This window comes from Cohnella lubricantis (genome assembly GCF_014212015.1).
GTDB classification, from domain to species: Bacteria; Bacillota; Bacilli; order Paenibacillales; family Paenibacillaceae; genus Cohnella; species Cohnella lubricantis.
Window position 1 is genome coordinate 1 of the sequence record NZ_JACJVN010000083.1, and the last position, 57,671, is coordinate 57,671.

The window sequence follows — 57,671 nt, forward strand, 5'->3', positions numbered from 1 at the left end:
GATTCCGGCGTCGACGCCGGCCGGCCCGTTCGTCAACACGGCGACAGCGCAGGCGGATCAAGTCGGCCCGAGCAGTTCCTCCGCCACGGTGCTTGTTAGCGAAGCGCCGGCGCTGCTGTTCACGAAGTCTGTCGCTCCCCAGCAGGCACGGCCGGGCGACACGGTCACGTACACGATTACCGCCGTGAACACGGGGAATGCCGAACTGCTGAATCTGCGGTTGACGGATCCGACGATCGGGCTCGATCAGACGATCGGCAACCTGGGCGTCGGCTCATCGGTGACGATCAACTGGCCGTTCACCGTACAGATGAGCGCGCCGCCCGGCTTCTTCGGCAATCTGACGGAGATTAGCGGGAGCAACTTGAGCACGCAGCGCGTCGGCATCTCGCTTGACGTGTTGGCGTCGCCGCAGCTAAGCGCGACGAAGACAGTAACTCCGAACGTGATCGGTCCCGGAGGCACGGTCCTCTATACGGTGGACGTCACGAACACCGGCAACGTGCCGCTGACGAATGTGCGCGTCACCGACGAGCAGACGCTGCTGGACACGACAATACCCGAACTGCCGGCCGGCGCGACGGAGAGCGTGTCGATCACGAACTTCGTGCCGGTTAACACGCCGCCCTTGGTCAATACGAACATCGCATCGATCGTCTCGGACCAGACGCCGGACCCGATTACCGCGAGCGCCGTGCTGGAGATTCTCGCCGTCGCGGCCGTCGGTGTTCGCAAGGTCGCTGATCGTCAGACAGCCGCTCCCGGCGAGACCGTCACCTTCGAGATCTCGGCCTCCAACCTGGGCAACGTGATCGTTGGCCCGGTGCAGGTGACGGATACGTTAACCGGCTTCACCCAGACGATCCCGGAGCTGGCCGTGAACGAGACGCAGACGGTTCTCGTTCCGTTCACCATCCCGGTTGGCACGCTGATCGGCTCTCAGATCCTTAATGTCGCCACCATTACGGCTCCCGGCGCTCAGCCGGCCACCTCCGGGGTGTCCGTGACGGTCGTCTCCGCCGACCTCGCGATCTCCAAGGAAGGCAGCCAAGCGGTGGCGCTGCCGGGAGATACGGTGATCTACACGTTCACCGTCTCGAATCTGACTCCCGATCCGCAGACGAATGTGGCGCTGTCGGATCCGCTGACGGGCTTCGCCGAGACGATCCCGCTGCTGGCGCCGGGGGATACGATCGTCCGCACCGCCGCCTTCACCATACCGGCCAGTGCGGTGAACGGAGCGGTGATCGAGAATACGCTGACGGTCTCGTCCGATCAGACGCCGGCGCAGAATGTCGCCTTCGAGACGGTTGTCCAGACGGATCCTGCGCAAGCGACGACGCTCGCGATCCAGCTCTTCCCGGACCAGACATTCGCGCAGCAGGGAGAGACTGTCGTCTTCGTCGCGGAAGTGACAAATACAGGTGGAAGCCCTGCGACGAATATCGTCGTCTCCGACAGCCTCACCGGAACATCGCGGACGATCCCGGCCTTGGCCCCGGGAAGATCGGCGTCGGTCTCGTTCCCGTTCGCGATCCCGCCGGGGACGATCCAGGGAACCTTGCTCGTCGACACCGCTTCGGCTGTGGCTCCGGAGGTTCCGGCACAGTTCCAGCCCGTCACCGCTTCGGCTTCGGTCTTCGTCTCGCTGCCGAACTTCTTCTTGACTGTGGAGCTTAGCGCAAGCCCCAATCCGGTTCCGAGCGGGGGCCAGACGATCTTCACCATCGTGGTAACGAATGTCTCCGATCCCGTGCTGACCAACGTTCGGGTGTTCGGGCTGCTAACGGGATTCTCGGAAGTGATCCCCGCGCTGCAGCCGGGCGAGAGCCAGACGTTCCAGGTGCCGTTCACGGTGCCGGCGGGCACGATCGGAGGGACCGAGTTCCAAGGCGTCGCGTCGGCGTTCTCGGACCAATCGGCGATTGTGCAGGCGTTCGCGACCGTCGTGGCGGAGTCCTCCTCGAACGCCATTCTGACCCATACGGTCGATCCGCAGGAGGCAGCCCCGGGGGACACGGTGGTGTTCACGATCCACGTAGTCAATACGGGCAATGTGCCGTTCTTCAACGGAAGACTCGTAGGGCCGCTTCTTAACCTGAGCCTGACGACGGAAGTGTTCCAGATCGGCGCAGACGAGACGTTCCGGATTCCGTTCGTCGTTCCCGAGAACGCGCAGGAGGGTGACTTGGTCAGTGTGGTCACCGCGTCGTCGAACAACGGCCCGACGCTCAGCGCCACGGCCGTCGTGCATATCGTCATCGAAGAAGAATAAGGCTTAGATGCAACGAACCCGCCCAGAGCCGTGTAGGCCGGGCGGGTTCTATTTGTTGGTCAGATGATGTTGCTTCCGTCGTAAGAAGCGATCACCTTGTACAGCTCAGGGCGCCGATCTCGGAAAATGCCCCATTCGATCCGCTGAACCTCCAGCTGATCCAGGTCAAATTCGGCGACGAGCGTCGTCTCTTCCGTCCGTCCCGCCTCCGCGATCATATTGCCCTGCGGGCCTGCGATGAACGAGGAGCCGTAGAACGTGATCGACGAGTCTTCGTCCTCCTCGACGCCGACGCGGTTCGAGGCGATGACGGGCATCAGGTTGGACGCGGCATGGCCGCGCATGCACATCTGCCAGTGGTCCTTCGAATCGATCGAGCCGTCCTGCGGCTCCGAGCCGATCGCCGTCGGGTAGAACAGCAGCTCCGCGCCCATGAGTGCCATGCAGCGCGCCGCTTCCGGGTACCACTGATCCCAGCAGACGCCGACGCCGATCTTCGCGTAGCGGGTGTTCCATACCTTGAACCCGGTGTCGCCGGGGTTGAAGTAGAACTTCTCCTCGTAGCCGGGACCGTCCGGAATGTGGCTCTTGCGGTAGACGCCGAGCACTGACCCGTCCGCGTCGATGACCGCGAGCGAGTTGTAGCGGGCATAGTTCTTTTTCTCATAGAAACTGATCGGCAGCACAACCTGAAGCTCCTTGGCAACCTTGCGGAAATGGTTCACCGCCTTGTTCGCTTCAACTTCGGTCGCGTAAACGTAGTAATCCGACTTCTCCTTCTGGCAGAAGTACGGCGTCTCGAAGAGCTCCTGGATCAGGATAATCTGCGCGCCCTTCGCTGCGGCTTCGCGGACAAGCTTGTCGGCCTTCGCAATGTTCTCTTCGATATTGCAGGAGCAGCTCATTTGCGTAGCCGCTACAGTCACCTTTCTCATCTCGCGTCTTAACCTCCCGCTCGCGGCATCTGCTGCGTCGTGCAGTGAACGTTGCCGCCTTCTTTAATAATCGCCATGCCGTCCACCGTCCGGATGCGACGGCCGGGGAACGTCTCTATCAGGATGCGCTCGGCTTCGCGATCCGTCTCGGCAGCCGCGCCTCCGAACACCGGCAGCACGATGCCGCCGTTCACGAAGTAGAAGTTCAGGTAGCTCAGCGTCAGCCGGCTGTCCTCGAAGTGCGTCTTCGGCGGCTGCGGGATCTTCACGACCTCGAGCTTGCGGCCCTTCGCGTCGGTCACTTCGCTTAGGATGCGCAGATTCTCCTGCGTAATCTCGTAATTCTCGTCCGCCGGGTCGTCGCACACTTGGATGACGATCTTCCCCGGAGCGGCGAAGCAAGCGACATTGTCAACGTGGCCGTCGGTCTCGTCGCCGTCGAGGCCGCGCTTCAGCCAGATGATGCGCTCCACGTTCAAGTATTGCTTCAGCTGCTCTTCGATCTGCTCGCGGCTCATGTCCGGGTTGCGGTTGTCGTTCAGCAGGCACTCTTCCGTCGTCAGCAGCGTGCCTTCGCCGTCGACGTGGAACGAGCCGCCTTCCATCACGATCGGCGCGTCGAAGCGGCGGATGCCGTAGTGCTCGAGGATACGCGGCGCGACTTCGTCGTCGAGATCCCAAGGCGCGTACTTGCCGCCCCAGGCGTTGAAGCGCCAGTTCACGCCGGCGCGTTCGCCCCTCTCGCCGAGCAGGAATGTCGGCCCATTATCGCGAAGCCAAGCGTCGCTGTGCGGGATGACGAGCAGGTCGATGTTCGGCGCGTTCAACTGGCTGCGCGCGAAGTCGGCGTCGGCCTCGTTCACGAGCACGGTCACCGGCTCGAACTCGGCGATCGCCTTGACGACGCCGGCATAGCCCGAGCATACCGTCTCGTGGTCGTCCGGGTACACCATCGAATCCCGCACCGGCCAGGACATGAACGTGCGCTCGTGTTCGGCCCATTCGGGAGGCATGGTGAATTTCAACTGTTGAGGATACAAGTTCGTTCAGCTCGCTTTATCGTGTAGTGGCGGATCTTCGGGTGCGTCATTGCACATTGCCACCATCATATACGAAATGGGGCTTGATCTCAATCACTGCGCCGGCGCGGCTTCGTAAGCCCTCCGCGGGGTCTTGCGGACATCCGCACAGATTCCGTCCCCCTCCCCGCACTCCGCACGCACTCCGCATCTGATCGATCTTGCTTCTGGAGGTTCGGAGTAACTGACACGCAGTCGCTCCCCCCCCCCGCATTCCCCCGGCATCTGCTCTAATCTTGCCCCTTCGGGTTTGGAGTAACAATCTGTTGTGGCATAACGGAACGTCGTTCCGTTATCAACTAGGTGGATAGCCATTCGTGAACGATAACGGAACGCCGTTCCGTTATTAGTGGGTTTCTAAGTGAGGTACTCGTGAGAGTGCGGCGAATAGCGGAACGGTGTTCCTCTATCGTGTCGGCGAGCGGTATAGCGTCATGTCATAACGGAACACGGTTCCGTTGTAGGTTCGTGCTGACGTGCGCCAGACGCTTCCTCCATCTGGTATAATATCCCTTTACCGAATTGTGCTATTGGAGGAGACGAAGAAGCCATGGAACAACCGAATCTTGAACCCATTCGAATGCAAGTGATGGATGCGGCGGCGCGATTCGCCCGTTCGGAGCTTGAGCATGACCTGACCGGCCACGACTGGTGGCACATCCATCGTGTCGTTCGGATGGCGGAACGGCTGGCGCGGGAAGAGGGAGCCGACGTCTACATCTGTACCGTCGCGGCGCTGCTGCATGACGTGGCGGACGAGAAGCTGAACGACTCGAAGGAGAGCGGCATGCGGAAGGTGAGCGATTGGATGGAAGCTCATCCGATGGAGCCGGACGATCGGGCGCACGTTCTCGACATTATCGCGAACATGTCCTATAACGCCGGAGCCAATCCGCCCATGCGGACGCTCGAGGGACAAGTCGTGCAGGACGCCGACCGGCTGGATGCCATCGGAGCGATCGCCATTGCCCGAACGTTCCTATACGCCGGCCGGGTCGGCCACCAGATTCACGATCCGGCGCTGCCGCCGCGCGATTCGATGACTCCCGCCGAGTATCGTCAGGTGAAGAGCACGGCGATCAATCATTTCCACGAGAAGCTGCTGAAGCTGAAGGACCGCATCAACACACCCTCCGCCAGACGAATCGCCGAAGAGCGGCACCGTTACATGGAGGCGTATCTGGAACGCTTCATGCAGGAGTGGGCAGGCGTCCAGTAACGGCGGAATCCAGCAATAAAGGGGGGCCCTCGACAGGCCCCCCTTTCACCTATTATTTTCCATGCGGCAAATCGACATTGATCTCTAGCTCGGGGATGTACTTCTTGGCCGTTCTGCCGAAGGTGACGAATACGAGCTTCGTGTCCGGCGCGACCGGTTCGAATACGGCGTCGGTACCGTTGTTCCAAGCCAGACTATGGATTGGATTCCCTTCACCGTCAAGTAATTGAAGCGACCATATATAGTCGACGGGCTGCATGTGGATGATGGTCCGATCCGGCAAGTAGTCGATGCTTGTCACGTCCACCGTATCCGTATCGCGGAGGGGAAGCTTCAGCGGCCTGCTCTCCGTAGGCGGTTCCTTCATTTCCGTCCGGAACGACACTGGCTTAGCTTCAAATTGCGCCAGATTGAACACGAACGGCCGAATCCGCAAGCTCTTGGCGTCTTTGGGTAGCGGAGGGAGGTTGATTTTCTCGTTGTCGAAATCCAACGGATTGCGGGTACTTAACACTTCTTCGTTTATCTGCCCGGTATCGTCCGTGATCTCGACGCCTAAGTTGTCGGATTCTCCAAAGCCGCTCAAGGTGTGTCCGTACCATAACTGCGTGGATACAGGGGATGCCATTACTTTGTTGAGATGGAACGTACCGTTAGCATTCGTACGGGAGACGGAACCGGCAACGGTTCGCCACTTCCCGGATTGGACCGGCATATCAAAAGACCAATCTCCCGCGACATCTCCGATTTTGTTGATATTCAGCTGTACGCTGTGCGGTATGACCTTCATTAGAATGGGGGAAAGCTCCTGCGGTGCCAAGGCGGTCTGAGACGGAGTGATGACGACGCCTTCGTACGTGCCATCCTCCATACGTTGAGATCGATCGTACAAGGGACCTGTTATTTTCCCCTCTGGAATTGATCCGATATATCCGGCCCATTGTTCGTTCAATTGCAATTCGGCGTCCACTTTGGAGAGGTCGATCTGCCGATCCGAGGACACTGTATATCGCAGCCCTACGTAAGAATCGTCATACACAACCTCGCGAACCATGACGGTGATGCCTTGATCCGTCACGGAAGGACCCGTCATGCTGTCTGCCTCCGGCATGATCTCGCCAACCACACCTATGACGGCCGAATGGGATGGGGATTGGGGCAGCATCCCACTCCAGTCTCGCTGTCCGGCGAAGACTGCGACAACGGCAATCGCTAGACCTGCGGCCGCGAAGCCCATGAGAGGCCGCCACCTGGGGGCGCGTTCTGGCTTTGTCCGTTCCGGCAACCCCTCTAACACCTCGTCAATCCGGTCCGCGACGACAGCGGGAACAGCGGGAACCGCCCCCGTATGACGAACGGCCGCACCCCGCAGCAGAGCTTCTACTTCCGCCTCACGGTAGTTCATAACCGATCTCGCTCCTCTCGTCTCCGATTCCAGTCAGCCGCTTCGCCAAGCTGCGCCTGGCGCGGTGCAGCCTGGACTTCAGCGTGCCTTCCGACACGCCGGTCATAGCGGCGATGTCCGCCAGCGGCAGATCCGCGAAATAATGCAACTTGACCGCCGTCCTTAGCGGCTCGCGCAGCCGCTCGACGGCGTCACGTACGTCCAGATCCCGATCCTCCTGCATTTGAAGAGCGTCCGCTGCGAGTGCCGGGAGCTTGTCCGACAACGAGACCTTCTTGTCCTTGCGGCGGATCTGCCCGCATTCATGAATGAGAATCCGGAACAGCCAGGTGCGGAAGAAGGCTGGCTCTCTTAAATTGCCGAGCCCCCGGTAAGCCTTCAGGATCGTCTCTTGCAGCGCGTCCGCGCAGTCTTCGTCCCGATTCAGCAGCGTGCGGGCCATGTGGTACAAGTCCGGCTGCACGGCCCGAATCAAGCGCGCGAACGCCTCTTTGTCGCCCGAGCAAGCCAACTGCACGTCCGTCCTCCACGCCAACTCCGACTTCGACTCCGGCATGCGGCTTCCCCCTTTCCATTCCGTTTATTGACCAACATTCATTAGATGCGGGAGCGTGTGATCAGGTTCGCTGTTTAGCTTCACGAATCCAATCATTTACCAAATTAGTTATCAATGCAATAAAAAACCGCTTCCGAAGAAGCGGCGTGCTGCGTGCTGCGCGCTGCCATATTAATCGAGCAACGTCGCCTTCCCCGGCTCGCGCAGGAATACGAACATCATTCGAATCTGCGCTTCCGTATTCCGTTCCGAAGAGAGCGGCGGGAGAGCGTCCACGAGGGTCTCTCCTCTCCGAGAGCAAACTACATTCACCGAACTCCATGCTGCTTATCCATTCACTTGAGCAGGGACGCGAGACTCCTCCGCAGCCGCAGAACGATCGTGCACGAACCGGCCGAGGAAGCTTCGCAGCGCTCCCGCGTACAGCTCCCGATCCGTGAAGTAGGCCACAGCGTGTCCGGCGTTCGGGATGACCAGCTTCTCCTTGATGGAGACGCAGCTGTCGTACAGCCGGTGCACCATCTCGAACGGCACGAACGTGTCGGCCTCTCCGTGAATGAACAGGATGGGCTTGGTCGAGCGGGCGACCTGCTTCTCCGCCGAGGCTTCGCCGAACAAGTACCCCGCGCGCAGACGGCACACGAGGCTCGTCAGCGGAACGAACGGAACGGCCGGCAGTTTGAAGAGGCGCTTGAGCTGATAGGACAGAATGTCCTTGGCTGACGTGTAGGCGCAGTCGCTGACGATGCCTCGTACCTGATCGGGCAGCTTCTCCCCGCTCGCCATCAGCACCGTTGCTCCGCCCATCGAGATACCGTGCAGCACGATCTGGCTGCCGGCGCCGACGCGGCCGATGACGTAGTCGATCCACTTGCCGTAGTCCTTCCGCTCGTGCCAGCCGAAGCCGATGTACTCGCCGTCGCTGCGGCCGTGTCCGCGCGCGTCGGGCATCAGCACGTTGTAGCCGAGCGACTCGTGATACAGCTTCGCGAGCGCCGACATATTGCCGATGGCGTCGCCGGTATAGCCGTGCGCCAGAATGACCGTCCGGTCCGATGGCCGGCTGGCCGGCAGGTAATACCCGCGCAGCGTCAGTCCGTCATGCGAGACGATCGAGACGTCTTCGAGCGGCTGCTCGCGAACCCACGCCATCACCTCCGGCGGGGTGAAGGGGTTGTCGTCTTGCTCCAAGTCGGGGCTCGAGGACATGGCCTTCTTGTTGCCTTTGCGCGAGACGGCGACTTGATAGAAGTGCAGGCTCGCCGCGATCAAGGTAATCACGAGAGCCCCCAAGATCACAAGGATTGTTGTGGCGGCAGTAGGCATGTCGATCTCTCCGTTGAAGAAGTTGCTGGAAGGGAATTCCTTACCTGCATATATTCTAGCATACCCGCGCAGCGGGGATACAGACGGTGCAGTACGTTAAGTGGTCACTTTCGCCCGTACAGCTTCTGCGTCGGCCGGCGACTCGAGCTGCACACGCTGAATCGGGTATGCCAGCCGCAAGCCTTCGTCCGCCAGAATCTCCAGAATCATCAGGTTGATCTCCTGCCGGATTCTCGTATATTCGTCCCAGACGGTCGTGTTCGTGAAGAAGTAGATCATCAGCCCCAAGCTTTGTTCATTGATATCATGGAACCGCACCATGATGAGCTCGGGATGGACATGCTTGTTCGAGCGAAGCTCCGTCTCTATTCGGGAAGCTGCGCGCTCCACGCTCTCCGGATCGCTGTCGAGCGCTACGTTCAGCGTGTACGAGATGCGGCGTTTGCCCATCTTGCTGAAGTTGGTGATCGGCTGGCTCGCCAGCGTAGCGTTCGGTACCGTGACGACGGAATCCGCGAACGTGCGGATCTTGGAGCTGCGGAACGTAATGTCCTCGACGACGCCTTCCGTGTCTGGCGTCTGAATCCAATCGCCCTTGGAGAAGGGCCGCTCGGTGATGATGACGACGCCTCCGAACATATTGCTGAGCGTATCTTTGGCGGCCAGCGCGACGGCGAGGCTGCCCAGTCCCATGCCCGCGACGACGCCGTTCACGTTGAACCCCCAATCCGATGCGATGGCGGCGAGCGCCAGCACAATGATCAGGAAGCGCAGCAGCTTGGAGAGGAACGGAATGAGCATGCTCGACTCATCCATGCCCAGCTTTCGATAGATCCCGGCGAACAGGGTGGAGGATACCGCCGAGATGTTGTACAATCCCCAGCTGGCGAAGATAATGCCTAGACTTCGGACGATCCGTTGGAGAAGCGCTTCATAATGCCAGGAAGCGGGTATGTAGATCTCGATTGCCGTATAGAAGCCTATAAGCATAATGATGGCGCCGATCGGCTTGCGAATCGATTCGAGCCAATTGGAGAGGTTGTCGCCCTTCACCCATTTGCGAATAAGCAAGGGGAGGAGCCAGCGGGTAACGATCTTGCCGAAGAGGTAGAAGATCAGGACGGTCCCGATAGAGATGAGCAATCGGATCCAGCGGATTCGTTCAGGCAGATCGGCAATCCAATCCTCGGACAACGGCTGTTCACTCCTATCTATGTATTTGGTTAGAGATTGTACCATACCTCCGGATGCAGGTCGATGGAACCGATTGACTGGCCATTGGGAGGGTTGGTAAAATGTAGTATTCTTCACAAGCGGCATTCATCATTCGAACGAACGGAACGGAGGGATTGGCGTGAACCGAATCGTATATCCCGCACCTTTGCGTCTTGGCGACAAGATTGCCGTGACGGCGCCATCGAGCGGTACCGGGCCGGAGCAGCACGACATGCTGCGGCAAGCCAAGCGGAGCTTGGAGAGCATGGGGTTCCAGGTCGCAGAAGGCCGGACGATCTGGACGAACGAGAAGTGTGTGAGCGCGCCCAGAGAGACGAGAGCGCGCGAGCTGGAGGCCTTCCTGGCGGATGATGAGGTGAAGGCGATCATTCCGCCATGGGGCGGCGAGTTCCTCATGGAGCTGCTCCCGCTGATCGATTGGGAGAGGTGGAAGGCGCAGGCGCCCAAGTGGCTTCTGGGCTACTCGGATATTAGCACGTTGTTGTTCGTATACACCTTGTTAACCGGTCATGCGACCGCCCATGGGCCTAATTATTTCGATGTCGGCTCCGAATCGCCGGACGAGCTGACCGCACGCTGTCTGGATGTGCTTCGTATGGGTCGGGGCGCAGCGGCGCGTCAGACTTCCTCATCCCGCTACCGTTCCTCCTGGCACAATCCGCCGGATTCGGACACGCGTTGGGAGATCCTCGGCGGAGGAGAGCGCGCTCGGTTCAGCGGCCGATTGATCGGCGGATGCCTAGACACGCTGTCCAGCTTGCCAGGCACTCGCTACGCGCCGGTGGAGTCGTTCGTGCGAAGCTATTGCGAGGACAGCGGCGTCATCTGGTACTTGGAGAGCTGCGAGATGAATGCGGCGGATATCTACCGGAGCCTCTGGCAGATGGAGCAGAGCGGCTGGTTCCGCCGGATGAACGGCGTCCTCATCGGCCGCCCGGCCGGCTATTCCCATGCGGATGGCTTTGAGCTGACGGATGCGCTGTCCGCCGTGTTCGGCCCCATGGGCATCCCCGTCGTGTATAACGCCGACATTGGGCACGTCCCGCCGCAGCTGACGCTCGTGAACGGCGCGCTCGCCGAGGTGTCCTGCTCCGGCGGACGCGGGGAGCTGACGATGACGTTGAGCTGACCTTCGGGGCGCGGTTCTCTGCTGCATGGACTTCAAGCAAGAATTAGGCGCCGCAGTAACGCTTCGGCTGCCGAGCAAGGCAATGGCCGGCAACCCCCATTCCGGGTGGTGCCGGCCATTGTCATCACAGTGCCCCCGCCTCTTGGGCGATCTGCCAGGCTCTGTCGTAATCCTCCGCCTCCACGATCGCGCATAGCATAATGTCCCGCCCGGTCACGCGATTGTCCGGTCCGCCGGAGCTCATCCCGCTGGCGCTGACGCTCGCGGCGAGGAGGGGGGCCGTATCGGGGTTGTCGGTATCCGCGCCCATCGTCAGGTAGCCGAGCCCCCGGAAGTTGCCGGTGATCGTCTGGCCGAGCTGGTCGAGATTCTGCATGCCGGTGCCGCTATACCCGTCGAACCGGTCGATGGCATAATCGATGAGCCTTAGCGATTTGATCTGCTCCACGGCTCGTTTGGCCTGATCAGGCGTGTTGAAGTAGGCGAAAAGCGTTCTCTCCGGCATGATATTCCTCCCATTCCGGTAATGGCCGTCCATGATCTTCCCTAGTATGGTCAGCGCGCCGGACCCTATACCCGCCGTCGCAATCGCAGAAGCGATCTTGAACATACCCGCCTGATACGGTATGATCGAAGCAACAAGTCGTGCGTGACTGGCGGAGCATGGGATTAACCATGAGGGAGCGCGCGGGATACGAGCCGTACGCCTGGGCAGAGGTAAGAGGATGGGCATCCTCTTGCCTCTTTCTATTTTTATTCGCCCCAATTAGAGGAAGGGAGTTGCGTCAACATGTCGCAGCAGAAGCTCATTCTGGACGGCGCGCGCGTCGCCCAAGAGATCAAGGACCAATTGGCGGAGCGGGTGAAGGCACTGACCGCGAAGGGAATCGTCCCGTGCCTCGCCACGATTCTGGCGGGGGACGATCCGGCATCCGCCACTTACGTCCGCATGAAGGGGAACGCCTGCCGGAAGCTTGGCATGGAGTCGCGCCGCATCGAACTGCCTAAGGAGACGACGACGGAGCAGTTGATTGCCGCCATCCGCGAGCTGAACGAGGACCCGGCCGTTCACGGCATCCTGCTGCAGCACCCGGTTCCCTCGCAGATTAACGAGCGCGCGGCGTTCGAAGCGATCGATATCCGCAAAGACGTGGACGGCGTGACGACACTTGGCTTCGCGCAGAATGCGTTCGGGTTCGCAGCCTATCCGTCCTGCACGCCGGCGGCGATCATCGCCATTCTTGATTACTATCGGATTCCGATCGAGGGCAAGCACGCCGTCGTCGTCGGCCGCAGCCCGATCCTCGGCAAGCCAGTGTCGCTAATGCTGCTGAACCGCAACGCCACCGTCACGGTCTGCCACTCCCGAACGCGCGGGCTGGAGCAGGCGGTCGGCTTGGGCGACATCGTCGTCGCTGCCGTCGGCAAGCCTAGCTTCATCCAGGGCGCTTGGCTGAAGGAAGGGGCTGTCGTGCTGGACGCCGGCTACAACGAAGGCAACGTCGGCGACGTCGACTATGAGTCGTGCCTGGCGAAGGCAAGCGCCATCACGCCGGTGCCCGGCGGCGTCGGGCCGGTGACGATCGCGATGTTGCTGAAGCATACGGTGGAAGCGGCGGAGAGAGCGGCACAATAGAATGCACAGAGGGGCTCTCCCTGCAAGGGAGAGCCCCTATCCTGTCATCGCACATATTGGCAATTCACGTTAACCGGCCCATCGGCTGCCGCCGGGCGCCGGGCATGTTCGATCCAAGAACTTGGCCCTCACTTGAACGACGCAGCCGCAATGAGCGCAAGTAGTGCCGTACTGCAGGGAGGGACATGCCGAGCAAGCCGACAACCGATTCTCGTAGACGTCATCCGTCACACATGCGTCGGGGAACCGAGCCAGTTTGCGAACCATATTCTCGATCTGCTCCTGAGTGACATGCACATCTGCAGAACAGCCTTTGCACGAAGATGGGGTTGACATACGAGCGCCCTCCTTTGCCTTTCTCCACATGATAGCACGATTCCAAGCGAGAAGATGACGGTTTATCGGGCGGCGTGGCTTCCCCATACGGCGGTTCCCGTATCGGACAAGGCGCTGAAGGTCATCATATCGGACAGCGTCCCCGGATCCCACTGGCGGACGAATACGCCTCGGTAGGCGACGCCGTCCACCTTCGAGGTTCCACCAGTACTAGTTGTCTCGATGCTTCGAGTTGAACCGGATGAGCATGCCTGGCGGGCACGTATGCCGCTGCATATTGCTAGGTTCGGTGGGTTAACTTCCGCTCCCCGCAGGAACGGTCTTCTCGTAATAGAGACGGAAAACCATGTCTTGCTTGTAATTGCCAAACCCATTGCCGAACAGCGTTATGCCTCCGATATTGCGGGAGTTGTTCTCCACTGCGATCCGCAGCGTCCATTGTTTGTCCCATATATTGATTTGATCGAGCGTCACGTCGGACAGGGGATTGCCATCCATGCGGGTGCCATGGTTGGTAACCGTCAGATGCTTGAGCAGTCCGTACTGGTTGATATTATCAGGCCACCAGGTCGGGTTGTATTTGCCGCGTTTATCGCCGTAGTCTCCCGGACTCGTCCAAGTGCCAAGATTCACGTTGTTCATATAGAACGTAATGTCGGACGGCCAATTATTGTTCGTAAGAGGAGCTTCCGACGCAATCTCCATCGAGATGACCAACTCGGTGGGGTTCTCGGTAGAGAGGAGGAAGTTAGGGATTTTATATTCGATAAAGCCTTCGCTGAACCAGAGAATCTTCGCTTGGAATCGATCTGCATCTAGGAAAGAGCGAGGGTCGTCGACGATGCCGAGGAACTTCTCGGTTGTAGCCAGCCCGCACGTTGGCTCCACTTGGAAGTCTGTGAAGTGCCCGACAGCAATGTCTCGCTGGTGATATTCCCGGATGTGGTCAACCTTGTTGGGGAAAATGATCTCAGCCTGCTCAACCTGCAAGGAGCAGATCTTCTGCACGCCGCCGCGGCTTGGCTGCATCTCACTGCGGATAATGCCTGCTTTCTCTAATTTCTTGATATGCATGGTCATAATAGCGCTGCTTAGTCCGACAGCTTCGGATAATTCCCGAATATTCATCGGCCGCTTCGCCAAGAGATGGATAACCTTGAGGCGGACGCTGCTTGCCAGCGCTTCGTACACGGGCAAGGACTTCTCGGAAATGTCTAAATCCATAATGATCCTCCAGTTCAGATAGATGCGGTAAGAAGGCTAGCATGAATACTATATATTTTTATTAACTATTTCGCAATGCTTGTGTCAATCGGTTGAATAATGACTACGAACCAAAGATATTGATCAACGTTCCTCGAAGCGCACGAGTATTGACACTTATTACCGGCACAAGTATTGTTAATATATAGACTGATATATTGCGATTATCATTAATCAATTCCAAGCAGAACATCATGAGGTTATCGATTTCTTCTGAGAGCAAGCCAGTTCATCTGTTCTGTATTCTACACCTGATGGAGGAGAAGACATTGTCGAACCAGAAAGTTGTCGTTCACGCCGATTGGACTCTTGGAACCATTAACAAGAATATCTACGGGCATTTCTCCGAGCATCTGGGACGCTGCATCTATGAGGGGCTGTGGGTGGGCGAGGATTCGCCGATTCCGAACACGAAGGGCATTCGCAACGATGTGCTGGAAGCGCTTCAGAAGCTGCGCGTGCCGGTTCTTCGCTGGCCGGGCGGCTGCTTCGCCGACGAATATCATTGGAAGGACGGCGTCGGTCCGCGCGAGAAGCGCAAGCGGATGATCAACACGCATTGGGGCGGCGTTGTGGAGAATAACCATTTCGGCACGCACGAGTTCTTCCAGCTGTGCGAGCTTCTGGGCGCCGAGCCGTACATCTGCGGCAACGTAGGCAGCGGCACCGTTCAGGAGATGTCCGAGTGGGTTGAGTATATGACCTTTGACGGCGAGTCGCCGATGGCGAATTGGCGCCGGGAGAACGGCCGGGAGCAGCCTTGGAAGCTGAAGTACTTCGGCGTCGGCAATGAGAACTGGGGCTGCGGCGGCAGCATGAAGGCGGAGCACTACGCCAATCTGTACCGCAATTATCAGACCTACGTCCGCCAATACGGAGACAACAAGCTGTACAAGATCGCAGGCGGCCCTAACGTCGACGATTACCACTGGACCGATGTGCTGATGCGCGAGGCTCACTGGATGATGGATGGGCTGAGCTTGCATTATTATACGGTTCCGGGCACCTGGGGACATAAGGGGTCCGCGCTCGACTTCGATGAGCAGGAATGGTTCGTGACGGTGCAGAAGGCGCTGCATATGGATGAGCTCATTACACGGCACAGCACGATCATGGACCGCTACGATCCGAAGAAGCGCGTCGGCCTGATCGTCGACGAATGGGGCAACTGGTTCGATGTGGAGCCCGGCACGAATCCGGGCTTCCTGTACCAGCAGAACACGATGCGCGACGCCATCGTGGCGGCGGTTCATCTGCACGTATTCCAGAAGCATTGCGGCCGCGTGCAGATGGCGAACCTGGCGCAGATGGTCAACGTCCTCCAAGCCGTCATTCTGACGGAAGGGGATAAGATGCTGCTGACGCCGACGTACCATGTGCTGGAGATGTTCAAGGAGCATCAGGATGCCGAAGCGCTGGCTATTCACGGCACGTTCGGGGAGTACGAGCTGAATGGCGCGAGCTTGCCGCAAGTGAGCGTGTCGGCTTCGAAGAAGGACGGCAAGGTGCTCGTCAGCTTGTGCAACCTGAGCCACAAGGATGCAGCCGGGCTTGAGATTGAGCTGCGCGGGACGGAGGATTCGTACGTCTGCAACGGCTTGATTCTGGCAGGCGACAGCATCGGCGCTCACAACACGTTCGAGCAGCCCGACCGCGTAGCGCCGAAGGCATTCGACGGCGCGGCGCTCTCCGGAGGCAAGCTGCGCGTGGATCTGCCTGCCGCTTCCGTCGTGACGCTGACGTTGGAAGTGAAGTAAGGCGACGGACGTGGCAAGACTCCGGCTGGAGATTCTGGCCGCAGGGTAGGGTTCGACCGCAACTTGGCGGTGAGCCTGCACCACGGCAGCTATAGCAGGGGTGTCCCAGGTCATGCCAATGGCCTAAGGGGCGCCCCTGTTTCTTCGGATTAGGAATTCAAGAGTCAATTCCTGCCGGCAATGCTCTCAAGAGGCGCGTGAAGGGTCGGATTTGATTTGAGCTCGCCTCCTTTTTACAATGTACGCGGCTTCCTTAATGCCCTAAATAATGAACCCGATTAGCTCTTCATTCGTATCTCTACTATAGATCCTAAATCGGACAAGCTCGCAGGCATCAAAAAAAGCCCTCGACCCGAAGATCGAGAGCTTGTCGCTCCAAAATACAATTTGCATTTCTGCGAGATATTTGGTAGAATGGCCTATGGTCCCACAGACAAAATCTTTTGAACAATCATATCTATGATATCACAAGGCCTCATGTTTGTCAATAGCGCTTGCCGCTCGCAGGCGTTGAAGGAGGGGTTGGAGAATGGCAGAAGATCAAACGCCGGAAATCTTTGACCTCGACGATTGGGCATTGCCGCCCGGCGTCAAGATGGATGATCCGGTAAGGATGTATCTCAAAGAGATCGGGCGTGTCCCGCTGCTGTCCGCCAACGAGGAGATCGAGCTGGCCCAGCGGATCGAGCAAGGCGACGAAGAGGCCAAGCGTCGATTGGCGGAAGCGAACCTGCGCCTTGTTGTCAGCATCGCAAGAAGGTATGTCGGGCGCGGCATGCTGTTCCTCGACCTCATCCAAGAAGGCAATATGGGCCTTATTAAGGCTGTCGATAAATTCGATTATCGCAAGGGCTTCAAATTCAGCACATACGCGACCTGGTGGATTCGCCAGGCGATTACCCGCAGCATCGCGGATCAGAGCCGCACGATTCGGATCCCCGTCCACATGGTGGAGACGATCAACAAGCTCGTGCGCGTCTCTCGCCAGCTGCTGCAGGATCTCGGCCGCGATCCGACCCCTGAGGAGATCGGGCAGGTCATGGAGCTGGATGCCGAACGGGTGCGCGAGATCATGAAGATCTCGCAGGAGCCGGTCTCGCTGGAGACGCCGGTCGGCGACGAGAACGATTCGAAGCTGGGCGAATTCATCGAGGATCACGATGCGACCGCTCCTGCCGATGCCGCGGCGTTCGAGCTGCTGAAGGAACAGCTGTCCGAAGTGCTCGACACGCTGACCGAGCGGGAAGAGAATGTGCTTCGCCTGCGCTTCGGTCTCGATGACGGGCGCAGCCGCACGCTGGAGGAAGTCGGCCTCGAATTCGGCGTCACCCGCGAGCGGATTCGCCAGATCGAAGCGAAGGCGCTCCGCAAGCTGCGGCATCCGAGCCGGAGCAAGCGATTGAAGGATTTTCTGGACTGAGCAAGCGATAAGGACCTCGGTTCTCTACGGCAACGTGGAGATTGAGGTCCTATTTTTTTCTCAGGAGAATATCGGTTCTAGCGGGGGTGCATGCCGTCGTATCGGTCCAGTGCCGCATGCCTAAGTGCATTCATGCAACTAATCCAGGTTGATCCTCTCCATCCGGCGACTCTAAGTGCAAATGTACAACTAATTCTCCTGATCAGGAGACATTCGCGCTGGGACTCGCTATTTAGTTGCACATATGCAACTAAAAGACCGGTTGGGCCGCTGAAGCCGGAATCTAATTGCACTTTTGCAACTGCTGCTTCAACTAGCGCCTCAACTAGCGCCTCAATTAGCCTCTGCGTAACCGTTCATGTGCGCACCTACACCTACACCTAATCCGGCCTCAACGATCCGCGATCGTCAGCGTCACCGGACAGTGATCGCTGCCGAGCACATCCGCGTCGATGCCGGCGTCAACAAGCCGAGGAGCGAACCGCTCCGACACGAGAAAATAATCGATCCGCCAGCCGACATTGCGCGCCCGGATGTTCGGCATGTTCGACCACCACGTATAAGCGCCCTCGCGATCGGGGTAGAAGTAGCGGTACGTGTCGATGAAGCCGGACCCTAACAACTGCGTCATTTTCGACCGTTCCTCGTCCGTGAACCCGGAATTGCCGCGATTGCTCCGCCAATTCTTGATATCGATCTCCTGATGGGCTACGTTCAAGTCGCCGCAGACGACGACCGGCTTCTTCGCATCCAGCTCCAGGAGGTAAGCGCGGAACCGGTCCTCCCACTCCATGCGGTAGTCCAGCCGGGACAGGTCGCGCTTCGCGTTCGGCGTGTAGACGGTCACGAGGTAGAAGTCGTCGAATTCCAGCGTCAGAATCCGCCCTTCGGGCTCGCTGTCCTCTTCCATGCCATAGCGAACGGACAAGGGTTTGAGCTTGGTGAACACAGCCGTTCCGGAATAGCCCTTCTTCTCCGCGTAATTCCAATAGAGCGAGTACTCCTCGCCGTAATCGAGGCAGATTTGGCCCTCCTGCAGCTTCGTCTCCTGTACGCAGACGATGTCGGCGTCCGAGTCCCGCACGTAATCGTTGAACCCTTTGTTAACGCAGGCTCGCAGCCCGTTCACGTTCCATGAAGCCAGCTTCATTCGCTCGCACTCTCCCTGTATGGAATCCGATTGTTGATTGACAACATTATAGCTTGTCCCTGATTCTAAGCCAACGGCGGGCTATGCGGATGGAACGGATGCTGCAGCTTGGCGAGGGCCGAGGCAGGAGAACGGGGGTTGACGCCGGAAATAGTATAGAAGCGAATTGCGGCAGACGGCTGCAACGGACAGGCACAGGGGGAATAGACATGGGAACGGAAGCGAAAGGACGTTACTCTCGGCAGGAACTGTTCGGCGGGATCGGAGCGGCAGGGCAGCGGAAGCTGGCGAAGAAGCATGTGCTGATCGTGGGCGCGGGCGCGCTCGGGACGGCGGGGGCGGAGACGCTCGTGCGGGCGGGGGTCGGGACGGTAACGATCGCAGATCGCGACTATGTTGACTGGAGCAACCTGCAGCGGCAGCAGCTGTTCCGCGAGGAGGACGCGCGCCAGCGGCTTCCGAAGGCGATCGCGGCGAAGCGGCGGCTGGCAGAGGTGAATTCGGAGGTCGACGTTCGCGCGGTCGTCGGCGACGTGACGGCGGAGACGATCGAATCGCTGGTTGAAAAGGTGGATTTGATCTTAGACGCGACGGATAACTTCGAGGCGCGGTTCCTGATCAACGACATTGCACAGAAGCGGCGCATTCCGTGGGTTTACGGCGCCTGCGTCGGCAGCTACGGCGTCAGCTGCGCGTTCGTGCCGGGTGAGACGCCTTGCCTTGGCTGCATGCTGAGCGCCTTCCCGCCGGCGGGCGCGACCTGCGACACGGTCGGGATTATCGCGCCGGCCGTACAGATGGTCTCCGCCTATCAGACGTCGGAGGCGCTGAAGCTGCTCGTCGGCGATCATGGCGCGCTGCGCCGCAAGCTGGTCTCGTTCGACCTGTGGGCGAACGAGCATACGGCGTTCGGCATCGACCCGATGCGCAAGGCCGACTGCCCCTCCTGCGGGGCGAATCCGACCTATCCGTATTTGCAGGCTTCGGGCGGCTCGAGAACAGCGGTGCTGTGCGGCAGGGATACGGTGCAGATCCGCCCGCCGGCGCCTGCGAAGCTGAACTTGGCGGAAGCGGCCGGGCGCCTGTCGAGGCTGCCGGAGGCGCAGGTGGAGGGGAGCAACCCGTATTTGATTTCTTGCCGGGTCGGCGAGCATCGGCTGGTTATCTTCGAAGACGGCCGGGTGCTGGTGCACGGCACGAAGGATACAGCAGAGGCGCGGAGTCTCTATCACAAGTACATTGGCTGAGGCGTTGCTGCATGCGAAGGAGCCGTCCCGTTTGGGGGAGCGGCTCCTTCTTGTTCTTCGACAACCGCGCGTATGAACGCTCCCACGCCCTCGAGGGCTTACGGAGGCGGCGTCACCCGCCGGACACCGCCTGCAGCACGGTCAGCCGGTCGCCAGGCCGCAGCGGCAAGTCGGGCTCCTTTGTTCGTGCCGACAATCAAGTGAACTCGCGCGCTCACAGCCAGCCTCCGTTCTAATGGAATGATCAGATTTACCGCTGCTACATTCGATGGGAACGCCGGCAGGTTGACCCCGGGCTACCCGCCATAGATAATGGAGGGACGAGATTTGAAGAGCAATCATTCATCAAGGAAAGTGAAGTGCATCTATGTTCGCAAATTTGAATGGAACCCGGCTCTACTTCGACGTAGAGGGCTCTGGTTATGTGCCTGCAGGGGAACGGATGAAGCATCGTCCGGTCCTCATCGCAGTCCACGGCGGTCCAGGCAGCGATCACTCAGACTTTAAGCCATGGCTGACGCCGCTGGCGGATCACATGCAGATTATCTACTTGGACCAGCGCTGCAACGGCCAGTCGGAGCGCGTCGATCCGGCGACATGCTCGATGGAGCAGCTCGCCGACGACATTGAGGCGCTGCGCCTCTACCTCGGGCTCGGCCGTATCCACTTGCTCGGCCATTCGTTCGGAGGCATGGTCGCGCAAGTGTTCGCCACGCGTTATCCGGACTCGCTGGACAAGCTGCTGCTCGTCAATACTGCGCCAAGCAAGGAGTTCTACCCGGATGCGCTTGAATTCGCGAAGCGCATCGCCGCGCCGGAGCAGCTGGCGGCCATTCCGGAGCTGTTCGAAGGCCGCATCACGGATGAAGAGAGCCTCATTCGCTGGTGGGATATCAATTACTCGCTCTACTTCTACCGTCATGACGAGAAGCTGATGCTTGAGACGGGCAACCGGCCGATCGGCTGTCTGGAGATCGCGAACTATACGTTCAAGCACTTCATGCCCCATTACGACGTTCGGCCGCTGCTGCCTTCTGTCCGCACGGCGACGCTGATCGTTGCGGCCAGACACGATTGGATCACGCCGGTCTCGCAAGCGGAAGAGATGCATCGCCTGCTGCCGAATGCGCAGCTGGCACTGTTCGAGGAGAGCGGGCATATGCCGTTCATAGAGGAGCAGGAAGCCTTCATCGAGCGGGTTCTCGCCTTTGTATCGGCGGATGAGGAGCGGGAGACAAGGTGAACGCCATGACCAGCCTGGAAGCTTGGCGGGCGGATCGGCATCGCTCGGTTACAGGCGCCCAAGGCGACCTCGCCCTCATCGGCCTGCATGAGATCGGCCAACGCACGGGCCAGCACACAACAATACCGGGCCTCCCCGGCGTATGGTCTGCTGCCGAGCCGGACATGCCCGGCCTGATGCTCGAAGCGGCGGCAGAGGACGGTATCGAGGTGGACGGGCGACCCGTGCATGGAAGCGTGAAGCTGGAGACCGATCATTCCCTCGTCCGGTTCTCCGATACGCTCACCGCTCAAGCCGCGGAGCAGCCGGGTTCGCCGCACCTGCTCGCGGTATGGGATGCGTCCGCGGAAGCGGTGAGCCGCTTCTTGGGCATCGAATCCTATCCGTTCGATCCCGATTGGGTCATTGAAGCAGAGTTTGTCTTGGACGACGCGGCGCGCAAGATTGCCTTCGAGCACAAGTCCGATCGTTCCGGCTTGCTGCGATATCATGAGTCGCCCGGTGACCTCCGATTCGTCAAGGACGGCGCGGCCTACACGCTGCGCCCGTTCATGTCCGGCAGCTCGCTCATCGTCGTCTTCGGCGATCGGACGAATGGCAAGACCACGTACGGCATGGGCCGGATGCTGCTCGTCACGCCGAATCCCGACGGATCGGCCGCGCTGGACTTCAATCGAGCGTTCCTGCCGCCTTGCGCGTTCTCGCCCTTCTTCAATTGTCCGCTCCCGCCAGCCGCCAACCGGCTGCCGTTCGAGATTGCGGCCGGCGAGATGAGCGTGCTGCAGCGGGAGGGCTGAGTATATTCGCGCGGAATTCGTTCGGAACGATCATGCCCGAACGAATCATGCCCGAACGAATCACGCTCGAATGAATCATATCTGACCGAATCGATAAGGCCGGTACCCATTCGTCGGATGATCCGCATGCAGCGGCAATCCGGCCTCGGGTTACGGCTTTATTTGAGTGACATAATTCACAAATAATCTTCAAAGATATCAAGAAATATATTATGATATTAAAGTTTGATGTTTCGAGGCGGAGTGTGCGCCGCTTAACGCTTAAACCCTTGTAATTGTTGGGTTTTTAAGCTCGCAGAGGGAGATAAAACCATTTATTTTTGATTGACTTTTCATATGAAAATTTTAATATTAATTTAAAGCATACTAAATTAATGGGAATTAGCTGAAGGAGCGTAATTCATGACAGCCAAGACTGCTTTTAGAGCTGGTTTATCCATGCTGCTGGCTGCGTCGCTGACGATTCTGGCGGCATGCAGCGGCAACAATGCCAATAATGCAGCCAATCCCGGCTCGAGCCAACCGGCCGTGGATGGCAAGAAGACAATCAACGTCGGCGTTACATACGCGCCGAGCGGCATTAATCCGCTGAACCCGGTCGGCCTTGTCTCGACCTACGTAGCCGGCCTGATGTTCCCGCCGCTCGTCGAGCTCGACTCCGACCTGCAGTACAAGCCGATGCTGGCGGACTCCATTGAGACGGCTGACAACAAGACGTTCACGGTGAAGCTGAACCCGAGCGCCAAGTGGACCGACGGCACCCCGGTGACGGCGGACGACGTGATTTTCACCCTGAACCTGATGGCGAACGCCAAAGTCGCGTCCAGCTACGCTTACATGTTCGGCATTATCGAGGGGCTTGACGATTCGGGCTACCTGCCGGAAGGCAAGACGTCCATCGACGGCGTGAAGAAGGTCGACGACCACACGCTGACGATGACGACGAAGTCGCCGACGACACTCGCGATTTTCGAAGATACGATCGGCCGTTACACGATGACGCTGCCTCAAGCGGCGCTCAAGGACATCGCTCCGGAAGATATGAACAAGAGCGACTTCATGCAGAAGCCGTCCGTGACGAGCGGCCCGTTCAAGATCGTGAACATCGACGCCGACCATTACGTGGAGATGGAAGCGAACAAGGATTACTTCCGCGGCGCTCCGAAGATCGATCAACTGAACTTTAAGGTGCTGCAAGGCACGGCGATCTCCGCCCAGCTGCAGAGCGGCGAGATCGACATGAACATTCCTTCCGCCGGCGTCATCCCGATCGCGGATTACGAGAAGATCAAAGGCCTCAAGAACGTGACGACGGTCGAAGGCCCGCCGATCGCGACGCAGTTCATGTACATCAACGAGCAAGTCGTTCCGGACGCGAAGCAGCGCCAAGCGATCTCCTATGCGATGAACCGCGAGCAGATCGTCAACAAGCTGCTGAAGGGCGCGGGCGAAGCCGTGGACGGGTACTTCACCAGCTATAGCCCTTATGTGGATACGAGCCTGAAGCCGGCCGCTTACGATCCGGAGAAGGCGAAGAGCCTGCTGAAGGAATCCGGCTGGGATTCGGGCAAGACGCTGACGCTGTCCGTTCTGTCCGGCGACAGCACGCTGGAGCAAGCCTCGAACATTATCGCGGAGAACTTGAAGGCAGCCGGTGTGAACGTCAAGATCCAGATGACCGATCTGGCGACGCTGCTGGACAAGCTGGTTCAGATGGATTACGACTTGGGCATCCTGACCGTCTCCCTGACACCGATCAACCCGCTGCCGGACATTACGTACTTCCTGCAAGAGGGCAATCCGAGCGGCTACAAGAACGATGAGGTTGATAAGCTTCTATCCGCGCTCGCAGCCGAGCTCGACGAGGCGAAGATCAAGGACGAATACGCGCAGCTTCAGCAGATTATCGCGCAGGACGTGCCAATGCCGTCCATCTACGCGACGAAGGCGCTGGGCGCGGTCAACAACCGCGTAACCGGAGCGACGCCGAAGGACTTCGGCATGTTCATTAATGTCAATGAATGGGACGTTCAATAAACCATTCATCCGATGAAGATTACGCTGAATTAAATATACGCCAATCAGCGGCGCGGCTCGTTACGACGGGCCGCGCCGGATTGCGCGATGGAGGGGGTTGCGGAGATGACGAGCTTGCTGGACGTCAGCCATCTGCGTATGGCGTTCGATACAGATCGCGGGAAGGTCGTCAGTGTGGAAGACGTCAGCTTCTCTCTGCGGCCCGGCGAGACGCTTGCGATCGTGGGAGAGTCCGGCTGCGGGAAGAGCGTGACGGCGCTGTCGATCATGCGCCTGCTTGGGAAGAACAGCCGCTGCGAGGGCGGAGAGATCCAGTTCGAAGGAACGGATCTCATGAGCCTAAGCGACGCGGACATGCGCGAGATCCGCGGCAACCGGATCTCGATGATCTTCCAGGAGCCGATGACGTCGCTTAATCCTGTCTTCACGATCGGCTATCAACTGACGGAGACGATCCGGCTCCACCTGAATCAGAACAAGAAGCAGGCGCGCGCGAGCGCGATTGAGATGCTGCGCAAGGTCGGCTTGCCGCGGCCGGAGGCGATCATGGGTGAATATCCGTTCGCGCTCTCGGGCGGCATGCGGCAGCGGGTCATGATCGCCATGGCGCTCGCTTGCCAGCCGAAGGTGCTGATCGCCGACGAGCCGACGACGGCGCTGGATGTGACCGTTCAAGCCCAGATCATGAGCTTGATGAAGGGGCTGTGCGAGGAGTCCGGCACTGCGATCATCCTCATCACGCACGATCTGGGCGTCGTGGCGGAGATGGCGGACCGGGTGATCGTCATGTATGCAGGGCAAGTCGTGGAGGAAGCGGACGTATTCCAGCTGTTCGAGAATCCGCAGCATCCGTATACGCAGGGCCTGCTGCAGTCGATTCCCCACTTGGACGGCTTCGAGGAGGAGGAGCGGCTCGTCTCGATTCCGGGCTCGGTGCCGGCGCGTTATTCACAGGCGGAAGGCTGCCGCTTCGCCAACCGCTGTTCGCTGGCATCGGAGCGGTGCCGGACGCAGCCGCCTTATGCTTATGTCGAAGAAGGGCATGCAGCCCGGTGCTGGGAAGCCGAAGCGGCTTCAGAGGAGGAGGAGGCCTATGCGTAATTCGGAGCTTAAGGATGCGGTTGGTTCTGCAAGCGTGAGAAGCGCAGGGGAAGCAGCGCCGCTGCTGGAACTGGACGCGCTGCAGAAGCACTACCCTGTCCGCCGAGGCCTCCTGAACCGGCCGCAGAGCAGTGTACGCGCCGTGGACGGCGTATCGTTAGCCGTCCGCCAGGGCGAAGCGCTCGGATTGGTCGGCGAATCGGGCTGCGGGAAGTCGACCATCGGCCGCGCGATCGTCGGGCTGGAGAAGCCGACGGGCGGCCGGATTCTTTTCGAAGGGGAAGATATGGCCGGCTATTCGGAAGCGAAGCTGCGGAACGCTCGAACGAAGCTGCAGATGGTGTTCCAGGACCCGTATTCGTCGCTGAACCCGCGCATGACTGTGGGCAGTCTGCTGGCAGAGCCGCTGCGTGTTCACGGCATCGTGCCGAAGCCGGATGCTGCGCGCGAAGTCGATCGGCTGCTGGACATCGTCGGGCTTCCTCGCAATAGCCAGGACCGCTATCCGCACGAGTTCTCCGGCGGCCAGCGCCAGCGGATCGGCATCGCCCGGGCTCTTGCTCTCAAGCCGAAGCTGATCGTCTGCGATGAGCCGGTGTCCGCGCTGGACGTGTCGATTCAAGCTCAAGTGCTGAACCTGCTGAAGGATCTGCAGCAGGAATTCGATCTGACGTATCTGTTCATCGCCCACGGCCTCGGCGCCGTGCGGTATATCAGCGATCGGATCGCGGTTATGTATCTGGGCAAGCTCGTGGAGGTCGGACCGGCGAAGGAGCTGTTCCTGCGGCCGAAGCACCCTTACACGAAGGCGCTGCTGGACGCATATCCCGTGCCGAACCCGCAGCTTCGCAACCGGGAGAGGATTATGCTGCAGGGCGATGCGCCGAGTCCGGCCGATCCGCCGCGCGGCTGCCGATTCCATACGCGCTGTCCGCTGGCAACGCCGCAATGCCGGGAGAGCGAGCCGGAGCTCAAGGGAGACGGCGGACATGCGGCCGCATGCTTCTTCCCTTTATGATTCGAGGTGCTGGGATTGTTTAACTACGTGATTCGCCGCTTGCTCATCGCGCTTCCGGTGCTGCTCGGCGTTACCGTCATCAACTTCATCATTATGCGAATGGCGCCGGGCAATCCGGTCGACATGCTCGTGAACCCGAAGCTGCCGGCAGCGGCCATCGAGGCGAAGCGGCTGGAGCTGGGGCTGAACGATCCGGCATACATGCAATATCTGAATTGGCTGCGCAACTTGGTGCTGCACGGCGATCTGGGCTATTCAATGATCTCCTACGCGCCGGTCACCGAGCTCATCGGAAGCCGCATGGGGCCGACGCTGCTCTTGATGGGAGCGGCGCTTGTACTGGGGCTGGCCATTGCGATTCCGCTTGGCGTACTAAGCGCTTCCCGGCAGTATTCCAAGCTGGACTACACGGCGGTGACGGGGTCGTTCCTCGGCATCTCGATTCCGAACTTCTTCCTTGGCCTCGCCTTGATCTATCTGTTCTCGCTTCAGTTGAACTGGCTGCCTTCGAGCGGCATGAGGGAGCTGGGCGGCGGCGGCGGCTTCTTGGACGTGCTGCTGCATCTGATTCTGCCGGTCATCGTACTGACGGCGAACGTGGCGGGGCGCAACATCCGCTATGTCCGTTCGAGCATGCTGGAGATTCTAGACCAGGATTATTTGCGAACGGCGCGCGCCAAGGGACTGCGGGAGTTCCTCGTCGTGAACCGCCATGCGATGCGCAACGCGCTCATTCCGATCGTGACCGTCCTCGGCATGGAGATTCCGATTCTGTTCGGCGGCGCCGTCGTGATCGAGCAGATCTTCTCTTGGCCGGGCATCGGGCAGCTGACGCTCTCTTCGATCATGAACCGGGATTATTCCACGATCATGGGGCTGAACCTGGCGGCGGCGGTCATCGTCATTGCGGCGAATCTGCTGACGGATATCGCCTACGCGCTCGTCGATCCGAGGATCAAGAATAGCTACCGGGGAGCGGCACAATCATGAACTTATTCAAGCGATATCTCGGACGCAAGGCCGCGCTGCCGGCGCCGTTCGGAGCGGAGTGGACGGCGGCGGAGGAGGGGTCAGGCAACACCGGTTCCCGCAAAATGTTCCTTCGCCGCTTCCGCAAGCATAAGCTGGCGGTGGCCGGCGTCGCCGTGCTCGGCGCGCTGATCGTCTGCGCGATACTCGCTCCGATCATAGCGCCTTATTCGCCCACGGCGATGACGGACGAATTCGGGGCGGCGCCTTCCTGGAAGCATCTGCTCGGCACCGACCCGGTAGGACGGGATCAGCTCAGCCGGCTGATCTATGGCGCTCGCGTGTCCTTGTCGGTCGGCATCGGCTCGATGCTGATCGCCTCTGTCATCGGAACGGTGCTCGGGCTGGTCTCCGGTTACTTCGGCCGCTGGGTCGACAATGTCATCATGCGCGTGACCGACATGTTCATGTCGTTCCCGTACATCATGCTCATTCTCGTCGTCGCCAGCATCGTGGGGCCGGGTCTGACGAACATCATTCTGATCCTGGGCTTCCTGGGCTGGCCCGCCGTGGCGAGGCTTGTCCGGGGCAGCGTGCTGGCCGTCAAGCAGACGGATTACGTGAAGGCCAGCGTCGCGCTCGGCTACCGAACGCCGCGCATTCTGTTCCGGCATGTCCTGCCGAACACGGTGGCGCCGATTCTCATCTTCGCGACGTCCGGCGTCGCGGGGGCCATATTGGACGAGGCGGCGCTCAGCTTCCTCGGCCTCGGCGTGCAGCCGCCGGACGCCAGCTGGGGCAACATGCTGGCGAGCGCGCAGACGCTGACGGTGCTGACGTCCCAGCCGTGGCTCTGGGTGCCGCCGGGCGTGCTCATGATTGCGGGCGTGCTGTCCATCAACTTCATCGGGGACGCGCTCCGCGACGCGCTGGACCCGCGCAACAACAAGTAGAACGGCGAATAGGCCGGCCCGAGGGAGGTTTGTCCCAAGGGCCGGCCTATTGTGACGAGAGCCGCAGCCCGGCGGGCTGCGAGGTCATAGCGGTGCCCAGCTTTATTTCGTCGCCAGCACCCAAGTCGCGATGTCGTTCACGATCGCCTCCGATACATGGTTCGGCTGCGCGTATTCCGCACCCGTCGAGACGCCGTCATACTCGCTGAGCAGATGCGTCACTTTCGGATAAGATTTGTATTGCACATCCGTGCGGTTGGCAAGGCCGTTCTTCCAGCCGTCCAGCTGAATAGCCGGCACTTGGCAGTCATTCTCCCCTTGCAGCACAAGCATAGGTCCAGACTGAGTCTTGGCCAGCTCGACTGGATTGTAGTCCCGCTGTTGGAACCACCAGTAAGCGGGAGCAAGCGGGAAGTTAGCCGGAAGATTATCGGTCGAATATTGCGGGTCATTGACCATGGCTGCAATAGCTTGCATCTGACTCATGACAGCCTCGTTGGCCGTCGTATCTTGGCCGAGGCTCTTCAGACGCTTGATCTGTTCTTCCTGCTGCTCGACGAGGATGTCAACGAATGGTTCGCTCGGGCCGGACAGAATAATGGTCCCTTTGATCGAATGATCCTGATCTGCCTGCACGATGAGCGGCATTGCGAAGCCGCCTTGGCTATGCCCCGCGGCGAAGATATGGGAGGCGTCGATATCGCTTCGGCCCCTCAAGTACTCGACAGCCGAGATCGCGTCGTTGACCGTCTCCTTCGTCAAGGTGAATTCGGGATCGGCTGCGCTCTTGAGCATGTGCTCATAAGTGACTTTGTCGTAGCGAAGCACGGCAATGCCTTGGCTGGCCAGCCCGACGGCCAAGTCCCGGAACGGCTTGCCGCCGCCGATGGTCTCATCGCGATCGTTCGTGCCCGAACCGTGTACGAGAACGAGGGCCGGGAAAGGTCCGTCGCCGTTCGAGGGAATCGTCAAGGTTCCCGGCAATGCGAGCGATCCCGAGCCCAAGGTAATCTCCTCTTCGGTATAGGCGTCCGGGTTGTCGTAGGATGGAGCCTGATAGACCGAGGGGTTGGCTTGTTCGATATACAGATCGTCTACCTCGCCGCTGCGGTTCACCCGAATCGTGTAGGACAAGCGGGTAAGGTTCGTCTGATACGTGTAGGTGTAATTGTCGTGAACGGCATTGCGGTTGGTCGTCTTCGAGACCAGCGCTTCAGGCGCGCCATAAGCTTGGGCGTAAGCCGTCCACAGCGTCGCCCATTGGGCGTCCGGAACCGATTGCTTCAGAGCCGGGCTTAAATATTGAACCGCCTGTTCCGCATTGCCCGCGCTAACGGCGGTGAGGAATGAATCCGCAGTATTCGTTACTTCCGAGAGCAGAGCCGGATTGGCCAGCCACTTGGCGAGCAGCTCCGGCGAGACGAGCGTTTGATTATGCTCGATCCGAAGCGGTTCGCCGAGCTGGACGGGGCTGCCGTTCAATACGGCGGAGGATTGGCCGACGGTCAACAGGAGCTTGATGCCGTCCTTGGTCACGGTAACCGTATGCGTTGCTTGATCCCAGCGCACTTGCGCGCCCAGCTTGCCGGCGATCTCGCGGATCGGCGCTTGCCCGTCAGCGCTGCCGCTGTCAGCCGCTCCTGCGATGCCTGGCAACGCTAGAGCAGCGGCAAGAATCGCCGCAATTGCTGTGTTCTGCAAAGCTTTGTTCCTTCGAATAAACATTTCGGATAAGGACTCCTCTCTAAATATACTATTATTTAGTATAACAAGAGATCGTGTCCATATGGGGGGAATCCCTAAATTTGAGCGAAATGATAGAATCCGCCATACGCCAGCCAGCATAGGAAAGAAGCGACGGCGTCCGTCGCTTCCAGCGGCCGTTCGGCCGTATAGTTAGATTGAGGGTTCGATGTCGTCCCTGATATCCAAGAACAGCACGAATTCTCCGAGGCAGATAGAGACCGTGCGCACCCATGCATGCGTCTCCAGATCCGCGTATTTAGGCGATACTCTCGTATCCTCCTGTTTGGATTGGAGCAGATGGGGGATGAAGTACGGTCTCCAGCTCCAATCGGAGCCGCGGAACTGCTCATCCCGCCGCCAGCTGCCATCGGGCTTCCGTGCGAGAGTCGAAGATAATTGCACGCCGTTGTTCCGGCACATGAAGACGTACAAGCAGCATTCGTCCAGCAGAGGCAGCCATTGCTCCAGAATCCGATCGGCTTCCTCCGCCGTAGGACAGCTGCCAGCGGCTGAAGCCGCCAGCCGATCGAAGCCGAACGATCGCGCGGATTCGGCCAGCTGCAGGCTGCGTTCCAGCCAGCTGCGTTCGCTGATCTGCACCTGGCGGCGGTGCGCATTCAGCTCCTCTTCGATCAATGGGACGAATTCATCCGGAGCCCGGAAGTTCGGTTCGGCAGGAGCGAACAAGTAGCCCTGCAAGTACCGGGCGCCGATCTGAATGGCCCGCTGCAATTCATCGCGCGTCTCGACGCCTTCGACCAGAAGGGACGCGCCCATCTGCTCCGCCAGCGAGGAGAAGGAGCGCAGAATGCCAAGGTAACCGCTGTGGCTCGCGCTTCGCTTCATCAGATGAATATCCACCTTGAGCAGATGCGGGCGAATCTGGGCGATCCGGTCGTAGTTGCTGAAGCCCGAGCCAACGTCGTCGATCGCAATGCGGCACCCTGCGGCGCGGTACAGATCGATGACCTGAACGAGATCCGACATCGGCCCGCCGAACTCTTCCTCGGTGATCTCGATGCACACCCGGCCCGGCTCAATGCCGTACTTGCGCAGCAGCTGCAGAGTATACAGCTCGCCGGATTCGTGGTAGTGCTTGCTGATCCATGTAGGCTTTATATTGACAAATATCGTCGGCGAGTCCGGCGACGCTTCCAGCTTGGCGAACGCTTGCTCCCGAAGCAGCCGGTCGATGCGAATCTGCTCCAGCTCCGGCACTTGGGGATGGGTGAAGAACGGTCCCAGACTGCGGACTTCATCGCCGACCCGCTGCCGGCCCAGCAGTTCATAGCCGATGATCCGGCGGGAATCCAATGCGAGAATCGGTTGATAGAAAGCCGTGAGCTGATCCGCCGGCGGGGCGGAAGGGATGGCGCTTGTATGCGAGAGATGGCTCATCGTGCTCCCCTTTGCGTAACCGATGTGTTATATTATGTCACATTTTATTAGATTGTAGCGGAAGAACGGCGGCTTGGAAAGACTATTTTTCGGAAGAAACTAGTAGTCTGCACACCGTTCTGACAGCCGGGCGTACGGACTAAAGCTCAACGCCGATGCCCTCCCGCAGCGCCGTCCTCCAATAATAAGCCGCCACGGCGATATCGAAGACGGCAAGGCCCATCGGGTTGAAGAAGACGGTCTCGCCCGCCGGCCAGCGATTCAAGCCGTCTTCCAGGAGCGCTTCCTTCAACGTGACGGTCCGTGCTTCGTTCCAGCCGTACAACTGTTGAAGCTGCTCGATATCGGTGTTCTCGCGGCACACTTCCCGCCAGTCGTCGACGACGACCGCCTTCAGATCCTTGACACAGTGCGGCTTATAGTCGCGCAGGGACACGTTGAGCAGCAGCATGCCGGGCCGAGGCGGGCGATCGATGTATCGCTGTGCGGCGGTGGTACAGGTGATGAAGACGTCTGCTTCAGCGTACGCTACGCGCCAGTCGCTCGCGATTCGCGCGCGGGAGCGGATGCCGTCGTCAATATCCGCCGCGCTTGCGCCGCGAGGGTCGAATACGGATGCTTCCTCCAGCCGGCTGCCGAACAGGCCGGCCAGCATCGCCAGATGGGTCCGTCCGATCGGACCGAAGCCGGCGATGCCAGCCGAGAAGCGAGACGGGAGCTCGGCTTCTTCGCGCCTCTTCAGGTAAGCCTCAAGCATCGTGCCGCTCACGGCGGCTGTTCGCAAGGCGTTCAGCAGTCCTCCGCTATAGATGGCGACGGGCTCTCCTGTGGAGGGGTCGTTCAGCGCAATGACACTGTGCGCGCGCGGCAATCCTCTCGCCAGATTGCCGGGGTAGCTCGCGACCCACTTGACGCCGCACGCATCCACGCCGCTTCCGACGTAAGCGGGCATCGCGATCAAGCGGTTCGCCGGATCGCGGAACCGCAGATAAGGCTTCAGCGGCTGCACCGCTTCCTCCGTTCCGTATAGCGCCGCCGCTTCGCGGATAACGGCTGTCAGTCTGCGCCAGTCCGTGCCCATCTGCCGGATATGGCCATCGTTCAAATACCTCATCGCAACTCCTCCTGCGTCTCGGCCAATAGCTCTCGGCCTCCGGGCAAGCCAGCCACCCACTCGTCGTCATAGACGGTATCTCCATAACGCTCTCCCCGGTCGACGAGGATGGCAGCGCAGACGGCGCCCGGCTCAATGTCCACCTGCATCAGCCGAATGGCGGAGAGCACGGCGCCGGAGGAGGCGCCGGCCATGATCGCTTCCGCGTTCAGCAGCTCCCGGCAGCCGCGGACGCAGTCGACATCGCCGACGCGGGCGACGCGGTCCGCCAGCTCGGGCCGGCTGAGCGGCGGCACGATCGCCGCCCCGAGTCCGGGCAGGCGGCGAACCGCTCCCGGCACCGCCCCGAAGATGACGCTCGCGGCGGCGTCCACGGCGACAACCTTCGTGGGCAAGCCCTCGGCTCGGATGCGTTCGGCGCAGCCGCGAAGCGTGCCGAACGTGCTAATGCCGCAGAACAGATAGTCGATGCGGCCCAGCTCCTGAAGCAGCTCCGGCATCGTTGTCTCATAATGCGCCAAGTAGTTGTCCGGATTGGCGTACTGATTCGGCCAGTAGCTGCCGGGAATATCCGCCAGCAGCTCCCGGACGCGGCGCAGGCGGGCGGGCAAATATTCGCCCGTGTCGCGGTCCGGCTCGCGGATCCACTCGATTCGAGCGCCGTAGCTGCGCAGAAGGCGCAGATGAACCGGAGTGGTTCGCGCGTCCAGCACGCAGATGAACGGCAGACCCAAGCAGCGGCAGATCAGCGCGAGACTGATGGCGAGATTGCCGGAGCTGGATTCGACGATAGTTGTTCCCGGCCCGATCTCCCCGCGCTCGATTGCCTTGTCGATCATGCGCAGCGCCGGCCGGTCCTTCGCGCTGCCGCCGGGGTTCATCATCTCCAGCTTCGCGAACACCCGGTAATGCGCGCCCGCGAACATCCGGTCCAGCGGCACGAGCGGCGTCCGCCCGATCAATTGCAGCACGCCTTTGCGAAGTTCCATCACAAGCCGTTGCCTCCCTTAGGGGGTGTAGATTCTCTTGCGTTTGACCGCGCCTTCGCCGATGGCGTTCGCCTGGCCGTCCCACAGCACATTGATCTCCCCGAGCAGCCGGCCGCGAATCATCTGGCCGATCTCCGGAATGACGTCCGCCAGCTCGCGCTCGATCGCGGCGAGCGCGGCGGAATCGGGCTTCTCGCCGCCGATGAGCACGCGAAGCTTGTTGTCTGCCACTTGCACACGCACGACTGCGTTCCGGAGATGCCGATAGACGACGTCCTCGATGTCGTAGACGCTGAGCTTCTCGCCGTGCTTCAGCTCCGGCCCGAGGCGCCGCACGAGCGCCTGATAGCTCATGCGGAGCTCGCCGTTCACTAGAATGGGGCGCAGATCCCTCACGACATCGTAGGTGACGAAGCGAAGCGCGGGGAACAGCTCCCGGACCGCAGACGTCAGCACGAGCACCGATTCATCTGCCGCCAGCTCCTCCGATCCGGGAATCCGCTCGTCGTCCCTTACGCCTTCGGCTTCGATCCCGTCTGCGAACAAGTATCTCCCGTGTTCGTGCGAGAAGCTGGCGATCGTGCCGATCTCGATCGATCCGTACGTGTCCAGAATGTCCTCCTTGGCGATGCCGAGCTGCTCCGCCTTCTGCGCGATCCAGGCGGAAGGCGCCGGCTCGCCGACGAGAATAACCTTGCGGATGCGGTATTGGGCAGGATCAGTCGAGGCATGCAGCAGGCTGTCGAGTATGGACGGCATCGTGTAGAGCACGTGAGGGCGCGCCGCTCGCAGCCGCTGGAGATGATATTCGATCGGCATCCGATACGATACCGACTCCGGCTGCAAGCCGATTCGGCGGAAGACGTCCGATGCCGTATCCGCGGCGTGGCCGGTCCCCATGTCTGACAACGCAGTGCGAGCTCCGGAGTCTTGAAGGAACCGCGCGAAGATTCGGCTCTTGATCGCTGCATATCTCTCTTCGTCTTGTTCGGAATAGTAGATCGTCTTGCGAATGCCGGAGCTTGTGCCGGATGTGCGGTAGACGCGAAGGCGGTCCTGCGTCCCCGGAGGGCGGTCGTGCCCGTAGTAATGCTTCTCCAGCAGGCTGCCGGTCAGCAGCGGCAGCTCCGCCCATTCGCTTGCTCGGAGCGCGCCAGCCGAGCCTCCCGGGTGGATCGAGGCGTACCAAGGGAAGCGGGCGAGCGTCTGCTCCACTTTGAGTTGCAACGAGAATGAATTCCTCATGACAGCTGCCCTCCATCTATTTAGCGGCCCGAATATCGATCATCTAAATAGTTTATGAGCTTCATCGCAGGAGGATTGGACATCTGCGTAGGCGGCCACCTCTTCCGCGTCCGCGCGTTCGCCATATTGTATCGTAAGCCCTATCGGAGGAGAGGGAGGGAAGCCGATGAGCAGCATACGGATCGTGAGCAAGTGGCGGAAAACAAAAATATTGGAGCGCTCCATGCCGTTAGCGGCCCACTTGCCGGAGACGAGGCAGATGGACGCGCACACGATGAAGCGAATGCTGGATCGGTACGGACTGGTATACGCCAAGCCGGATCGCGGCTCGCTAGGGATCGGAGTGATTCGGATCGAGAAGAAGGGGGCGATCTATCGGATTCATGAAGCCAGCCGACAGGTGGATCGGCACAATTACTCCCAAGCCTACCAATGGATTGCGTCGCATAAGCGGCAAGGCTCTTATCTGGCGCAGCGGGGCATTCGGGTGATTCGGCATGCGGGACGCCCGGTCGACTTCCGGGTCATGGCGCAGCGCAATTCCGAAGGTGCCTGGGAGGTGAGCGGCGTGCTGGCCCGGGCTGCGCATCCGCGCAAAGCCGTGACGAACGGAAGCCAAGGCGGCAGTATTCATGAAGCGCGGGACATTCTGGCTGCGGCGCTGGGAGAACGGCAAGCGGGCCTGCTGCTGAAGCAATTCCGCAAGCTGGCGATGCTCGCGGCGGCTCGATTCGACCGGTCGAGTCCCGGCATGAACGAGCTGGGGCTCGATATTGCGGTCGATCGGCAAGGCAGAAGCTGGATTCTGGAGGTGAACACCCGCCCGGACCCGCGGCCGTTCAAGCTGCTGCGCGATCCGCGCGTATTGCGGAGAATCGTCCGCCTCGGCAAGGGTTACGGACGCGTCTACAACTTGCATATTACGAAGGCGAGGAGGGGCTGAGGAGACAGCATTTTCAATTGACAATAGAAGTGAGAACGATTATCATTTACACTATATTAAATGAGAATCGTAATCACGAAGCAGCGAAGGAGTGATTCCATGTCACGGTTAAGCACGAACCGATTGTCTCTGGCATACGGCAATCGCCGAATCGTTGAGGAGCTGAATATAGCGGTGCCGGACGGCAAGATTACGGCGCTTGTCGGATCCAATGGATCGGGCAAATCGACGATTCTGAAGGCGATGGCGCGCATTCTGGCGCCGGCTGGCGGCTGCGTCCATCTGGACGGCAAGGAGATTCACCGCCAATCGACGAAGGAAGTGGCGAAGCAGCTGGCCATTCTGCCGCAGAATCCATCGTCGCCGGAAGGCTTAACCGTACGGGAATTGGTCTCCTTCGGACGTTATCCGCACCAGCGCGGCTTCGGCAGCTTGAATGCCGAGGATCGCCGGATGATCGATTGGGCGCTCCAAGCGACCGGCATGCAGGGCTTCAGCGACCGCTCCGTCGACCAGCTCTCCGGCGGCCAGCGCCAGCGGGCGTGGATCGCGATGGCACTGGCGCAGGGCACGGAGCTGCTGCTGCTTGACGAGCCGACGACTTACCTGGACATGGCGCATCAGATTGAAGTCATGATGCTGCTGGAGCAGTTGAACCGCAGCCAGAAGACGACGATTGTCATGGTCGTTCATGACCTGAATCATGCGGCGCGCTATGCGCAGCATCTTGTCGCCCTGAAGCAAGGAACGGTGCTGTATGAAGGCGAACCGACCGAAGTCATGACTTCGGAGATGCTGCGGGACGTATTCGGCATCGACGCGGACGTTATTCCGGATCCTCGAACGGGAACACCGATGTGCCTGCCGTACGGGCTGTCGGATTCGGCTCCAGGCCATACGGATGCGATTGAGGCGGAACCCGTATTCGCTGCCGTATGAAGCTGCTGATTGTTAATCCATATATGGCTAATGAACGCTCCTATCCCCGCTTGCTGCGGGGAGGAGCGTTTTTTTTGGTTTGCCGCCTCGCCCCCATACCTGTAAAATGAAGGTATCTTAGCGCGGGAGGATGTCCTTATGAACTCGTCATCTGATATTCGAGAACAAGTCGACGCCATTACCGGCCAGATCGCGGCAGCGGTTGTCGGCAAGACGGAGGTCGTCGAACAGCTTCTGATCGCGCTGCTGGCCTCCGGGCATATCATTCTGGAGGACGTGCCGGGCACCGGCAAGACGCTGCTGGCCAAGTCGCTGTCGAAGACGCTGCGCTGCAGCTTCAAGCGTGTCCAATTCACCGCCGATCTGCTCCCCTCCGATATAACCGGCATTCACTTCTTCAATCAACAGGAAGGCCGCTTCGAACTGCGGCAAGGCCCCGTCTTCACGAACATTCTGCTCGCGGACGAATTGAACCGAGCGACGCCGCGCACCCAATCGAGCTTGCTGGAGTGCATGGAGGAGCGGCAAGTGACGATTGACGGCGACACGTATAAGCTGGAGTCGCCGTTCCTGGTCATCGCCACCCAGAACCCGATCGAGAACCATGGCACGTTCCCGCTGCCGGAAGCGCAGCTCGATCGCTTCATGATGCGCGTCTCGATGGGGTATCCGACATTGGAGGAAGAGACCGAGATTCTGAGGCGCTTCTCCGTTCGCGATCCGCTTCCGACGCTGCAGCCGGTGCTCGACAGGGAACAGCTCGCGCACCTGCGAAGCCTCGTGCCGCAAGTGACGATCGAGGAGGACCTGCTGCGCTATCTGCTGTCTATCGTGGCGGCGACCCGCACGCACCCCGAGATTGGAAGCGGTGTCAGTCCGCGCGGCAGTCTGCAGCTCGTGAAGGCTGCGCAAGCGAGAGCGCTTCTGCGCGGCAGGGACTTCATTCTGCCGGACGACATCAAGGCGCTTGCCGTTCCCGTGCTCGCCCATCGCATTCAGCTCAAGGACATGTTCGCCGCCGAACGCGGACGCTCGGAACGACTCATCGAGAGCATCGTTCGCGAGACCCCGGTGCCGACCGAGCCGGCTCTGGAACGGAGATAAGGCGAGATGGCCGTCGTATGGCTGTTGACGGTGTTCGCTGCGATTTATATGGCGCAGCGATGGCTATTTCGAATGTGGGGGCGGCGGGGCATCCGCTATGAGCGGTTCTTCAGCGAGCCTTACGTCTTCGCCGGCCAGCGCGTCGTTCTGGGCGAGCGGCTCGTGAACAACAAGCTGCTCCCGATGCCGTGGTTCCGGGTCGAGACGATCATGCCGGCCATGCTGCGATTCGACAATCAGAGCGCGGAGATGGCGGTCAGCTCCGGACAGCTTCTGCAGAATCACGCGAGTCTATTCAGCTTGTCTCCCTATACGAAAGTGCTGCGGAAGCACGAAGTCACCTGCGCGCGGCGCGGGGTCTATCGGCTGTCCAGTCTGACTTGTACGTACGGCGACATGCTGGGGACGACGTCCGGCACGCTCAGCTTCACGGCCGACTGCGAGATCACCGTTCTGCCGCGGCTGAAGGAACCGGGCGATCTCCCGGTATCCGCCCGCCGGTTCGTGCAGAGCGTGATAAGCACCTATGATGCCTTCTTCGAGAACCACGAGCATGTGGCAGGCGTCCGCGACTATCGGAGCGGCGATTCGCTGAAGCAGGTGAATTGGAGCGCGACGGCGAAGACGGGGCGGCTGCTCGTGAACAAGCGGGAGACGATGACCGACAACGATCTGATCGTCGTGCTGAACGCCGAGCTGCTTGACGGCGCGGAGAATCGGCGCGTCTCGCCGGAAGACTTCGAGGAAGCGGTCAGCTACGCAGCCTCTATCATCTATTCGCTCATCAACAGCGGCGGCAAAGCCGGGCTTATCTTCAACGGCAGTGTGGCCGGCCATGAGGAGGTTCCGCTGCGGATCGAGCCAAGGGCAGGGCGGGAGCATCTGTTCAAGCTGCTGCATCTGATGGCGGTATTCGAAGCGGAGGTTCGCCGCGAGCTCTCCTATGTGCTGGAAGAGATGGCCGCATCCGGGCTTCGGGACGCGAATCTGCTGCTCGTGTCGGCGTTCCTGACGCCGAAGCAGCAGCAGCTTGTCGAGCGTCTTCGGCAAGCGGGCAATCGCGTCGAGACGCTGCTGCTGTATCGGGAGGCGATCGCATGAAGAGGAAGGGAAGGAAGCTGAATGTAGGGACGGCGTTCCTTCGCGCGATCGTCCAGTCGCTCGCTTGGCTGCCGATCACGCTGTGGCTGGCGCCGGCGGCGCCGGCTGCCTCGTTAGGGCAATGGCTGGCACTGGCGGCAGCGGCTTCGCTATTCGGAGCGGCGCTGACCATCGGCAGCTATCTCTGGCCGTGGGCCGTCTATGCGGCGTTGATCGCCGCAGTTGCCGGATCAGTCGCGCGGCTGGGCATAGACTGGCTGCTGCCGATGCTCTATGCCGGCGTCGCCGCTTGGCTGGCAGGCCGAAGCCTGCCGCGGGAAGCCGTCTGCATGGCAGGCGTCGGGACCAACGGCCTTGCGCTGATCGCCGCGGTATGGGTGTCCGAGCTGGCCGCCTATAGGCCGCTCTTCATCGTATCAGGCCTTATCTGGTTCACGCTATCGGCTTACGCCATCCACGCGAAGCTGCTGAACTCCGCAGGACTTCACGATGGCATCGTCACGCGCCTCGTCTCCCGGTCGAGCCGCCGCTGCCTGATGCTGCTGCTCGCGGTCGTCATCATCGCATACCTGGCGACGAGCGACTTCCATCTGTGGCGGGCGATCGTCGAATTCATCAACGCTCATACGCCGAGGCCGAGCCCGCCGGAGTCCGAGCCGATGCAGCAAGCGCCTTCCGGCGGCTTGCCGGAAGGGCTGCTCGGGGAGCAATCGGAGAGCAGGTGGCCGAGATGGACGGATTACCTCTTCTATGGAATCGCGGGAGCGATCGGCGCTGCGGTGCTGATTCTGCTGGTCAAGCGATATGTGCTTAACCTATCGTGGTTCCGCGCACTGGTCTCATGGGTTCGAGCGTTGCTGCCTCGTCTCTTCGAGAGGAAGCCGCCGCCTGTTCAGGCTCCATACACCGAAGAGAAGGAGAGCTTGCTCGACATCGGCAGGGCGCTGCGCGAAGCGCGCAGCAGATGGCTCCATCGCGCTTCGCGCAAGCCGCTCGGCCGCCGGGAGTGGGAGCAGCTCGCCGCTCGCGAGAAGGTGCGGCGTCTCTATCAAGAATCGCTGCTCACGGCCGCCGAGGCCGGCTTCAGCCGCCGCTCGTCGGATACGCCGAGCGAAGCGCTGGACGCCGCCGCACGTTGGTACGAAGGCCATGAGGAGGAAGGAGCGGCCGCGCGCAAGTCAGCTGTCTCTCCCCGCAGCGGCTGGCTGCGGCAGAAGCGCGCGCTGCTGGCCGACTTGTACGGCCGCGCCAGATATGGCTCGCGGGAGGCGACTCCCGCGGAGCTGGAGAAGCTTGCCGGCGAATATCCATGGGATTCGCGCAAGTAACAGGGGGCGGCAGTCCCTGCGGCACAACACCTTGTCCACCCCATCGCCCCATGACACAACAAAGAAGCCGTCGTCCGGATGCTCCGGGCAACGGCTTCTTTGCCGAATGAGGCCGAGAGATTACTTCGCCTCTTCAACAGCTACTTCTTTGTAAGTATCGGAATCCAGAATCCGACGCGCGCCAACGTAACGCTTCGCGTAGTACGTCTCATCGAGGTCCGAGATTCGAACCCCTTTGGAAGCCGCATGCGCGAATTTGTTGTCGCCGACATAAATTCCGACATGGGAGACGCCGCTGCCGCTTGTGTTGAAGAACACAAGGTCGCCGGCTCTCAGATTGTCCTTCGCTACTTTGGTACCGAGGCCGTACTGGGATTTCGACGAATGGGGCAGCGTGACGCCGAGCTTCTTGAATACATAGGCTGTGAAGCCTGAGCAATCGAAGCCGTCTGTCGTTGTGCCGCCGTAATCATAATCGATTCCGATCAGTGGCTCTACGGTCGTATCCAGTTTGGAATCGGCGAATGCACTGCCAACCTGGAACACCAACAATAACGCGAAGGCAAACAAGACTGCAGACAACTTACGCAAAGCTGGTGACTCCTTCCAAAGCCTGCGAGGTTAGCTGAAGGGTTCGGTTGAAGGTTCCCTATGACCCCTGCCGCTAGGCGAGATCAATTCACCCGGTGAAAAATGGTTCCCCCGCTTCCCAGTGCCCGGGAATTCGGCAATTTTTGCACTTCGCTTTACGTATTCGGTTTTTTGGTGCGTTTTTCCTCCCATGTTAAGATTAGAATTCCTTAATGTTCCGTTAAACCGACAGAATTCATGGCGACGATAAGTCTTAAATTACGCCGCCTGTTCCGGTCTCCAAAGCTCAAATTGCGAGGCCGCGGTCCATAACGTAAATAGCGAACGAACCAGCTGATACGCCTGCTGCAGCGCGATTGCGGCGAATCCGGTCCACAGCATGGAGGCTGTCGCCTGCGCAAGCGACGCTCCGATTCCGATGCCAGCAATCGACAAGGTGACGGCGATGAGCGGAAGCGCCCGACGGCAAGCGCGTCCGAGCCCGCTCAGGATGCTGTCTCCGGCTGCCGCGCTGAACTGCATGAACTGGAAGGCCAGATGCACGGCGAAGCTCCAAACGATCCAGGCCAGAATGAGCGGGAGCAGGCTGTGTGCCCATTCTTGAAGCGATGGGACGGAGAAGAGCTGGGACTTCGCGTGCGGCACCAGCCACACAAGGGGCAGCAGGACCAAACCATTCTCGAACCAATACAGAGCCGCCACGGGCTTCCACGCCTTGCGAATGCCGGCAATCACGCGGGTGCCGTCGGCCTCTGCCGAATGACTGAAGGAGTAGAAGAGTCCGGCGTTCAGAAGGGGCGTGAGCACCATTCGAAGCAAGAACATGCCGGCCAGCATCCACAGAATGTCATCCAGAATATCCGTCTTCATCAGGCGGAATTGCGCTTCGATCCAGAACAGCCCCGCGGCGCTGGAGTTCGGATGACCGTCGGGATAACGGGCCAGTACCGGCGTCACGACGTGATCGACGAACCGGTACAGGAAGAATCCCCACAGCAGCCGGTAGAGGAAAAGCACGACCAACACATACTTATGTCGCCTGGTCATGTCCCATCCCTTGCCTAAGAGTTTTCTCATAATTGCCACCTCACCATGCCAAAGTGCCGAGCAGCCCGTCGATCAGCTTCGAGAGGCCGATATTGAAGCGGGTACGCGTCTTCTCCTGAACCTCCGTCTTGAGGTAATTGTTGTAGCGCAGATTGTCCAGTACCACCGAATTGGACGGGTCGATGGCTGCGAACAGAAGCGGCTGGGCGTGGGTCAGCTTCATCTGCACTTGACTCTGCTGCCCGTTCCAGGTCTTGCGAACGGCCGAACCATCGGCGAACTGGAAGAGCACGGTGACGGGCTGCGGGCTGCCGCCGTTGCGGCGAAGCACGACCATCGACTCATAGCCGCCTCCCGGGGCGGGCGACGATTGGATCGATTGGACCGCGAAGTCGGCCATCTGGCCATTGTAGACATAGGCTTGGAAGAAGTCGCTCCACTTGCCCTTCGTGACGGCTTCGACCGCCTTCTGGAAGTCCGTGGAGGAAGGGTGCTTGAACCGGTATCGTTGAAAATAGTAGCGCATGATCTTGCTCATCGTCTTCTCGCCGACCTGCTTCTCGATCGCTTGGAGCACAAGCTTGCCCCGCAGGTAGACGTTCTCAGCATAGCTGTCCGAGCTGTCATAGCCCCAGGAATCGAGCTTTAGCGGCTGCGGGTTGGTCATGTAGCTCGCTTCGATTGTCGAATTGGAGCCGATGCCATAGATAGCCGACATCAGCTTATCTTCGGTGTACGAGGTGAAGCCTTCGTCCAGCCACGCCTCTTCGAATTCGTTCGAGGCGACGATGCCGTACCAGTACTGGTGGGCGATCTCGTGCACGAGCGTGCGCTCCAGCTCGTAGCCGGGAGAGTCGTTCTTCGCGGCTGCCGCCGTGACGAGCGTCGGGTATTCCATGCCGCCTGCGCCGTTCGCGTCTGCCGGCGGAACGACGATGGACAGCGTGGAATAGGGATAGTCTCCGTACCACTGGCCCAGCTTGGCCAGCGCGGACTTGGCGGCGTGCATGTACCGGTCCGCGAGATCCTTGTGCAGCGGGTCCAGGTATAGCTTAATGCGAAGCCCCGGCACGCCGGCGGAGGAGAAGGAGTTCTCCACATAGGTGTAGGAGGGGGAGGTTGACCATCCGAAGTCGTGCACGTCGTCCGCATAGAATTGGTAGATCTTGCGGCCGTCCTTGTTGACGACCTGCTGGGTCATGGCGCCGGTTGCCGCCACGATGTTCTGCTCCGGCACGTTGATCTTGACGCTATAGATGCCGAAGTCCGAGTAGAATTCCGAATTGCCGTGGTACTGGTGCGTGTCCCATCCTTCGGCATCGCGTCCGCGAGTGCCGGCTGTCTCGTAAGCCGCGATCTTCGGGAACCATTGGCCCGCCATGACGAAGTCGCCGGCCTGACCCATGCGGGCGAACACTTGCGGCAGCTGGACGGTGAACTTCATGCGCAGCGTCGTCTCGCCGCCGGGCTTCACCGCCTCCGGCAGGCGGAACGTCGCCAGCGTCTTGTCGGAGGCGTTGCCGTCGTCCGGCTGGACATAGCGGAAGCGGGGCAGCAGCGTCTCGCCTTCCTCCGTCGTCAGCGAAGTCAGCGTCATCGAGCCGTAGCCGCCGGGCTTCATCTTGTCCTCGCGGAGCTGGCCGCCAGATTCCTTGAGGAAGGTGCTGCCCGGCGAGAAGGCGTTGGGGTACAGGTGCAGGTAAATGTCGGACACCGGCTTGCGGCCGGGGTTCTTCCAGGTCACAGTCTGCTCGCCGGTCAAGGTGCCGTCGTCTTCAAGCTTGACCGAGATATGGTACTCCGTCACCCGGTTGCTCAGCACGACCGGCTTGGGCGCGATCGGAATATCGGCCCCGGATTCGGAGGACTGCATGGCCGCGGCATCTTCCGCAGCGGGTTGTTCCTCTAGCTGAGCATTGGCAGGAATGGCATACTGGTCGAGCCAAGCGTCGGCGAATCCGAACCGGACGGAGACGACGAGCACCGCGGCGGAGACCGCCAGGACGAGTATGCGGAACAAGCGGCGATGGGGCATACGGTTAACCCTCCCGTTGACAAGCTTCTAGGGCATGTATATGTTGCATGTCCCGGGATTATATCTGCGGCTTGGCCGCTTCAACGCTTGTTGCTGCCGTTGTATATGGGGCATGGGAGGATGCGGTCTAATCCGCCGCATGCCGGCGCAACCAGATGCCTTGCTGGCTGCGCAAAGGTTTAAAGGGGGCGAATTCTCCTCCGTCTCTGGCTGCCTTTGGCTGCGAATTCGGACGGCTGCGCTGGAGGGGGCGTGTCCGTATTTTTGGCGGCGGGCATCGCTTTTCCGAGGGAATTTCGCTAAGATAGGGGGTAAGTACGGATGGAGGGTGAACGACGATGAGCAACGAGCAACAGCCCGCGCCGGAGAAGAAGAAGCTGGCGCTTAATGTAGTAAGCAATAAGCAGCATAAAGGGTTCGGGGCGGGAAGCATCGACCTGAGCCAAGTCGCCTGCGTCGTCATCGATCAAGGAGAGGCCTATATCGACGTCGGAGCGATGCACGCGAAGAGCAAGATCGAGCGCGGTATCAAGTTCTCTCCTAACAAAGAGGACGTGCCGAACGGCCGCCCGGCTTGGATCGTCTGGGTTGCCGTCGACCGCAACGATACCGGCAGCTACTACGCTGGAGCGACCTCCTGCGAGATGCTGATCGATACGGAAGCGCGCAGAGGGTGGAAGATTCTCGCCGACCACGTCAACCGGCTGGACGCCTCGCTCAAGCGGCGCTATATGCTCGACAACCTCGGGCCAGAGGAGAAGGCGGCCTTGCGCAAGCTGCTGCAGGAGCACAACCTCGAGTGGTGGGACAACTCGCCGGAGCAGCTGAAGGAGCTGCTGGCGTAAAGCCAAGGCGTGCGCGTGCAGCGAGAAGCTCGAGCAAATCGAATTTCTCCTGCGGGCACAGCCCCTCGCGCGGCGCAAACCTAAACAAAGCTCTCCTGCCCCCAAGGGGGCGGAGAGCTTTGTTTAGGTTACAGCTTCCACCAGCGGCGCACCCTGTGCCACAACGATCCGCCGCGGCCCGGCTCTTCCGCAGGCTCGCGCGCGCCGCCGTGGAGCACGCACGCCTCCGTCGGCTCGGTGCCGGCGAGGAACGTCTCCCGCACCTTCTCGGGGCAGCCGTCTGCGGCGAGCTGCCCTGTGGCCGGGTCGATGTACACCGTGACGACGCCTTCCGGCACTGGGAACTCGTGCGGCGCGACCGAAGCGAGCGCCTTCTCCGTGAATGCCGCGAAGATAGGCGCCGCGCGGTGAGCCTCCGATGAAGAGATGGCGCGCCCCCGGTCGTGGCCGACCCAGACGGACGCGACCAGATCCGGCGTATAGCCGACGAACCAGGCGTCCGATTGGGTCGTGCCGCTCTTGCCGGCGACGGGGCGCGTCAGCATCCGAGATACCCGATGCGCCGTGCCGCCGGAGTCGAAGACGCTGCGCATCAAGTCGCTTAGCACATACGCGAGCGCCGGCGAGATGACAGCTTCCCGGCGGGGGTTCGCCTCGTACAGCACGCTTCCGTCGCGGTCCTCGATGCGCTGAATGGCCACCGGCTCCGGCCGATAGCCGCCGCCCGCGAAGGCGGTGAACGCCGATGCCATCTCGAACGGGCTGACCGGGAAAGTGCCGAGCGCGAGCGACGGCACGGCGTTCAGCTTCGAGGTGATGCCCAGCTTGCGGGCCATGGCGATCACTTCCTCGGGACCGACTTGCATAATCGTGTTCACCGCATAAATATTGTCCGAAGACTTGATCGCCTGGCGCAATCCGATCTCGCCGTTAAAGTAACGATCGTTGAAGTTGCTGGGCCGGTAAATTTTCCGATAATCGTCGTAGTAGAACACCGTCGGCGCGCTATTGAACCGCGTAGTCGGCGTTAACGTCCGTGCGTTCAGCGCCGTCGCGTACAGGATCGGCTTGAACGAAGAGCCCGGTTGGCGCGTCGTCGCGAACACTCGGTTGAACTGGTTGCGCTCGTAATCGCGCCCGCCGACCATCGCTTTAATGTGGCCTGTCGAAGGATCGATCGCCACGAGCGCAGCCTGCAGCTCGCTGTTCTTAGGCATCTGCCCGGCGACGGCTTCTTCCGCCGCCTTCTGCATGCGGCTGTCCAGCGTCGTCACGATCCGCAGTCCGCCTTCGTTCAAGAGACGCTCGTCCAGCGGGACGAGCTGGGCGGCCAGCTTGCGGACATAGTCCACGAAGTATGGCGCGATCTTGCCTTTATCCTTGGGCAGCGGGACCAACCGCAATGGCTCTCGCGCCGCCGTCTCAGCCTGCAGCTTCGTAATATAGCCAGTGGCGGCCATCCCTTGCAGCACGGTTCGCTGCCGAGCCTTCGCTTGATCATAATGCAGGTGCGGGGAATAGTAGCGCGGGCCCTTCGGAATGCCGGCGAGCATGGCGCTTTCGGCCAGCGTCAGCTTCTTGGCAGGCTTGCCGAAGTACAAGCGCGCCGCCGCTTCAGCGCCATATGCCCCATGTCCGTAGTAGATCTGGTTCAGATACATCTCTAGAATCTGATCTTTGGAATAGATCTGCTCCAGCTTAGCCGCGTACCAAGCTTCCTTCGCTTTGCGTTTCCAGGTCCGCTCATGCGACAGATACAAATTGCGGGCGAGCTGCTGGGTCAGCGTGCTGGCTCCCTGTTCCTTCGACATATGCCGCAAGTCGACCCACACCGCGCGCGCCATGCCGCGAATATCGACGCCCGAGTGCTCGTAGAAGCGGCGATCCTCTGTCGCGAGCGTCGCGCGCACCAGCCATGGCGAGATTTGCGGCAGCGCGACGGTCTGCCGGTTGACGCCGCCCTGCATCGAGGCGAGCACATTGCCGTCCGCGTCCAGGATTTGCGTCGATTGGGGGAACGAAGCGGAGGGCAGCGGAGCGTAACGGATCAACGCCGCCACCGTTCCCAGCATCAGAATAATCGCAGCCGCAGCGATAAATCCGATCATGCGCCATGATAACCGCTTTCGGCGCCTGCGCTCTTGGGGAGGCGCGTCGGAAGCTGTCATTTCCCGGGACATGATGCCGCTTCCGAGAGCCGGCTGCTCCTGCGTCGGCCATTGGTTGTCGAATTCTCCGTTCATCTGCCGCCTCCTTTCGCTGCGTTAGGCGTTCGCCTCCCCTTATTATGGAAAAGCCGTTCCCCGCTTATTCCCATCCGCGAACTTGCAAGCCGACAAACGCAAGCCGGGGCATGCGCCGCATGCAAGGGAATGTTGCTTTTTGCGCACGATATCCTATAATACAATTTGTTTGGTTAGCGGATTGAATCTATTACTGGGAAAGAAGGGTTTGGCGCATGTCTTCGATGGAATTATGGTATACCGAGAAGCAGACCGAGAACTTCGGCATCACGGCCAAGATTAAGCAAACTTATGTTCACGAGCAGACCGATTTCCAAGAGCTCGCGATGATCGAGACGGAAGAATGGGGCAACATGCTCGTGCTGGACGGCATGGTTATGACGACGGTTCGCGACGAGTTCGTCTATCACGAGATGGTGACGCACCCGGCGCTGTTCACGCATCCGAATCCGGAGAACGTGCTCGTGGTCGGCGGCGGCGACGGCGGCGTCATCCGCGAAGTGCTGAAGCATCCGAAGGTCAAGAAGGCGGTTCTCGTCGACATCGACGGCAAGGTCATCGAATATTCGAAGCAATATCTGCCGTCCATTGCCGGCAAGCTGGACGACGCGCGCGTCTCCGTGCAAGTCGACGACGGCTTCAAGCATATCCATGACCACAAGAACACCTACGACGTCATTCTGGCGGATACGACCGAGCCGGTCGGCCCGGCGGTTCAGCTGTTCACGCGCGGCTTCTATCAGGGGATCTACGAGTCGCTCAAGGATGACGGCTTGTTCGTCGCCCAGACGGACAACCCGTGGTTCAAGGCCGACCTAATCCGTACCGTCAACCGCGACGTGAAGGAAGTGTTCCCGATCGTGCGCGTCTTCACGGCGAACATCCCGACCTATCCGAGCGGCCTGTGGACGTTCACGATGGGCAGCAAGAAGCACGACCCGCTGAACGTGAAGAAGGAAGATATCGCTGAGCTCGACACCAAGTACTACACGCCGAGCATCCACTTCGCAGCCTTCGCGCTTCCGAAGTTCGTGGAAGATTTGACGAAGTAAGCAGCTGCAGCATCCGCGGCGCATCAGCCGTGCGCCCGATTTCGGGCGTGCGGCTTTTCTTTTTGCGGCGCGTACCCTATAATGGTGGATAATTAAATCCAACAACGTGGAACGGGAGAGTACCTTGCCGCAGGACCTGCAGCAGCGAGCCGGGATGGTGAGAGCCGGCGCGGCGGCGCGAGGGAAACGCACCCGGGAGTTGGTTCCCTGAACAATGCGCGAGCCGCAGTAGGGGGACCCGGCATCTGCCGTTATCCGATCGAGAGAATGCCGCGAAGGCCTGCACAATCGGGCGATGCGCCGGCATTACGAAGAGTGGCACCGCGGACACGATCCGTCTCTTTCGAGAGACGGATCTTTTTTGTTGTCCGGCGGGCGCGTTGGAGCTGCGATTTGAATAGGGTCCAGAACAGGAGGGATTGCGGCGGTGAACGAATCGGAACCGAGGCGGGTCAAGATCGAGCTGCTTAGCGGCCCTGAAGGCGAGGCCGGCGCGATCTCGTACAGCGGCATGCTGTATCCGAAGGCTGGCGCTTTCTACATTAAATATGAGGAAGCGGACGAAGAACGAGGGCGATGCCGGATCACCTTCAAGTGGGATACGCAAGGGATGACGATATTGCGTTACGGCGAGGTGCAGGGGGAGCAGAGCTTCCGGCTGGGCCTGCGCACGGCGGGGTGGCATGAGACGCCTGCCGGGCGGTTCCGCTTGGAGATGGAGACGCACAAGCTGCGGCTGCATGCCAAAGAAGCTGGAAGCCTGCCGTTTGAGATCGAGTGGCAATACCAATTATGGGTTAATGAGATGAGCGCAGACCGCTTTGACTTGCGGCTGCGCGTATGGGAGGAACACGACGAATGAGCAAGTACGCATTGGAACGTCTGTATGGACAGGTGAAGGGAGCCATCGGGGACGCGGTAGTGGCCGCGGGCTTGGTGGAGCGGGACGCGCTGCCGGACTTCGTGCTGGAAGTGCCGAAGGATAAGGCACACGGGGATCTCGCGACGAATGCAGCGATGCAGCTGACGAAGATTGCCCGCCGCAATCCGCGACAGATCGCTGAGGCAATCATTGAGCACCTCGACAAAGGGGGCGCCCAGATCCTATCCGCTGAGATTGCGGGGCCGGGCTTTATCAACTTCCGTCTGGACAAGAGCTATCTGCATGGCATCATCGGCGAAGTACGCTCGATGGATGCGGACTACGGCCGCGTCGAAGCGGGTCCGAACAACAAAGTGCAGGTCGAGTTCGTCAGCGCCAACCCGACGGGCAGCCTTCACCTCGGCCACGCGAGAGGAGCCGCGGTCGGCGACGCGCTGTGCAATCTGCTGGACTTCGCGGGCTATGAAGTGACGCGCGAATATTACATTAACGATGCAGGCAAGCAAGTCGCTAATCTAGCCGCCTCGATTGAAGCCCGTTACCGCCAGGCGCTCGGGCAGGAAGCCGAGATGCCGGAAGACGGCTATTATGGCGAGGACATCATCGGCTTCGCCAAGGAATTGGCGGAGCAGGAAGGCGACCGCCTGCTGTCGCTGTCCGATGAAGAGAGATTCCAATTCTTCCGCAGCTACGGGCTGGAGAAGGAACTGGCTAAGATCAAGCGCGACCTCGGCCGCTTCAATGTTCATTTCGACGAATGGTTCAGCGAGACGTCGTTGTATGAGAACAACCGCGTTGTCGCAGCTCTCGACGCGCTGCGCGCGCAGGGCCATGTCTACGAAGAGGAAGGCGCTGTCTGGCTGAACACGACCGAATTCGGAGACGACAAGAACCGCGTTCTCGTCAAGAACGACGGCAGCTATACCTATCTCACGCCGGACATCGCCTATCATATGGATAAGTACGGCCGCGGCTTCGACCGGATGATCAACATCTGGGGAGCGGACCATCACGGCTATATTCCGCGCATGAAGGCGGCCATGGCTGCGCTCGGCAACGATCCGGAGAAGCTGACCGTTCTGATCGCGCAGATGGTCAGCCTGTTCCAGAACGGCGAGAAGGTCAAGATGTCGAAGCGGACGGGCAAAGCGATCACGATGGAGGATCTGATGGACGAAGTCGGCGTCGACGCGATCCGCTACTTCTTCACGATGCGCAGCATGGATTCCCATCTAGACTTCGACATGGACCTCGCGGTCTCGACTTCGAACGAGAATCCGGTGTATTACGTGCAGTACGCTTACGCGCGGATATGCAGCATCTTCCGCCAAGCCGAAGAGCAGGGCATCGCACTCCTGCCGATCGAGCAGGCGCCGCTTGGCAAGCTCGTGAGCGAGCATGAGCTCGAGCTGCTGCGCAAGATGGGCGAGCTGCCGGAGACCATCGCCTCCGCAGCCGCTGCATACGCACCGCATCAGATGATTCGCTACGTCTACGAGACGGCCGCGCTGTTCCACAGCTACTACCGCGCGGAGCGCGTCATCACCGACGACGCGGAGCAGAGCCAGGCGCGCCTGCAGCTGCTCGCAGCGCTGCGGGTCGTCCTTGGCACCTGCCTGCGAATCGTCGGCGTCTCGGCTCCCGAGAAGATGTAAGGCTTAGACTGCCCGAAGGATTGCATCGCCGGACGGCTGGAACCGCAAGACGCAGCTCATGGCATTTGTTTGGCGGCTAACAGCATGCGTGTCACGTCAAGCTCGCCGGCCCCGCGCGACTTCCCGCTGCGCAGCGGCCGGGTGGATCGCTTGAGAATCGCCTTGATCTGTTCGGGCGTCAACTCCGGCTTCAGCCCGAGCAGCAGGGCGACCGCGCCCGTGACGTGCGAGGTGGCCATCGATGTGCCGCTCATGAACTTGCGGCCGCCTCTTGGCCAGCTAGAGAGGATCTTCTCTCCGGGCGCGTAGATATCAACGGCGTCGCATCGGTTCGAGAAGGAAGCGACTTTGCCTAGGCGGTTAATGGCCCCGACGGCGACGGTCTGCCGGTAGCGCGCCGGATAATCGATCTGGCCGCGCTTGCCGTCGTTCCCGGACGAGGCGACGATCAACACGCCGGAGCGGTAGGCATTGCTCACGGCGGCGAGAAGCGACTTGCTGCGGTTCTCCATGCCGAAGCTCATGTTGACGACATCCATCCGGTTGCGGACGCACCAGTCGATGCCGAGAATAATGTCGGATACGAAGGCGGTACCGTTATAATCGAATGCCTTGATCGGGTAGATCGAAGCGCGCGGGGCGACGCCGATCATCCCCTGCAATCGGTTCGCTGCCGCGATCGTGCCGGCGATATGGGTGCCGTGCCCGTTGTCGTCGTGCGGCGGCATCGTGCGCTGGATCAGGTTGATGCCTCGCTCCAGCGAATGGCTCAGATCGGGATGGCTGAAGTCGACGCCGGTATCGATGACGCCGACTTTGACCCGGTGGCCGGTCGTCCGGCTCCAAGCTTCCGGAGCGCGAATGCGCCGGACTCCCCACGGTATGCCTTGGTCCGTTATCGATCGGACGCGTGTAGGCTTGGACGAACGCCGGGGGCTTCGAGGGGCCGAGTCGGCCGTTCGCTTGAATGCGGATCCAGATGGACGCAACGGTGCGGCATGCATGCTGATGAGAGGGTCTTCCTCCCAGACGAGGCCGGCTCCGAACGGAAGCGGCATTCCTTGCGGCGGCAGCGGGCAGGAATAAGCACGGATAATGCCAAGGCGTTTAACCTCTCGGAGCGGCCGGTGACGAGGCCGTTCGGCTTGCAGCGCCTTCAGGAATATCTTGTCGTCTTCGGGGCGCAGGAAGCGGAGAATTCTTCTGCTCGCCCTCTTCTCCGAGGAGGACAGGGAGCTCTTGAGCCATTCCAGGATACTGTTCGTGTCCAATGGCGGATCCCTCCCGGCGGATGTGCTTCCCTATTGTATGAGAGAGCTCTTCCGAGAGCATGGGTAAGGAGCCTGTTTGCCGCCAAATAGGCGAAGCGCCAAGTCGGACATACAGGCCCGGGACAGGGCCGCATTCACTTGCATTTTCACAGAAAATAAGGTTAACTAGTGGTTGACACAGAAGCGAATAGTTGAAATGTTTAACATAAAGAGAGGATGAGCAGTAGCGTGAGCGCGGAATACGTCCTGAAATTCGATGCCGAGAAAATTCGGGAAATGCCTATGGTAGACCTCGCCTTCCAGGTGCTGAAGGCGGCCAACACCCCATTTTATTATCGCGATCTGATGATGGAGATCGCCAAGATCAGAGGCTTGTCCGAAGATCAAATTAATGATGTGATCGCCCAACTGTACACCGAGATCAATATCGACGGCCGCTTCGCCTGCGTCGGCGGCAACGTATGGGGCCTGAAGCGCTGGTACCCGGTTGAGAAGTCGGAGGATGCGGTTGCCGGCGGAGCGAAGCGTCCGCGGATCATCAACGACGATGACGATCTGGACGACGAGGATCTGTACGGCGAGGACGAGGAAGAGACCTTCACGCCGGACGAAGAAGGCTTCGAGCTGTTCGACGAAGAGCGTGAAGAGCTGTTCGACGAAGGAGAAGAAGCCGCCGAAGTGGACGAGGAAGTCATCGACGAAGAAGAAGACGCAGAGATCGATGAAGAGCTCGCAGAGGAAGAAGAAGAGGAGTCCGAGGACGAGGAAGACGACTTCGAGGACGCCGACGAAGACGAGAAATAATACCGGTTCGGCGGGCTTGACACCTTACCGGCAAGACGTTAAACTTATGCTTGGGCTTTAGAAGCAGTGTGCTTTTCCATAGGTGAATTTATTAAAAAGTGCCCCCATTTATTGGGTGACACTTTTTTGTTTTGTCATGGTTTAAAGATCCCGTCCGATCTCGATTGGAAGATTTCGCCTTCGGCGCCGAAGGTACAATCCGTTCTGCTTGATTGAAGCGAATGCGGGGTACGATAAAGATAATGCCGCAGGCATGGGGTGGGAGGTTCGTACAGAGTGACTAAATATATTTTCGTAACGGGCGGCGTAGTCTCGTCGCTGGGCAAAGGAATCACCGCCGCTTCTCTCGGCCGCCTGCTGAAGAACCGCGGGCTGAAGGTAACGATTCAGAAGTTCGATCCTTATATCAACGTCGACCCGGGCACGATGAGCCCTTACCAGCACGGGGAAGTGTTCGTCACGGACGACGGCGCGGAGACGGATTTGGACTTGGGGCATTACGAGCGGTTCATCGATATTAACCTGTCCAAGAACAGCAACGTAACGACCGGCAAGATCTACTCCACCGTCATCAGCAAGGAACGCCGCGGCGAGTATTTGGGCGGCACAGTGCAAGTCATCCCGCATATTACGAACGAGATCAAGGACCGCGTGTTCCGCGCGGGCCGCGAGACCGGTTCAGACGTCGTCATCACGGAGATCGGCGGCACGGTCGGCGATATCGAGAGCTTGCCGTTCCTCGAGGCGATCCGTCAGATCAAGAGCGATATCGGCCGGGAAAATGTGATGTATGTACACGTCACGCTTATTCCGTTCATTAAGGCAGCTGGCGAAGTGAAGACGAAGCCGACTCAGCATAGCGTGAAGGAGCTTCGCAGCATCGGCATCCAGCCGAACGTTATCGTCTGCCGTACGGAGTATGAGCTGTCCGAGGACTTGAAGCGCAAGATTGCGCTGTTCTGCGATATCGACGCGAATGCGGTCGTGGAATGCCGCGACGCCTCCACGCTGTATGAGGTTCCGCTCATGCTGCGCGAGCAGGGTCTTGATGACTACGTCGTGAAGCATCTCGGCCTCCAGCATGCGGCTCCCCAGCCGGATATGGCGGAATGGGAAGCGCTCGTGGGCCGCGTTAAGTCGCTGAAGAAGACGACGGAGATCGCGATCGTGGGCAAGTACGTCGCCTTGCACGACGCTTACCTCAGTATCGTCGAATCGCTCGGCCATGCCGGCATCGACTCTGACTCGGAAGTGAACATCCGCTGGGTGAACGCGGAGGAAGTGACGCCGGCTAACGTGGACGAGCTGCTTGGCGGCGTGAACGGCATCCTCGTGCCGGGCGGCTTCGGCGACCGCGGCATCGAGGGCAAGATTACGGCGATCCGCTACGCCCGAGAGCAGCGGATTCCGTTCTTCGGGATCTGCCTCGGCATGCAGGTGGCGGTCATCGAGTTCGCGCGCAACAAGGCCGGGCTGGACGGCGCCAACAGCTCCGAGATTCATCCGGCTACGCCGTATGCGGTCATCGACCTGCTGCCGGAGCAGAAGGATATCGAGGATCTGGGCGGCACGATGCGTCTGGGCCTGTATCCTTGCAAGCTGGTGCCGGGCAGTCTCGCAGCCCAGTGCTACGACGACGAGCTCGTGTACGAACGCCATCGCCATCGGTACGAGTTCAACAACGAATACCGCGAGCGGATTGAATCGGCGGGGCTCAAGATTTCGGGCACCTCGCCGGACGGCCGTCTGGTCGAGATGATCGAGATTCCGGATCATCCGTGGTTCCTGGCCGTACAGTTCCATCCGGAATTCACGTCGCGGCCGAACCGTCCGCAGCCGCTGTTCCGCGAATTCGTGCGGGCGTCGCTGGCGAACGCGAATGCTTAATCGTTTCATTTTCTGAGCGCTCTGGCGAATGCCGGGGCGTTTTTCACCTTTTTTCCATGGCAAATGAAGGATTTCTCCCGCTTGACCGCGAATATCGGTTAGATATGGTTTACAGAAACGGAGGATTTGGCGATGGGGAAAAAGAAGCTGCTAATCGTAGATGACCAGATCGGCATTCGAATTCTGCTGCTCGAAGTATTCGCGACCGAAGGCTATGAGACGTTTCAAGCGGCCAACGGCCGCGCCGCGCTTGAGATCGTCCGTAACCACGCGCCGGACTTGGTGCTGCTCGATATGAAGATCCCGGGAATGGACGGGCTCGAGATATTGAAGAAGATTAAGGAAATGAACCGCGAGATCAAGGTCATCATGATGACGGCTTACGGGGAGCTCGACATGATCAAGGAGGCGACGGATCTGGGCGCCCTTACTCACTTCACGAAGCCGTTCGACATCGACGAGATGAGAGTCGCTGTCAATCTGCAGCTTAGCGATGACGGACCGTCTTCGAAGTTCGCTTAGGCTTCTAATGAGAATCGGGAGGCGCTCGAGGGACGCATGAGTAAAGCTTAATTTACTATGCTAAAGGGATTTGTGTTATAATGGGGCGGTGCGCGTCACTTGCCCGGAAGGTGCTGAATCGCACCGCGGGAGCGACCATATGGGAAAACGTCTATACGGCGTTTTCCCATTCCTGCAATCATACCGAATTTACCATTATAGTTTAAGGATTTCTGTTGGGTAAGCGCAGAGCATCCCCGCCGCATCGGCGATGGCGCTTTGCTAGTTTGTATCGGCTGACCTCCGTCTTCCGGTGCACGAGCAGCAGATTAGGAGGAACCATACATTCATGGAGAAATTGATGATACGCGGCGGCCGTCCGTTGCGGGGCACGGTCGCGATCAGCGGCGCGAAGAACAGTGCGATCGCGCTCCTTCCTGCGGCCATTCTCGCCGAATCGGAAGTGCGTTTGGATAATTTGCCTCACCTTAGCGATGTAGCGATCTACACGGAATTGCTAGAAGAACTTGGGGGCAAAGTAACCTGGAATTCGGATACGATGACGATCGATCCGTCGAACATGGTGTCCAAGCCGATGCCTAACGGCCGCGTGAAGCTGCTTCGAGCTTCCTATTACTTAATGGGCGCGCTGCTGGGGCGCTTCGGTGAAGCGATCATCGGCCTGCCGGGAGGATGCAACTTCGAGCCTCGTCCCATCGATCAGCATATCAAAGGCTTTGAAGCGCTAGGCGCTGTCGTTACGAACGAATACGGCGCCATTCGAATTAAAGCGAAGGAATTGCGCGGAGCGAAGATCTATCTGGATGTCGTTAGCGTAGGCGCCACGATTAATATTATGCTCGCTGCCGCTAGAGCCAAAGGCTCGACGATTATCGAGAACGCCGCCAAAGAACCAGAGATCATCGACGTGGCGACGCTTCTGAACGCCATGGGCGCCAAGATCAAGGGAGCCGGCACGGAGACGATCCGCATCGAGGGTGTCAGCAGTATGCACGGCTGCCGCCATTCCATTATTCCGGACCGGATTCAGGCAGGAACGTATATGATAGCGGCTGCGGCTACCCGCGGGGACGTTCTGATCGATAATATCATTCCGAAGCATCTGGAAGCTTTGACCGCCAAATTGCAAGAGATGGGGGTTCATGTTTACGAGATGGATGAAGCGATCCGCGTCGTCGGCCAGCCAGCCTACGAAGCGGTAGACGTCAAGGCGCTCGTGTATCCGGGCTTCGCTACGGATTTGCAGTCGCCGATGACCAGTTTGCTTACGCAGGCGCAGGGTGTCAGCATCCTGTCGGACTTCGTGTACAGCAATCGGTTTAAGCATGTGCCGGAGCTGATGCGAATGGGCGCGCAGATCCGGGTGGAAGGACGCTCCGCCATTATCGAAGGCGGCAAGCTTAACGCAGCCAAAGTGCGCGCTGCCGACCTTCGGGCCGGCGCGGCGCTGGCCGTGGCGGCGCTGACAGTTGAAGACGGCGTCACAGAGATTACCGGCGTGGAATACATCGATCGCGGCTACGAGCGATTGGTCGAGCATTTAAGCAATTTAGGCGCCGAGGTATGGCGCGTAGGGTAATCCGTCAATAATCAGACGGATTGCTTCATTCGGATATAAAAAGTGGGGATTCTATTGCCAGATCTTATGATGGCGGATTTGGAAGGCTTGACGCTAAGCGAACTGACAAAGCTGGCCAAGAGCCACCAGGTTGCCGATTATAGTCAAATGAGGAAGAAGGAGCTCATCGTTGCGATTCTGCGAGCGCAGGCGGAACGAAGCGGGCTCATGTACATGGAAGGGGTACTGGAGGTCCTGCCCGAAGGGTACGGCTTCCTCCGCCCGACTGGTTACTTGTCAAGCAAGGATGATATCTATATCTCGGCATCGCAGATTCGCAAATTCGATCTTAGAAGCGGCGACGTCGTATCCGGCAGATGCCGGGCGCCGAAGGAAAGCGAACGATATTTCGGGCTGCTGCAAGTGAACGCCGTTAATGGAGAATCTCCGGAGACCGCAGCCGAGCGCCTCCACTTTCCCGCACTTACCCCTCTCTTTCCGCAAGAGAAACTTGTTCTTGAGACGACTCCCACCCGATTATCGACCCGTATCATGGACTTGCTGTCGCCTGTCGGCCTTGGACAGCGCGGTCTGATTGTCGCGCCGCCGAAGGCGGGCAAGACGCTGCTGCTTAAGGAGATCGCGAACAGCATCTCGGCGAACCGTCCCGATATCGACTTATTCGTGCTGCTCATCGACGAGCGTCCGGAGGAAGTGACGGACATGCAGCGTTCGGTCAAAGGGGAAGTCGTCGCTTCGACGTTCGATGAGGTGCCGGAGCACCATATCAAAGTGGCCGAGCTCGTGCTGGAGCGCGCGCGCCGATTGGTCGAGCACAAGCGCGATGTCGTCATTCTGCTGGACAGCATCACTCGTCTCGCCCGCGCCTACAATCTGGTCATTCCGCCTTCCGGCCGTACGCTGTCCGGCGGTATCGATCCGGCGGCGTTCCATCGGCCGAAGAGGTTCTTCGGCGCAGCGCGGAACGTGGAGGAAGGCGGCAGTCTGACGATTCTGGCGACCGCGCTGATCGAGACGGGCTCTCGGATGGACGATGTCATCTACGAGGAATTCAAGGGAACGGGCAATATGGAGCTGCATCTGGACCGCAAGCTTGCGGAACGGCGCATCTTCCCTGCGATCGACATTCGCCGTTCCGGAACGCGCCGCGAAGAGATGCTGCTATCCAAGGAAGAGCTGGACAAAGTATGGGCGATTCGCAAGGGCATGAACGATTCGATTGAGTTCGTGGATCAATTCCTGCGCAAGCTAGGGAATACGAAG

General features: G+C 59.9%; 47 protein-coding genes, 2 pseudogenes, 2 riboswitches and 1 other annotated feature (1 of these 52 running past the window's edge). Of the genes and pseudogenes, 28 read left to right on the forward strand and 21 right to left on the reverse strand.

What is annotated here, in order from left to right; genetic code table 11:
• Window positions 1-2,275, forward strand: a 2,275-nt coding sequence (locus H4Q31_RS19275; RefSeq protein ID WP_185180692.1) for a CLIPPER-2 domain-containing protein, incomplete at its 5' end; no start/stop codon positions are given.
• 59 nt (window positions 2,276-2,334) lie between these two features.
• On the opposite strand, the gene aguB is transcribed toward H4Q31_RS19275, so the two are convergent.
• Complete coding sequence (gene aguB, locus H4Q31_RS19280) at window positions 2,335-3,210, reverse strand: N-carbamoylputrescine amidase (RefSeq protein WP_185180693.1); 876 nt, start codon at window positions 3,208-3,210, stop codon at window positions 2,335-2,337.
• A gap of 8 nt (window positions 3,211-3,218) precedes the next feature.
• On the reverse strand, window positions 3,219-4,223 hold the full coding sequence (locus tag H4Q31_RS19285; RefSeq protein ID WP_185180694.1) for an agmatine deiminase family protein: 1,005 nt from the start codon (window positions 4,221-4,223) through the stop codon (window positions 3,219-3,221).
• 616 nt (window positions 4,224-4,839) lie between these two features.
• Here H4Q31_RS19285 and H4Q31_RS19290 point away from each other — a divergent pair.
• Window positions 4,840-5,508, forward strand: coding sequence for an HD domain-containing protein (locus tag H4Q31_RS19290; protein ID WP_185180695.1), 669 nt, complete (start codon window positions 4,840-4,842; stop codon window positions 5,506-5,508).
• A gap of 52 nt (window positions 5,509-5,560) precedes the next feature.
• On the opposite strand, the gene H4Q31_RS19295 is transcribed toward H4Q31_RS19290, so the two are convergent.
• The 4 genes from H4Q31_RS19295 to H4Q31_RS19310 all read right to left on the reverse strand — a co-directional run bounded on the left by H4Q31_RS19295 (window position 5,561) and on the right by H4Q31_RS19310 (window position 9,989).
• Complete coding sequence (locus tag H4Q31_RS19295) at window positions 5,561-6,913, reverse strand: DUF4179 domain-containing protein (RefSeq protein ID WP_185180696.1); 1,353 nt, start codon at window positions 6,911-6,913, stop codon at window positions 5,561-5,563.
• Window positions 6,900-7,469, reverse strand: coding sequence for a sigma-70 family RNA polymerase sigma factor (locus H4Q31_RS19300; RefSeq protein ID WP_185180697.1), 570 nt, complete (start codon window positions 7,467-7,469; stop codon window positions 6,900-6,902). Before H4Q31_RS19300 ends, H4Q31_RS19295 begins: the two co-directional genes overlap by 14 nt.
• Before the next feature lie 327 nt (window positions 7,470-7,796).
• Window positions 7,797-8,750: an alpha/beta hydrolase gene (locus H4Q31_RS19305; RefSeq protein WP_311771768.1), complete on the reverse strand. Its 954-nt coding sequence runs from the start codon at window positions 8,748-8,750 to the stop codon at window positions 7,797-7,799.
• 141 nt (window positions 8,751-8,891) lie between these two features.
• The gene (locus tag H4Q31_RS19310) at window positions 8,892-9,989 is read right to left on the reverse strand and encodes a mechanosensitive ion channel family protein (protein WP_245347295.1); all 1,098 of its coding nucleotides are present in this window, start codon (window positions 9,987-9,989) and stop codon (window positions 8,892-8,894) included.
• Window positions 9,990-10,149: 160 nt separating this feature from the next.
• On the opposite strand from H4Q31_RS19310, the gene H4Q31_RS19315 reads away from it, so the two are divergent.
• Window positions 10,150-11,160, forward strand: coding sequence for a S66 family peptidase (locus tag H4Q31_RS19315; protein ID WP_185180700.1), 1,011 nt, complete (start codon window positions 10,150-10,152; stop codon window positions 11,158-11,160).
• Window positions 11,161-11,284: 124 nt separating this feature from the next.
• Here H4Q31_RS19315 and H4Q31_RS19320 read toward each other — a convergent pair whose 3' ends face one another.
• Window positions 11,285-11,665, reverse strand: a complete 381-nt coding sequence (locus tag H4Q31_RS19320; RefSeq protein ID WP_185180701.1) for a hypothetical protein — start codon at window positions 11,663-11,665, stop codon at window positions 11,285-11,287.
• A 134-nt stretch (window positions 11,666-11,799) separates the two neighbouring features.
• Window positions 11,800-11,880, forward strand: a riboswitch (ZMP/ZTP riboswitch).
• 70 nt (window positions 11,881-11,950) lie between these two features.
• Here H4Q31_RS19320 and H4Q31_RS19325 point away from each other — a divergent pair.
• On the forward strand, window positions 11,951-12,796 hold the full coding sequence (locus H4Q31_RS19325) for a bifunctional 5,10-methylenetetrahydrofolate dehydrogenase/5,10-methenyltetrahydrofolate cyclohydrolase (protein WP_185180702.1): 846 nt from the start codon (window positions 11,951-11,953) through the stop codon (window positions 12,794-12,796).
• A 69-nt stretch (window positions 12,797-12,865) separates the two neighbouring features.
• Here H4Q31_RS19325 and H4Q31_RS19330 read toward each other — a convergent pair whose 3' ends face one another.
• The 3 genes from H4Q31_RS19330 to H4Q31_RS19340 form a co-directional block, all read right to left on the reverse strand.
• Window positions 12,866-13,132 carry a DUF6171 family protein gene (locus H4Q31_RS19330; RefSeq protein WP_185180703.1) on the reverse strand — a complete coding sequence of 89 codons (267 nt, stop codon included), beginning with the start codon at window positions 13,130-13,132 and terminating at the stop codon, window positions 12,866-12,868.
• A 62-nt stretch (window positions 13,133-13,194) separates the two neighbouring features.
• Window positions 13,195-13,323, reverse strand: a complete 129-nt coding sequence (locus H4Q31_RS21830) for a lipocalin-like domain-containing protein (protein ID WP_311771769.1) — start codon at window positions 13,321-13,323, stop codon at window positions 13,195-13,197.
• Window positions 13,324-13,426: 103 nt separating this feature from the next.
• Window positions 13,427-14,356: an ArsR/SmtB family transcription factor gene (locus tag H4Q31_RS19340; RefSeq protein WP_185180705.1), complete on the reverse strand. Its 930-nt coding sequence runs from the start codon at window positions 14,354-14,356 to the stop codon at window positions 13,427-13,429.
• Between the two features lie 308 nt (window positions 14,357-14,664).
• Here H4Q31_RS19340 and H4Q31_RS19345 point away from each other — a divergent pair, with 308 nt between their 5' ends.
• Window positions 14,665-16,152, forward strand: a complete 1,488-nt coding sequence (locus H4Q31_RS19345) for an alpha-N-arabinofuranosidase (protein WP_245347296.1) — start codon at window positions 14,665-14,667, stop codon at window positions 16,150-16,152.
• A 541-nt stretch (window positions 16,153-16,693) separates the two neighbouring features.
• A pseudogene (rpoD, locus tag H4Q31_RS19350) lies at window positions 16,694-17,572 on the forward strand (RNA polymerase sigma factor RpoD); the annotation flags it as partial.
• 391 nt (window positions 17,573-17,963) lie between these two features.
• On the opposite strand, the gene H4Q31_RS19355 reads toward rpoD, so the two are convergent.
• Window positions 17,964-18,722, reverse strand: a complete 759-nt coding sequence (locus tag H4Q31_RS19355) for an exodeoxyribonuclease III (RefSeq protein WP_185180707.1) — start codon at window positions 18,720-18,722, stop codon at window positions 17,964-17,966.
• Window positions 18,723-18,931: 209 nt separating this feature from the next.
• Here H4Q31_RS19355 and H4Q31_RS19360 point away from each other — a divergent pair, with 209 nt between their 5' ends.
• The 8 genes from H4Q31_RS19360 to opp4C all read left to right on the forward strand — a co-directional run bounded on the left by H4Q31_RS19360 (window position 18,932) and on the right by opp4C (window position 28,087).
• Entirely contained in the window at window positions 18,932-19,969 is a 1,038-nt protein-coding gene (locus H4Q31_RS19360; RefSeq protein WP_185180708.1) for a MoeB/ThiF family adenylyltransferase, read from the forward strand.
• A 367-nt stretch (window positions 19,970-20,336) separates the two neighbouring features.
• Entirely contained in the window at window positions 20,337-21,212 is an 876-nt protein-coding gene (locus H4Q31_RS19365) for an alpha/beta fold hydrolase (RefSeq protein ID WP_185180709.1), read from the forward strand.
• Between the two features lie 5 nt (window positions 21,213-21,217).
• Window positions 21,218-22,009 carry a DUF1684 domain-containing protein gene (locus H4Q31_RS19370; protein WP_245347308.1) on the forward strand — a complete coding sequence of 264 codons (792 nt, stop codon included), beginning with the start codon at window positions 21,218-21,220 and terminating at the stop codon, window positions 22,007-22,009.
• Window positions 22,010-22,411: 402 nt separating this feature from the next.
• The gene (locus tag H4Q31_RS19375; protein WP_185180711.1) at window positions 22,412-24,046 is read left to right on the forward strand and encodes an ABC transporter substrate-binding protein; all 1,635 of its coding nucleotides are present in this window, start codon (window positions 22,412-22,414) and stop codon (window positions 24,044-24,046) included.
• A gap of 105 nt (window positions 24,047-24,151) precedes the next feature.
• Window positions 24,152-25,147 carry an ABC transporter ATP-binding protein gene (locus tag H4Q31_RS19380; protein ID WP_185180712.1) on the forward strand — a complete coding sequence of 332 codons (996 nt, stop codon included), beginning with the start codon at window positions 24,152-24,154 and terminating at the stop codon, window positions 25,145-25,147.
• On the forward strand, window positions 25,140-26,165 hold the full coding sequence (locus tag H4Q31_RS19385; RefSeq protein ID WP_185180713.1) for an ABC transporter ATP-binding protein: 1,026 nt from the start codon (window positions 25,140-25,142) through the stop codon (window positions 26,163-26,165). The genes H4Q31_RS19380 and H4Q31_RS19385 overlap by 8 nt, the downstream gene beginning before the upstream one ends.
• Window positions 26,166-26,180: 15 nt before the next feature.
• Window positions 26,181-27,155, forward strand: coding sequence for an ABC transporter permease (locus H4Q31_RS19390; protein WP_185180714.1), 975 nt, complete (start codon window positions 26,181-26,183; stop codon window positions 27,153-27,155).
• Window positions 27,152-28,087: an oligopeptide ABC transporter permease gene (opp4C, locus tag H4Q31_RS19395; RefSeq protein ID WP_185180715.1), complete on the forward strand. Its 936-nt coding sequence runs from the start codon at window positions 27,152-27,154 to the stop codon at window positions 28,085-28,087. The genes H4Q31_RS19390 and opp4C overlap by 4 nt, the downstream gene beginning before the upstream one ends.
• A gap of 102 nt (window positions 28,088-28,189) precedes the next feature.
• Here opp4C and H4Q31_RS19400 read toward each other — a convergent pair whose 3' ends face one another.
• From H4Q31_RS19400 to H4Q31_RS19420, 5 genes are all read right to left on the reverse strand, one after another.
• A complete protein-coding gene (locus H4Q31_RS19400) occupies window positions 28,190-29,812 on the reverse strand; it encodes an alpha/beta hydrolase family protein (RefSeq protein WP_185180716.1) in 1,623 nt (540 codons plus the stop codon).
• 171 nt (window positions 29,813-29,983) lie between these two features.
• Entirely contained in the window at window positions 29,984-31,231 is a 1,248-nt protein-coding gene (locus H4Q31_RS19405; RefSeq protein ID WP_185180717.1) for an EAL domain-containing protein, read from the reverse strand.
• Window positions 31,232-31,370: 139 nt separating this feature from the next.
• The gene (locus tag H4Q31_RS19410) at window positions 31,371-32,345 is read right to left on the reverse strand and encodes a 2,3-diaminopropionate biosynthesis protein SbnB (protein ID WP_185180718.1); all 975 of its coding nucleotides are present in this window, start codon (window positions 32,343-32,345) and stop codon (window positions 31,371-31,373) included.
• Window positions 32,342-33,334 (reverse strand): 2,3-diaminopropionate biosynthesis protein SbnA, encoded by a 993-nt coding sequence (gene sbnA / locus H4Q31_RS19415; protein ID WP_185180719.1) that lies wholly within the window; start codon window positions 33,332-33,334, stop codon window positions 32,342-32,344. The genes H4Q31_RS19410 and sbnA overlap by 4 nt, the downstream gene beginning before the upstream one ends.
• A gap of 18 nt (window positions 33,335-33,352) precedes the next feature.
• On the reverse strand, window positions 33,353-34,579 hold the full coding sequence (locus tag H4Q31_RS19420) for a phenylacetate--CoA ligase family protein (RefSeq protein ID WP_185180720.1): 1,227 nt from the start codon (window positions 34,577-34,579) through the stop codon (window positions 33,353-33,355).
• 166 nt (window positions 34,580-34,745) lie between these two features.
• Between H4Q31_RS19420 and H4Q31_RS19425 the strand changes: the two genes are divergently transcribed.
• From H4Q31_RS19425 to H4Q31_RS19445, 5 genes are all read left to right on the forward strand, one after another.
• Entirely contained in the window at window positions 34,746-35,522 is a 777-nt protein-coding gene (locus tag H4Q31_RS19425) for a YheC/YheD family protein (RefSeq protein WP_185180721.1), read from the forward strand.
• A 99-nt stretch (window positions 35,523-35,621) separates the two neighbouring features.
• The gene (locus H4Q31_RS19430) at window positions 35,622-36,461 is read left to right on the forward strand and encodes an ABC transporter ATP-binding protein (RefSeq protein WP_185180722.1); all 840 of its coding nucleotides are present in this window, start codon (window positions 35,622-35,624) and stop codon (window positions 36,459-36,461) included.
• Window positions 36,462-36,599: 138 nt separating this feature from the next.
• Window positions 36,600-37,565 carry an AAA family ATPase gene (locus H4Q31_RS19435; protein WP_185180723.1) on the forward strand — a complete coding sequence of 322 codons (966 nt, stop codon included), beginning with the start codon at window positions 36,600-36,602 and terminating at the stop codon, window positions 37,563-37,565.
• A 6-nt stretch (window positions 37,566-37,571) separates the two neighbouring features.
• Window positions 37,572-38,666, forward strand: coding sequence for a DUF58 domain-containing protein (locus H4Q31_RS19440; RefSeq protein ID WP_185180724.1), 1,095 nt, complete (start codon window positions 37,572-37,574; stop codon window positions 38,664-38,666).
• A complete protein-coding gene (locus tag H4Q31_RS19445; RefSeq protein WP_185180725.1) occupies window positions 38,663-39,994 on the forward strand; it encodes a DUF4129 domain-containing protein in 1,332 nt (443 codons plus the stop codon). The genes H4Q31_RS19440 and H4Q31_RS19445 overlap by 4 nt, the downstream gene beginning before the upstream one ends.
• Window positions 39,995-40,114: 120 nt before the next feature.
• Here the strand turns inward: H4Q31_RS19445 and H4Q31_RS19450 are convergent, their stop codons facing one another.
• The 3 genes from H4Q31_RS19450 to H4Q31_RS19460 form a co-directional block, all read right to left on the reverse strand.
• The gene (locus H4Q31_RS19450; RefSeq protein ID WP_185180726.1) at window positions 40,115-40,585 is read right to left on the reverse strand and encodes a C40 family peptidase; all 471 of its coding nucleotides are present in this window, start codon (window positions 40,583-40,585) and stop codon (window positions 40,115-40,117) included.
• Window positions 40,586-40,589: 4 nt separating this feature from the next.
• Window positions 40,590-40,734, reverse strand: a riboswitch (cyclic di-AMP (ydaO/yuaA leader).
• A gap of 109 nt (window positions 40,735-40,843) precedes the next feature.
• Window positions 40,844-41,662, reverse strand: a complete 819-nt coding sequence (locus H4Q31_RS19455) for a hypothetical protein (RefSeq protein WP_185180727.1) — start codon at window positions 41,660-41,662, stop codon at window positions 40,844-40,846.
• 10 nt (window positions 41,663-41,672) lie between these two features.
• Window positions 41,673-43,667, reverse strand: coding sequence for a M1 family metallopeptidase (locus H4Q31_RS19460; RefSeq protein ID WP_185180728.1), 1,995 nt, complete (start codon window positions 43,665-43,667; stop codon window positions 41,673-41,675).
• Between the two features lie 338 nt (window positions 43,668-44,005).
• Here H4Q31_RS19460 and H4Q31_RS19465 point away from each other — a divergent pair, with 338 nt between their 5' ends.
• Window positions 44,006-44,512 (forward strand): YwhD family protein, encoded by a 507-nt coding sequence (locus H4Q31_RS19465; protein WP_185180729.1) that lies wholly within the window; start codon window positions 44,006-44,008, stop codon window positions 44,510-44,512.
• 128 nt (window positions 44,513-44,640) lie between these two features.
• Here H4Q31_RS19465 and H4Q31_RS19470 read toward each other — a convergent pair whose 3' ends face one another.
• A complete protein-coding gene (locus tag H4Q31_RS19470; RefSeq protein WP_245347297.1) occupies window positions 44,641-46,755 on the reverse strand; it encodes a transglycosylase domain-containing protein in 2,115 nt (704 codons plus the stop codon).
• Between the two features lie 224 nt (window positions 46,756-46,979).
• Here H4Q31_RS19470 and speE point away from each other — a divergent pair, with 224 nt between their 5' ends.
• The 3 genes from speE (at window position 46,980) to argS (ending at window position 50,345) form a co-directional block, all read left to right on the forward strand.
• On the forward strand, window positions 46,980-47,807 hold the full coding sequence (gene speE, locus H4Q31_RS19475; protein WP_185180739.1) for a polyamine aminopropyltransferase: 828 nt from the start codon (window positions 46,980-46,982) through the stop codon (window positions 47,805-47,807).
• A 98-nt stretch (window positions 47,808-47,905) separates the two neighbouring features.
• Window positions 47,906-48,152 (forward strand) — a binding site (T-box leader).
• An 82-nt stretch (window positions 48,153-48,234) separates the two neighbouring features.
• Window positions 48,235-48,669, forward strand: coding sequence for a YwiB family protein (locus tag H4Q31_RS19480; protein ID WP_185180730.1), 435 nt, complete (start codon window positions 48,235-48,237; stop codon window positions 48,667-48,669).
• Complete coding sequence (gene argS / locus H4Q31_RS19485) at window positions 48,666-50,345, forward strand: arginine--tRNA ligase (RefSeq protein WP_185180731.1); 1,680 nt, start codon at window positions 48,666-48,668, stop codon at window positions 50,343-50,345. The genes H4Q31_RS19480 and argS overlap by 4 nt, the downstream gene beginning before the upstream one ends.
• Before the next feature lie 56 nt (window positions 50,346-50,401).
• On the opposite strand, the gene H4Q31_RS19490 is transcribed toward argS, so the two are convergent.
• On the reverse strand, window positions 50,402-51,616 hold the full coding sequence (locus H4Q31_RS19490) for a S8 family peptidase (RefSeq protein WP_185180732.1): 1,215 nt from the start codon (window positions 51,614-51,616) through the stop codon (window positions 50,402-50,404).
• A 228-nt stretch (window positions 51,617-51,844) separates the two neighbouring features.
• Here H4Q31_RS19490 and rpoE point away from each other — a divergent pair, with 228 nt between their 5' ends.
• The 5 genes and pseudogenes from rpoE to rho all read left to right on the forward strand — a co-directional run.
• Complete coding sequence (rpoE, locus tag H4Q31_RS19495; protein ID WP_185180733.1) at window positions 51,845-52,420, forward strand: DNA-directed RNA polymerase subunit delta; 576 nt, start codon at window positions 51,845-51,847, stop codon at window positions 52,418-52,420.
• A gap of 276 nt (window positions 52,421-52,696) precedes the next feature.
• A complete protein-coding gene (gene pyrG, locus H4Q31_RS19500; RefSeq protein ID WP_185180734.1) occupies window positions 52,697-54,307 on the forward strand; it encodes a CTP synthase in 1,611 nt (536 codons plus the stop codon).
• A gap of 132 nt (window positions 54,308-54,439) precedes the next feature.
• Window positions 54,440-54,829 carry a response regulator gene (locus tag H4Q31_RS19505; RefSeq protein ID WP_185180735.1) on the forward strand — a complete coding sequence of 130 codons (390 nt, stop codon included), beginning with the start codon at window positions 54,440-54,442 and terminating at the stop codon, window positions 54,827-54,829.
• 328 nt (window positions 54,830-55,157) lie between these two features.
• On the forward strand, window positions 55,158-56,408 hold the full coding sequence (gene murA / locus H4Q31_RS19510; RefSeq protein WP_185180736.1) for a UDP-N-acetylglucosamine 1-carboxyvinyltransferase: 1,251 nt from the start codon (window positions 55,158-55,160) through the stop codon (window positions 56,406-56,408).
• A gap of 66 nt (window positions 56,409-56,474) precedes the next feature.
• Window positions 56,475-57,671: pseudogene (gene rho, locus H4Q31_RS19515) on the forward strand (transcription termination factor Rho) (its annotated part continues 120 nt past the right edge of the window); the annotation flags it as partial.

Excerpts from the sequence above, each read along its gene's own strand:
- aguB (WP_185180693.1), bottom strand. The coding sequence starts at position 3,210 with ATGAGAAAGGTGACTGTAGCGGCTACGCAAATGAGCTGCTCCTGCAAT.
- H4Q31_RS19285 (WP_185180694.1), bottom strand. The coding sequence starts at position 4,223 with ATGCCTCCCGAATGGGCCGAACACGAGCGCACGTTCATGTCCTGGCCG.
- H4Q31_RS19290 (WP_185180695.1), top strand. The coding sequence starts at position 4,840 with ATGGAACAACCGAATCTTGAACCCATTCGAATGCAAGTGATGGATGCG.
- H4Q31_RS19295 (WP_185180696.1), bottom strand. The coding sequence starts at position 6,913 with ATGAACTACCGTGAGGCGGAAGTAGAAGCTCTGCTGCGGGGTGCGGCC.
- H4Q31_RS19300 (WP_185180697.1), bottom strand. The coding sequence starts at position 7,469 with ATGCCGGAGTCGAAGTCGGAGTTGGCGTGGAGGACGGACGTGCAGTTG.
- H4Q31_RS19320 (WP_185180701.1), bottom strand. The coding sequence starts at position 11,665 with ATGCCGGAGAGAACGCTTTTCGCCTACTTCAACACGCCTGATCAGGCC.
- H4Q31_RS19325 (WP_185180702.1), top strand. The coding sequence starts at position 11,951 with ATGTCGCAGCAGAAGCTCATTCTGGACGGCGCGCGCGTCGCCCAAGAG.
- H4Q31_RS19330 (WP_185180703.1), bottom strand. The coding sequence starts at position 13,132 with ATGTCAACCCCATCTTCGTGCAAAGGCTGTTCTGCAGATGTGCATGTC.
- H4Q31_RS19340 (WP_185180705.1), bottom strand. The coding sequence starts at position 14,356 with ATGGATTTAGACATTTCCGAGAAGTCCTTGCCCGTGTACGAAGCGCTG.
- H4Q31_RS19355 (WP_185180707.1), bottom strand. The coding sequence starts at position 18,722 with ATGAAGCTGGCTTCATGGAACGTGAACGGGCTGCGAGCCTGCGTTAAC.
- H4Q31_RS19360 (WP_185180708.1), top strand. The coding sequence starts at position 18,932 with ATGGGAACGGAAGCGAAAGGACGTTACTCTCGGCAGGAACTGTTCGGC.
- H4Q31_RS19365 (WP_185180709.1), top strand. The coding sequence starts at position 20,337 with ATGTTCGCAAATTTGAATGGAACCCGGCTCTACTTCGACGTAGAGGGC.
- H4Q31_RS19370 (WP_245347308.1), top strand. The coding sequence starts at position 21,218 with ATGACCAGCCTGGAAGCTTGGCGGGCGGATCGGCATCGCTCGGTTACA.
- H4Q31_RS19375 (WP_185180711.1), top strand. The coding sequence starts at position 22,412 with ATGACAGCCAAGACTGCTTTTAGAGCTGGTTTATCCATGCTGCTGGCT.
- H4Q31_RS19380 (WP_185180712.1), top strand. The coding sequence starts at position 24,152 with ATGACGAGCTTGCTGGACGTCAGCCATCTGCGTATGGCGTTCGATACA.
- H4Q31_RS19385 (WP_185180713.1), top strand. The coding sequence starts at position 25,140 with ATGCGTAATTCGGAGCTTAAGGATGCGGTTGGTTCTGCAAGCGTGAGA.
- opp4C (WP_185180715.1), top strand. The coding sequence starts at position 27,152 with ATGAACTTATTCAAGCGATATCTCGGACGCAAGGCCGCGCTGCCGGCG.
- H4Q31_RS19400 (WP_185180716.1), bottom strand. The coding sequence starts at position 29,812 with ATGTTTATTCGAAGGAACAAAGCTTTGCAGAACACAGCAATTGCGGCG.
- H4Q31_RS19405 (WP_185180717.1), bottom strand. The coding sequence starts at position 31,231 with ATGAGCCATCTCTCGCATACAAGCGCCATCCCTTCCGCCCCGCCGGCG.
- H4Q31_RS19410 (WP_185180718.1), bottom strand. The coding sequence starts at position 32,345 with ATGAGGTATTTGAACGATGGCCATATCCGGCAGATGGGCACGGACTGG.
- sbnA (WP_185180719.1), bottom strand. The coding sequence starts at position 33,334 with ATGGAACTTCGCAAAGGCGTGCTGCAATTGATCGGGCGGACGCCGCTC.
- H4Q31_RS19420 (WP_185180720.1), bottom strand. The coding sequence starts at position 34,579 with ATGAGGAATTCATTCTCGTTGCAACTCAAAGTGGAGCAGACGCTCGCC.
- H4Q31_RS19425 (WP_185180721.1), top strand. The coding sequence starts at position 34,746 with ATGAGCAGCATACGGATCGTGAGCAAGTGGCGGAAAACAAAAATATTG.
- H4Q31_RS19430 (WP_185180722.1), top strand. The coding sequence starts at position 35,622 with ATGTCACGGTTAAGCACGAACCGATTGTCTCTGGCATACGGCAATCGC.
- H4Q31_RS19435 (WP_185180723.1), top strand. The coding sequence starts at position 36,600 with ATGAACTCGTCATCTGATATTCGAGAACAAGTCGACGCCATTACCGGC.
- H4Q31_RS19440 (WP_185180724.1), top strand. The coding sequence starts at position 37,572 with ATGGCCGTCGTATGGCTGTTGACGGTGTTCGCTGCGATTTATATGGCG.
- H4Q31_RS19445 (WP_185180725.1), top strand. The coding sequence starts at position 38,663 with ATGAAGAGGAAGGGAAGGAAGCTGAATGTAGGGACGGCGTTCCTTCGC.
- H4Q31_RS19455 (WP_185180727.1), bottom strand. The coding sequence starts at position 41,662 with ATGAGAAAACTCTTAGGCAAGGGATGGGACATGACCAGGCGACATAAG.
- H4Q31_RS19460 (WP_185180728.1), bottom strand. The coding sequence starts at position 43,667 with ATGCCCCATCGCCGCTTGTTCCGCATACTCGTCCTGGCGGTCTCCGCC.
- H4Q31_RS19465 (WP_185180729.1), top strand. The coding sequence starts at position 44,006 with ATGAGCAACGAGCAACAGCCCGCGCCGGAGAAGAAGAAGCTGGCGCTT.
- H4Q31_RS19470 (WP_245347297.1), bottom strand. The coding sequence starts at position 46,755 with ATGAACGGAGAATTCGACAACCAATGGCCGACGCAGGAGCAGCCGGCT.
- speE (WP_185180739.1), top strand. The coding sequence starts at position 46,980 with ATGGAATTATGGTATACCGAGAAGCAGACCGAGAACTTCGGCATCACG.
- argS (WP_185180731.1), top strand. The coding sequence starts at position 48,666 with ATGAGCAAGTACGCATTGGAACGTCTGTATGGACAGGTGAAGGGAGCC.
- H4Q31_RS19505 (WP_185180735.1), top strand. The coding sequence starts at position 54,440 with ATGGGGAAAAAGAAGCTGCTAATCGTAGATGACCAGATCGGCATTCGA.
- murA (WP_185180736.1), top strand. The coding sequence starts at position 55,158 with ATGGAGAAATTGATGATACGCGGCGGCCGTCCGTTGCGGGGCACGGTC.